The sequence below is a fragment of the Acidobacteriota bacterium genome (assembly GCA_026393675.1).
In the GTDB taxonomy this organism is placed as follows: domain Bacteria; phylum Acidobacteriota; class Vicinamibacteria; order Vicinamibacterales; family JAKQTR01; genus JBAXOX01.
The window spans coordinates 230,687-288,340 of record JAPKZQ010000015.1; the positions used below are offsets into that span (position 1 = coordinate 230,687).

The following is a 57,654-nucleotide window of genomic DNA, read 5'->3' on the forward strand; positions in this document are numbered from 1 at the left end:
CGCTGCATCGGTGCACCTGCGACTGGATGAGGCCGTGGGCGCGGCCCTGACGAACGCGCCCGCCCTCGCGGCAGCCGACGCCCAGCAACGGGCGGCCCGGTGGAAGGAGCGGGCGATCGCCCGCAGCCGCTGGGGCCAGGTGGACGCCGTCGCGCTTTACTCGCGCTACCAGGACGACCAACTCCTCCGCCCGATGGCCATCCAGCTGTTCGGGCCTGGGGGCTTTGCCGCGCTACCCTGGGACCGTGATCAGTTTCACTATGGTCTGACCTTCCAAGTCCCGCTCTATCTTGGGGGACGGCTCTCGGCCACCGTGGACGTCGCCCGGCTCCAAGCCGATCAGGCGGCGCTGCTTCTCGAAGGTTCCCGGTGGGAGGTGCGGGCGAACGTCACGTCTCTCTACACGGCCGCTCAGGCCCTCGAGGTCGTTATCCGAGCGCTCGACCAGAACCTCGCTGCGCTCGACGCCACCAGGCTCAAGGTGGTCCTGATGGTCGACCAGGGCCGGCGTCCGGGTCTCGACCTGCTGAAGCTCGATGAGGAGATGGCAGACGCGCAAGCCCGCAGGGCGGGCCTCGTCGCTGACAACACCCGGGTGCGCAGCCTCGTGCTCGCTCTGGCCGGTCGTGACCCGTGGCTTACGCTCGAGGTCGATCCCCTGCCGCCCGGCGAGCCACAGCTCACCCACGGCGGCTCCGAACTGGAGGCCCTGGTGCGGGACAGCTCACCGATCCGCCGCGGGGAATTGGCCACCGCACAGGCCGAAGCCGGCGTCAGGGTGGCGCGCGCGGCGATGCGTCCGACGGTAAGTGCCCGCGCCAACCTCATGCAGAACTACGGTGTGTCTATGGGTGACCAGCTCGGGACATGGGATGTCTCGGTCGCGCTCTCCGTGCCGCTCTTCAACGGAGGCGCCCGATCCGCGGAACTCGCCAGCGCTCGAGAGACCGAGCGCGCGGCCCGCCAGGCGGCATTGAAGGTTCGTCTCGACCGCGAGGCGCAGGTGGTCGATGCCCTGGCGCGCTTCGAGGCGAGCCGCCAGGCCGTCGTGGCCGCTCGCGCCCGGATCGCGTCGGCCGCCGAGGCGGCGCGCATCGAACAGATCAGGTACGACACCGGCGCGGGTACTGTCGACGACCTGCTCCGGGCACGTGCCCACGAACTGGCGGCGGCAAGCGCTCTCGCCCAGGCGCGGGGCGACCAGTTCGCCACCGCCGCCCGGATCAACGCGATTGTGGAAAAGGAGGTGGTGCAATGAAGGCGACGCGCATCGGTGGAGCGGTCTTGGCCGTGCTGCTCATCACGGGTCTTGTCGCGGTGCGTGTGCAGCGGGTGCGCGAGAAGGAGCACGCGCCTACGCTGGCACCCGCGCCCGTGGTTGTGGCCGTCGCCCGTGTGCGGGCCGGCCAGATGCAGGACGCGCGTCGTTTCCTGGGCGAGGTCGCCGCCCTCGAAGAGGCGCCACTCGCCGCGCGAATCGTGTCCCAGGTCGTACGCGTCACCGTGCGGGAAGGTGACCCGGTCCGTCGGGGCCAGACGTTGGTCGAGCTGGACCCCCGTGAGCTGGAAGACGCGGTCGCCGCTGCGGAAGGGACGGTTACCGCGGCGAGCGAAGGCGTCGCCGCTGCCGAGCAGGGATACGCGGCCGAGCGAGACGCGACGGCCCGCGATCAGGTGCTCGTGAACGCCCGTGCGATCGCGCGTGAGCAGTGGGACCGGTCCCAGGCCAGCCTGGCCGCGTCCCGAGCTCGGTTGGAGTCGGCCCGAGCGCAGCTCACCACGGCGCGCCGGACCCTCGACTCGGCGCGGACGCGACGCGGCTATGCCGTCATCCAGGCGCCATTTGATGGCGTGGTGTCGGCCCGGCATGTCAGCCCGGGTGATCTCGCTGCGCCCGGCAAGCCGCTCGTCACGGTGGTCAGCACGGCCAGGCTCAGCGTGCGCGTGAAGGTCCCGGCCGAAAGCGCCGAGTCGATCGCGGTCGGAGCGACGATCCGCGTCGAGACGGCCGGCACGTGGCAGCCGGTCCACGTGTCGCGCGTCTTTCCGGCGATGGACGCGTCGCGCCTGGCGACGTTCGAAGCCGATCTGCCCGGGTCGAACCTGCTTCCGGGATCGACGGTGTCAGTCGAGGTGCCACTGCCCGCGGTTTCCGGCCTCCTTCTTCCGGCCGACGCGGTCCTCGAGAGCGAGAGAGCGCACATCGTCTTTGTGGTCGCTGGAGGGAAGATCCGCATGGTGTCGGTTCGCCTGGTGGCCCACGACGCGGCCGGTGGCACGGTCGTGACGGGTGCGTTGCGCGAGGGCGACATGGTGGTGGTCGGCCGCCCTTCGCGGCTCATGATGCTGACCGACGGAGCGGCGGTGCGCATAGGGGAATAGGCCCCGATGGCTGATTCGAATCCGAGAGGCTTTCCATGTCATTGGTTGCCCGCTACATCAATCGTCCGCACCTGCTGACGTCCCTCGTCCTCCTGGCCGCCGTCGTCGGGTTGGTCGGCTATCGGCAGATGCCGGTCAATCTGTTTCCCGACTCCGAGCGGCCACAGATCGCCGTTGTCACCGTCGTGCCTGGGGCGTCGGCCGAGGATGTGGAAGCCGAGGTCAGCCGGCTCATCGAGAAGGAGTTGTCCACGATCGAGCAGGTTCGGCGCGTCACGTCGGTGAGCAAGGACGAAGCCTCGACCGTCACGGCCGAATTCGAATATGCCAAGGGACTCGACTCGGCCGCCACCGACGTCGGCAATGCGCTGCAGAAGGTCAAGGCGGCGTTGCCCGAGACGGCGCGCTCACCGGTGCTCTTCAAGCTTTCGTCGGCCACACCGGCCGTCGTCACGCTGGCGCTGCGCCCGAAAGCGGGTTCGCCCCTCGACCTGGCGACGGTGCGGGAACTCGCCGACAACGCGATCAAGGAGCGACTGTTGCAGCTGCCGGAGGTGGCAAACGCGGAGGTCTTCGGTGCCCACAACCCGATCATCCGGGTATCGCTTGACCGCGACCGACTCGAACGCTACCGATTGACCCCGCTGGACGTGCGCCAGGCGCTGGTGGCCTTCAACGCCAACCAGCCGCTCGGCCTCCTCACGGCCTCCGACAGCCAGTTCCTGCTCAAACGCACCGGCCAACTCCGGAGCGCGCGGGAGGTCGGGCTGATTCCGATCGGCCAGCGGCCGGGCGGGACGGTCCATCTGGGCGACATCGCGGACATCCGACTCGGCACTCAGGAAGCGCAGAGCGCCTATCATGCCAACGGCCAGCCGGCGATCGCGATCAACTTGCAGCGCAGTCCTGCGGGAAACGCCTTGCGCACGATCGCGGACGTGGCCGGCCTGCTGCCTGAGCTCGAGCGGTCGTATCCCGGCATCGAGTTTTCGATCCCGGACAGCCAAAGCGAGCTCATCCAGCGGGCGGTCGGCAACATGCTCGACGCGCTGAGGGACGCCGTCATCATGACGGTGCTTGTGATCTTCCTGTTTCTGGCGGACTGGCGGGGTATGACGCTGGCGGCCGTCTCGATCCCGTTCACCTACCTCCTCACGTTCGCGGGCATGTGGCTCGGTGGCTACGAGTTCAACATGGTCACGCTCACCGCCATCATCGTGGCCGTCGGCATGCTCCTGGACGATGCCATCGTCGTGCTCGAGAACATCGAGCGGCACTACCATGAGGCCGGGCGTGACGCGAAGGACGCCGTCGTGGGCGGGACCGAAGAGGTGATGGTCGCGATCTTCTCGGGAACGTACGCCACCGTCATGGTGCTTCTCCCCATCATTTTCATCGGCGGCTACGTGCAAACGGTCATGCGGCCGCTGGCAGTCACGCTCTCGATCGCGCTTGTGGCGTCCTACGTCGTCTCGGTGACCGTGATTCCACTGCTCGCGCCGGTCCTGCTGCGGCGGCGCGCCGGTGCCGCGCGGAATCGGTTCGAGCGGGTGGTAGCGCTCTTCGACGAGCGCGTCATCAGTCCGATCCGCGACTTCTATGTTCGCCTCACTGCCCTTGCGCTTCGTCACCGTGGACTGGTGATTATCGCCGGCCTCGTCCTGTTCGCCGTCTCCGTGCGCCAGATGCCCCTCATCGGCCGCGATCTGATGCCACCGATGGATTCGGGGATCATCAAGGTCGTCTTCGAGGTCGACTCGAACAGCTCGCTCGCCGGGGCAGAACGGACGCTGTCACGTCTCGAACAGGTCATTCGAGGGCGATCCGAGGTCACCTCGGTATCCTCGGTGATTGGCTCGGAGCCGGCGGTCATCTCGTTCGGCGGCGGCCGGCTTCCACAGCAAGGAGTGGTCACCGTACATCTGGTGGACCGCTTCAACCGCAAGGCGTCGATCTGGGACGTCGAAGACGATCTGCGCGCGAAGATGCAAGGGATCCCGGGCCTCAAGGCGGTGGACGTCTACGATTTCGGTGCCACGCCGCTCTCGACGATTCGCGCTCCCGTCGATGTGATGATCTCCGGGCCGGACATGGCGACGCTCGACCGCCTCGGGGCCGACGTGGAGCGCCGTTTGCGCACCCGCGTCCGGGGACTCACCTCGGTCAGCCGCTCGTGGCGTCTTGACAGCTATGAAACGCGGTTCTCGGCCGATCCCGAGAAGTTGGCACTCTACGGGCTCTCGCCCGCCGTGCTGAGCGCGCAATTGCAGGGCGCGGTTCGCGGCGTTCCGGCCTCGATCTATCGCATCGCGAGCGAAGACGGACTTCCCATCTGGGTGCAGATGGCGCCGACCGACCGCCAGGGTTCGGAACAGCTGGAGAGCTACCCCGTGAGCACGCCACGCGGGACGATTCCGCTGGGCGCGCTGGGTGTGTTTGCGCGCCAGCCGGCAGCGGCCCTGATCACCCGTCAGGGCCTCGAGCGAACCATTGACGTCCAGGCGTACCGCGGCCGACGTCCCATCTCGCACCTGCAGGAAGATGTCGAGGCGGCACTGGACGGCCTCGTGCTTCCCCCCGGCTATCGCATCGACCACGAAGGGGAGATCAAGCAGATGGACGAGTCCTTCAAGCGCCTGGCGATGGCCCTCGCGCTGGGGCTCGTGCTGCTCTACTTCTCACTGGTGCCCGCGTTCAAGTCGTGGCTGCACCCGCTCACGATCATGTCGGCGATCCCGCTGGCGCTCATCGGGGCGGCGTGGAGCATGCTCGCGGCCGGGAAGCACAGCTGCATGCCGGCCTTCATGGGCCTCATCCTGCTGGCGGGGATCGTCGTCAAGAACTCGATCCTGCTCATCGACTTTATCGCCGTTGCCCGTGAGCAGGGTGACTCCACCATCGACGCCCTCGTCGGCGCGGTGCGCGTTCGCACGCGGCCGATCCTGATGACGGCCGTCGGCACGTCGGTCGGCATGATCCCGATCGCCGCCGAGTGGGCCATCGGGCTCGAACGACTCTCCCCACTCGCGATCATCGCCATCGGCGGGCTGATGGTCTCGACGTTCCTGACCATGGTCTACGTGCCCGTGGTGTACTCGCTCTTCGAGGACGCAGAGACAGCGGTGCGCCGGCTGCGCGAGCCCAAGACCGCAGGGGCAGACGAGCGGGTGTGACCGATCGGGATCCGCCGGCTCGCCGGCGCCGCGAATCGTCTGGTTCCCCACGCGGCATTGCCGGACCCGCGCCGGAATGAAACCGGTTTCGTCTTAGTTGGCCGGCACGGGCTCCTTGGTGTCGAGCTTCGATGGCGTGAATATCTCGAGGATGCCCTTCAGCCCGAGGCTCATCACGATGTTGTAGAAGAACGCCAGGAACGCGAACAGCAGCAGTGAGCCGGAGAGCGCCGCGAGGATCATGTAGACATTGAACTCCCCGTTCACGTACAACGAACGCCGCAGCATGCCCTGCAACCCCGCCATGCCCATGAACGCGCCCATGCCGATGCCGCCGAGCAGGTGCGCCCAGAAATGGAAGACCGCGAGTTTCTCGCTGTAGAGCTTCGCCCCGTTGGTCACGATCGGGAAGAGCAGGTAGATCACCGAATAGAGGGTCATTGTCAGTCCGACCAGCACGGCGACGTGTACGTGCGGGCCGACGATCCACTGCGTATTGTGGAGGATCCTGTTCAACCCCAGGTCCGCCTGCATGATGCCCGCGGGAACGGCCAGCGCGAAACCGAGCAGGCCGCCGAGCAGGAACTTGAGCGGGTGCGTCATCTTCAACGGCCTGGCGCTCCACAACGTGGCGAGCGTGATGAAGAAGGCGAGCCCTTGCGTGATCAACTCGAACGCGGTGACCATCTCTCCGGACACCGTCTTGAGTATTGCTGGCTGTGCCTGGTCGGACATCAGGTGATGGGACCACACGGTCCACGACACCACCAGTTCCACAAACAGTGCGGCACGGGCGATGTTCTCCATGTAGAGCTTCTTCCCCGTGATGAGCGTGGCGAGGAGGTACCACGTGCCTGCCACGAAGATCAGCACCAGGCCGTCTGCGATAAGGTCCAGTCCCCACCAGAACCAGTTCTTGTAGAGCAGTGCGTCCACCGCGCTGTGTTTCAGGTCGTGCCCGAGTAACGCGGCAACCATGTACACCAGGATGAGTACCCCGGTGAACAGGATGACCCCCGCGTTAAACGCGGTGTCCACCGTGCCGAGTGCGATCGCCGCGATGGGCAGGGAAACCAGGTGCTCCTTCTTCTTCCTGGAGAAGAACGCCTGCAAGCCGCTCAGGCCCAAAGCCGAGCCGAGCAGCGCGCCCACGGGCTGCTTGTCCCATCCCTTGGGCGTATACGAAATCGTCTTGAAGATATTGAGGACAAAGCACACCGTCCCGACCATGACGATGGCGATGCCGACGATGAAGAAGATCCCACCCCAGAGGCTGAACTGCGTGAAGTCTGCCGGAAGGGGCCAGTACAGCGTGTAGAGGGGGGCGTATTCAGAGAGAAAACCAGCGAACCAGAAGGTGAACGTGCCGACGGCCAGAAGCCCGCAGGTCCAGTTCGCGAGCGGGATGCTCCACAACGGCTTCTTCATCAAGAAGGGCACGAGGAAGAGGAATGCGCCGAAGACGATCGAGTAGCTTGACCCGAAGATCCCGACCAGGGGATGGGCCGTCATAATGGCGAAGAACTGCTGCGTCGACACCGTTGGGATCGGCGTGACCTCGTACAGCCGCATGATCATGCCTTCGATGACCGCGAAGCCGTAGTAGACGAGCCCGACGACAACGAAGCGGAGGATCATCTTCTGCATCGGCGTGAGCGTGGCCGGCTTGAACGACTCCTGCTCGCCGTGAACGAGGGTATGGATGAAGTTCATGGTGTAGCTCGCTGGAATGATGAACATCGGGTCAGTTGGTGCTGCTCTTCTCGCACGACACGACGACGACGTCCTTCAGGGTCATGTCGACCCCTGCGGGACCCGAGTACTCTGTGGAACGGATGGTGTAGACACCGGGCGTGTGGAACTGCCATAGGATGTCGTTCTTGTGTCCGGGCACCACCTGCATCTGGAAGAGCATCGAGTGGTCGTTCCGAAACAGGCCGAATCCGTACGTCAAATCGTTCGACGTCACATTGAAGAGCACCTTCTCGTTGCAGGCGATGAGAAGCTTCTCCGATGGCAGCTGAAACGTGTGCGAGGCCACACCGATGTTGAACACCTTGTCCGGCGTGATGGTTGCCCGGTGCATATCCATCGGCTTCCAGGGAATGGTGTAGTAGGTGATGACATGGAGTGAGAAGCCAAGCACGACGAGGAAGGTGACGAACGAATAGAAGAGCGCAGGCTTCACGCTGCTGCTCTTCCCTTCCTGCGTCACGCGCCTCGCGAACCAGCCCATCACCAGCATCATGGCGAGGACATAGAACGTGTAGGCCAGCGTCTGCCCCCACAGGACGGTCGTCGAATCAACCATGTCGATCTCTCCCTCAGCTGGCGGGGGCACGCATATCATAACTCCAGACGTGACCGAGCTGGCGTCCAGTTCGCGGAACTGCTATTCCTCCTCCGGCGGCACCATCCGTTCCTCGGCTGTGGGCCAGAACCGACTCAATGCTGAGGGCCGGGTGGTAGCAGAAGAAGGGGATCTCAATTGAAAGCTGAGAGAATGTGTCGATGCAGAAACCTCAGCGATACACGGAGGATCTCGGTGTATAACTAACGCATCCCGGATGGCCAAAATGGAAATGTCGGATAAAAGGAGGCAAGAGTCATGTTTGTCGTTATCATCAATTTCCCACCGATTAAGACAGGAAAGGATGCTGAGTTTCGTGAGTGGTTTGTCCAGGCAAACAAGGAGTTTGCAAACTACAAGGGATTTGTCAGCCAACGACTCCTGAAACCCATCAAGGGTGGCAACTATGCTGCCATCGTGGAACATGAGAGCCATGAAACCTTCACGGCCATGCATAATAGCCCCGCTCACGCTGAGGCCAGCAAGCGTGTCGAAGCCATGCTTGACGGCAGCCGATCTCCTCAGTTTTACGAGGTGATTGTGGGTTGATAGTAAGTTGGCACGAGGTCGGATGGAGCGGACGCGAAGGCCGCAATCATTGAGAACGGGTTGACCTCACAGAAGATCACCCGTCCGCGGCCGTCGTGTACGCGTCGAGGCGCGTGCCAGGTCGAGCGTTGCCATCACGTCCGTGGCCTGCATCGTCGGCCGCAGCGTCCACGCCAGGATGTAGCGCGAGTAGTCATCGAGCCTCATACGAAAGACCACTGACACCACCCGTCGTCGGCTCAGTCTCAGTGTATGCGCTGGTTCTGGGCTCCCTCAACGATTCACGCTCAATGCCGTTGGCGAGCGCAGGCTGGAGAACCGTCGTCCCCTTCGCCACAACGACGCGCTCCGCCCGAGCCCACGCGGCCTCGGATGCCAGGGCGCGGAGCACGAAAACGACCACGGCGAGCGCCAGTGAAGATCCGGTCCGGCGCTGAGAAGGCTGTGTGCGAGCCGTTCAACGCTCGCCTCGACAAGGAAGGAAGACCCGATGCCCACAACGACCCAGATGATTCCGGCAGCCGAGGCGCTGCTGCTTCAGTCGCTCGTCAGCCCCACCGAACAGGGAATAGCCAGTCGCGTGCTGGCAAAGACCAGTGGCGGCAACGTCACACTCTTCGCGTTCGACGGGGGGCAGGGACTCACCGAGCACACGTCGCCGTTTGATGCGCTCGTGATGGTCCTCGAAGGATCTCTCACCCTCACGATCGGCGGCTCGCCAGTTCGCGCGACGCCGGGCACGATCGTGCGCATGCCCGCCGACGTCCCGCACGCGCTCGATGCGCCTGAGCCGGCTCGAATGCTGCTCATCATGTTGCGAGACCCCAAGGTGGCGTAGCTTCCACGGCATCGCGCCCTTTCGCTCGATGCCGCAGCGGCTCCTGGTCAATGTCTCCCGTCACCAGGATGGGCAATCGACCATGAAGAATCGTGACGCACCCCTGCCGGAGAAGACCGTTCTAGGCGTGCACCGCGGCATCTTCATGTTGGGACTTGTCAGCTTCCTTACTGACCTCAGCTCGGAGATGATCTTCTCCGTATTCTCTGTATTCCTCATCGCAATTCTGGGCGCCTCGGCGGCACTTCTTGGGATTATCGAGGGAATAGCGGACTTTGCCGCCTCGTCGCTCGATTACGTGGCCGGCTTTGTCTCCGACCGAACCGGCAAGCGGAAGACCCTCACTATCCTGGGCTACGCGTTCTCGACGCTGGCTAAGATGATCATCGCGCTTCAGAGCACGCTGTTCTCGGCCGCCGTGTTCCGCGTGATCGAGCGCCTCGGGAAGTCCTTCCGCGGCGCTCCGCGTGATGCCTGGATCTCATCGATGGCGGCCCAGAAGAATGCCGGCTTTTCTTTTGGAGTCCACAAGGCCATGGACAAGTCGGGGGCGATCCTCGGCCCAATTGCCGCCTACTTCATTCTGGACCGTCTGGGCGAGGCCGCCTCGACGTTCAAGATCCTATTCCTGGTGGCCCTCGTCCCTGCGGCGTTGGCCGTACTGCTCCTCTTCTTCATCAGTGAAAGACCCGTCCCACCCGCCGAGAGAGAGAACGTCTTCAGGGCGTACAGAACATTCGGCCCCGATTTCAAGCATTACCTGTTCACCGCTGGACTCTTTTCCCTGGCCTATTTCAGCTTCGGTTTCCTGCTGCTCAAGGCTTACAGCGTCGGCTTCGCCATTCAGAGCGTTACCCTGCTCTACGCGCTGTACAACGTGTCCTTTGTGATCGCCGCGCCGCTGTTGGGAAAGCTGGGTGACCACGTAGGTAGGCGCAAGATCATCGCTCTCGAATACGTCCTGTATCTCTTGATGTGTGTGGGCTTTATCTTCGCCTCGGCGAAATGGCAGGTCGTGGCGCTGTTTCTCGTCTTCGGCGTCTTCTACGCCATCGATGAAAGTCAGAGTAAGGCCTACATCACCGACATGGAAAAGACAAGAAGAGGCACAGCCATCGGCGCCTATAGCTTCTTCACGGGTCTGGTCTACCTTCCAGCGTCGATCATTGCCGGCGCGCTCTGGAAGATCAACCCGAGCTACGCCTTCGGGTTCGCCGGAATCACCTCCGCGGCAGCGTTTGTGTTCTTCGTTTCGCGCAGAGCCAAGAACCGATGACCTCACCGCGAGTGATCCTGGCGCACGCGGTGCCGCAGCATACCTGCGGCTCCGGGTGGTGTGACGGCGGACGTCCACGTCAGGCGACCATCCGCCCGAGCCTCGGCGAATCTTCCAGTCGGAGACTGGCGGAACCGACTTGCGCTACAACCAGGACGGGAAGAACACCCCGCTCGTCCTCCCGCCAGCCTATGGTCTGGCGAAAGTCCAGAACGAAACGTACACCGCGGAAGGACCGATCTCCTATTGGAATGCCTACGTCGCCGTCACCCAAATGGGCGGGCAAGGCAACTTCTCCGATCCACGGCTCAAGATCGACGTCAAGCACTCGCCGGACATGGTCACGTCCAAACTCCCGGCGTTGCGCGCGTACCAGCACAGCCTGCCGGTCCCTCCACCTCCGGCCGGAAGCTTCGACGTCGCCAGCGCCAAGCGCGGCCGAGCGGTGTTCGACCGGACGTGCGCGAGTTGCCACGTCGGCGGGTCCGGCACAGACAATAACAGCGGGAAGATGCATCCGCCGTCGGATACGGGTGTCGACGGGGCGTACGCCGCACGCACGGCAAGTAAGGCGTACCGCACAACTCCCTTGCGCGCCCTGTGGCAACACGCGCCGTACTTCCACGATGGCAGCGCCGCGACGCTTGTCGACGTCGTCGCGCACTACAACCAGGTCCGAAAGCTCGGGCTCACGGCGGAGCGACAGCGAGAGCTCGTCGAGTATCTGAAGTCGCTCTGAGCGTCAGGCGAGGGCGGCGTCCACAGGGCGCCGCCTGTCTACTTTATTCGTGACCGGTCCTCCGATCGAGAAGTCGCCGGATCGAGTACCACCATCAATGTGGCCGTGACCAGCGGCACGACACCGGCCACCAGGAACACGCCGTCCCCAACCAGACGAACCCACTCGAGCGTGTGAAACGGCCCACTCATCGTGAATGCCGGCTGCCGTGCGTGCCAGTATCCGTTTGCGATCGAGTCCCACAACTGGAGCACGCCGGCCGGAAACATGTCCAGCACGATCATCAGGCCGAGCCCGACATTGAGTCCCCAGAAGCCGAACCTGACGAGGCGTTCCGCCCGAGCCCACGCGGCCTCAGATGCCAGCGCGCGGAGCCCGAAGACGACCACCGCGAGCGCCAGCATGCCAAAGACGCCGAACAGCGCGGCATGGCCGTGGTTCGGGGTCAACACGGTGCCCACCTCGAAGTACGACACGATGGGGAGATTGATCAGAAATCCGAAGACGCCTGCCCCGACGAAGTTCCAGACGCCCACGGCCATCAAGAAGTAGATCGTCCAACGGTGGCGGCCCGCCAGGGCCTGCCCACACTCCTCGCACTGGCGCTGTCTGAGGCGTATGAAATCCCAGGCATCGAGTGTCAGGAGGGTGAGGGGCACGACCTCAAGGGCGGAGAAAGAGGCGGCCACCGCCATGTTCAGCGTGCCCTGTCCCGTGAAGTACCAATGGTGGCCGGTGCCGAGGATGCCCCCGCCCAGGTAGAGAATCGCGTCGAGATACACGACCCGCGTGGCCGTCTTGACCGTGACCAACCCCAGGAGATGGAACATCACCGCGACCAGGACCGTCGCGAAAAGCTCGAAGAAGCCTTCCACCCACAGATGGATGATCCAGAAGCGCCAGTTGTCGATGACGGCGAAGTTGGTGTGCGGGCCGTAGAACAGGGCCGGCAGGTAGAACACGGGGATCGCCGCGGCAGCGTACAGGAACAGCGCCCCAAGCTCGGATCGATTGCCCCGCCGCATCACCGGCCGCAGTGCCCGATACATCAGGACGAGCCAGAAGGCGAGACCGATCGCGAGCAGGATCTGCCAGAACCGACCCAGATCCAGGTACTCCGAGCCCTGGTGGCCCAGCCAGAACCAGGCCCGGCCCAGGGCACCGTTGATCCCGAGGTACTCCCCGAACAGGCTGCCGAAGACGACGACCGCCAGGGCGGCCAGCAGCACGAGGGCGCCAGCCCGTTGACCACGCGGCTCTGCGCCGCCAACAAGCGGCGCGAGCAGGAGCCCTCCGGCGACCCAGGCGGTGGCGATCCAGAAAATCGAGAGTTGCAGATGCCACGTGCGGGCCAGGTTGTACGGAAGCACGCGCGACAGGTCGACGCCATAGAACGCGCCGGGTTCAACCCGATAATGCGCGAGCACGCCGCCAAGGAGTGTCTGGGCCAGAAAAAGGACCGCGACGACGCCGAGGTACCAGGCCATCGCGCGTTGACTCGGGGTCCATCGCCACGTCGCCAGCGCGTTGTCGTGCGAGTGCCCCGGGGTGGCGGCCTGGTGCCATCCGAGGTAGTCAAAACGGCCGACGAGAAAGAGGACCGCACCGAGGCCACCGAGCAAGGTGATAAGGCTCAACGCACTCCACAGGTACGTCGAACTGCTGGGTGTGTTCCCCGCGGCCGGGTCGTAGGGCCAGTTATTGGTGTACGAGTAGTCTCTCCCCGGTCGGTTGGCGACTGTCGCCCACGCGGCCCACGTGAAGTACGTGGCCAGGTCGTCGAGTTCGCTCGGCTCGCGGATGTAGTTCAGCGGTAAACCAGCGGCAGCCGTGGGACCCGAGAAGAAATCGGCCCAGTGGACGCGTGAGGCGGCAAGTGCGGCGACGTCGAGATCGGTGAACCGCAGTATGCCGGTTCCCGGGTCGTAGCGGTTCTCCTTCAGAGAACGACGCACGGCGTCGGCGATCTCGGCGGCGGCTCCAGTCTCAAGGGCGAGGTAGGGTCGCCCGAATCGCCCGTGTGCGAGCGTGTCACGCCCAACCTCGACCGCCTCGTGCAAGGTCTCGGCACTGTAGTCCGGACCGAGGTACGCGCCATGGCCCCAGAGCGTCCCATATTCCATCAGGCCGTACCTCAGGAACACCTCTTGCCCGCGCAGGATGTTGGCCGACGTGAACAGCGTGCGGTCCGAGGCGTCCTCAACACGGACGGGAATCGGCGGGGCGTCCACGTAGGTCCGGTAGGTGAGGTAGGACAAAACGGCGAATCCCGCGATCATTACGAGAATGACGGTGTGCCGCCACCAGGGCGACAGGGGCGTGGTTTCTTCAGGCTGATTCATGACATGGACCTCGGGTCGTATGATAGTAAACAACTCCCTGACACGTGAAAGCGGAATGAAGGAAGAAGAAAATGCCGGAAAGACAATCCGCGACAGCAAGAGACCCCGTGAACACCCGTACCGAAACGGACTCCATGGGAGAAGTCGCCGTTCCCGCCGACAAGTACTGGGGCGCGCAGACGCAGCGGTCTTTCGAGAATTTCAAGATCGGGACGGAACGAATGCCGTTGCCTCTCGTCAGGGCTTTGGGCGTGCAGAAAAAGGCCGCAGCGCTAACAAATATGGAGCTGGGCATTCTCGACATCGCATTGGGGACTGCCATCGCTGACGCCGCGCAGGAAGTCATGGATGGCGCCTTGAACGACCACTTTCCGCTCGTCGTCTGGCAGACGGGGTCGGGCACCCAGACCAATATGAATGTCAACGAAGTGATCTCCAACCGCGCGATCGAGATTCTCGGCGGGCAGATCGGGTCCAAGACGCCTGTTCACCCTAACGACCACGTGAACATGGGGCAATCCTCGAACGACTCCTTTCCGACAGCGATGCATATTTCCGCCGTCGAGCAGTTGCAGCACGAGCTGATCCCGGCGCTGGAACACCTGCAGAGCGCGCTGCAAAGCAAGGCCGTCGCGTTTAAAGACATCATCAAGACGGGCCGCACCCATTTGCAGGATGCGACACCCGTGACGCTGGGTCAGGAGTTTTCCGGCTATGCGACCCAGATCAAGTACGGCGTCGTCCGCGTCAAATCCTGCCTGCCGCGTCTTTCCCAGCTTGCGCAGGGAGGAACCGCCGTCGGCACGGGGCTGAACTGCAAGAGAGGTTTTGCGGAGCTGTTCGCAAGACATGTCTCCCAGATCACGAATATTCCCTTCACCACCGCCGAAGACAAGTTTGAGGCCATGGCCGCCCACGACGCCATTGTGGAAACCTCAGGCAACCTGAACACCCTGGCCTGCTCGCTCATGAAAATCGCGAATGATATGCGATTGCTGGCGTCGGGCCCACGCTGCGCTATCGGCGAAATCCACCTGCCGGAAAACGAGCCCGGCTCCTCAATCATGCCGGGCAAAGTCAACCCGACGCAATCCGAGGCCATGACCATGGTCTGCGCGCAGGTGATCGGAAACCATACGACGATCTCAGTCGCCGGCAGCAACGGTCATCTGGAACTCAACGTCTTTAAACCCGTCATGATTTATAGCCTGCTGCAATCGATCCGCCTGCTGGCCGACGCCTGCCGCAGCTTCACGGACAACTGCATTGCGGGCATTGAAGCCAACAAAGAGCGTATCAAAGAGCTGCTGAACGGCAGTTTGATGCTGGTGACGGCGCTCAACCCCGTCATCGGCTACGACAACGCCGCCAGAATCGCCAAGAAAGCGCATCAGGACGGCAAGACGCTGAAAGAAGTCGCCATCGAGCTGAAACTGCTGACGGCGGAGGAATTCGACAAGGCCGTTCGCCCTGAAAAGATGATCGGTCCAGGCTAGCGCATCCGATAGGTCACAAGCGTGCGGATGTTGAACAGGCCGTCGTTCTGCGCGGGCGCACCGAAGCCGCGCCTGACCGAGAGCGGCGAGTAGAAGGCGTCCATGCCCAGAACCAACCTGTTCGTCAGATGGTAGCTGACCCCTCCGCTGGCCGAGACCGCCATGCCTTGAGAGAGATAGTGGGTGTGATCGATCATCCCGAATGTCAGCGCGTTCACCTGGAAGCCCAGGTTCATGTATGCGAGTCCGATCGCCGCATGCGGCGAGAGTCTGTTCGGGGCGTCCGGCCGATACGCGACACTGACCTCCCCGCCCGCATAACGAAGGGCTGCCGTGTCGGACGACGCGGCCTGGCATCCCTCGGGATTTCCCGCCGAGCCTGGCTCGAATGCCAGTGTGCTCGCCGGGCACGTGTAGGCCCCCTGCACCGTGCCGATTTGCCCGTACACCCGCAGGCCCACGGCCAACGCCGGTGTCTCGTAGACTGGTCGCTCAAGGGCGAGCGCGAGGAGTTTCGTCTTGAGCCCGAACATCGGGATCGGAGGCACGACCGCGACGACAAGCGACAGGCTGGCCGGCAGGCCGATGGTGACACGAGGCCTTGGGAAGAACGGCGTCTTGTTGAGATCTTGCGACTCGGTACCGTTGTACCCAACGAACTGCTGAGCGTCAGTGAGCGGAGGTAGCCATCCGGCTTCGAGCCCGATCGACACGGACCCCGGTTTCTGTGTGCGCGGCGTCTCAAGGCCGCCGACGAGCGTGACCGAGGTGAAGTACTTGAGCGCCCATGATTCCGGCCTGTCGAATGACAGGTGGTCGATTGAGTTCATCACCATCTGTGCGGCTGCGGGCGGCGGGACCACGAGCATGAGCCCCGCGCAGACGGCCAGGCACGCCACAAGCCGTGAGACCTCTGGCCGACGACCGACCCTACTGAGCGGTTCGAGTTTCATCTGAAGGCCTCGTCCTGAGTACGAATTGGATGTCGAGCTCGTCTTTGACGCGAATGGTGCCGCCCACTGCGGTGACCGGCACCATACCGAAATCGGTTTGCTTCAGCACGAACGACCCCCGCGCCGTGATGCGACCACCAGCGTCGAGGGTCACGCTGGCGCGGATCGTCATCGGGCGCGTCGTCGCGTGCAACGTCATGTCGCCCTCGATCACGATGTCCGCAGTGCCCGCGGTTCGCGCCGTGACGGAGACGCGCCGCGACAGAAATACAATGGTGGGGAATCGTGTGACGTCCAGCACCCGCTCCCCCAGCATCACCTTCTGAACGTCGGCGACGTCGGCCGGTGGTTCGTCCTTTCCGGTGACGCGCAGGGCAGCCGCCGCGAACTCGAGCGAGACGCTGGCATGTTGCAGGTCCGCCGGGTCGAACCTCACTCGACCACGTACGTCGGTCGCGGTCACTTCGTGCGCGTGACCGGCGAAGCCGAACATGCCCGCCTTCCCGACCTGGATCAGGACCTGGCTGTTGGCGGAGTCGATGGCCAGCACCGTTGGGCCGTTCCCGGCCTGAACCACAGCGTGGGTGAACAGCCAGGCCGCGATCGAGACGTTCCGTAACGAGCTGTGCAGCATGGCTTCCCTCATGAGTCGTTCGTGCCGTTGAAATGCAACCGAGCAAATTGCAAGACGTGTGCCCGAGATGCGACCCGGGCTGTGCCATCGCGATTCATGCGTCAGTGTAACGGCTGAGATCCCCGCTGCGTAGTGACGCAGATGACTCGGCGCGAAGTTGATGGATCGTGTCGAATCCCGCCAGTTCTTCAGCCTGCGTCCGCTTCAGGTGTGCCTCCTGGTGATCGTCGGAGGTCAGAACCAGGAGCCGTCGGCGAGCGTTGCGGAGAGCGGCGACGGTGGAATGTTTGCGCGAGGCGACGCCGGTCACATGGGACCAGACGCTTACCTGCAACGTAGATGCTTACGTCGTTCGTAAGCGTCCGACGTGTGAAATCACCAGAATCGCTCGATCGTTTGGCTGTGCCAGGGCGGTATCAGACTTGCACCAGCATCCTCCGTCCAACAAGACAGAGGGCCGCATCGGCCCCTGGAGGAAATGATGATGAACTCGCGAATCACACTGACAATGGGCGGCGTGCTTCTGGTCGCGGTGACCCTGGTTGGCTGCAGCGGCAGCGGCAGCAGCTACATGAGCCCCGTGTCGCCAACCCCGACGTCCACTACAACGCCCACACCAACGCCAACCGCTGCCCCCGCAGCAGCGGATGTGACGGTCAGCATCGTCGGCATGTACGGCAACCTGTCGTACTCGCCGAATCCGGCGACGGTGAAGGTCGGCCAGACGGTGGCCTGGAGCAACGCCGACGGGCTTCCCCACACTGCGACCGCGGACGCAGGAGCCTTCAACACCGGCAACATCGACGCCGGCGCGACCAGCAGCCCAATCACCATGTCGACGGCAGGCACGTTCCCGTATCACTGCGTGATCCATGGTTTCGCGATGACCGGGACATTGATCGTCACGCCGTAAGCGTGCACGAGAGGTATCTGGCCGCAATCCGGATTCGCCGGGCTCGTGCGGCCAGACCACCTCGGTCCGTTTCACTGCGCTTTGGCGCGGTCTCCCTCCGCCTGTGGTGAGCGTGCTTGACCCCCGGTTCTTGCGGCGACTACTGTGGGCGGTACCGCACAGGAGGCCGCGCCGCTCATGCAGACATCCCGTCGCTCGTTTCTCCAGACCGCCGCGGCCGGCGCCGCGCTGCCGGTCTTCGGTCCGCGTGTTCTCGATGCGCTTGAACGACGCCTCGAGCCGTTTGATCGGCTCTCACCGGCCGGTGCCGCGGCTGATGAGGAATTCTGGAGCGAGATCCGCAAGGTCTTTCCGCGTTCCGCCGACTACATCAACCTCGAGAACGGGTACTCGAGTCCGCAGCCGGGACCGACCTACGAGGCGTTCCAGCGGCATCAGCAGGCCATCAACGGCGGTCTGTCGTTCTACATGCGGCGCAAGAAGGCCGACGACCTCACGGCCGTAAAGAAGCAACTTGCCGATCTGGCGGGTTGTCCGGTGGACGAAATCGTCATCACGCGCAATACCACGGAGTCGCTGGGAACCGTCATTCACGGTCTGGATCTCGCGCCCGGCGACGAGGCCGTGATGTGCAACCAGGATTACGGCTCCATGCTGGAGCAATTCCGCCAGCAGTCGCGCCGCCGCGGCCTCAAGAACGTGGAAATCTCCATTCCACTTCATCCCCGAGACGATACGGAGATGGTCGACACGTACGCGAACGCGATCACGTCCCGCACGAAGATCCTGCTGCTGTCGCACATGGTCAACATCACCGGGCAGATTCTCCCGGTGCGGAAGATCGCGGACATGGCGCATGCGCGCGGCGTCGCCGTCATCGTGGATGCGGCCCATTCGTTCGCGCACGTGGCATTCACCGTGCCGCAACTCGACGGCGACTACCTGGGCGCAAGTCTCCACAAGTGGCTGTGCACGCCGCTTGGCGCCGGGCTCCTGCACATCAAGAAGGACAAGATCCGCAGCGTGTGGCCGCTGCTCGGTGAGACCAGTCTGCCAGACGATGACATCCGGAAGCTGGAACGGATCGGCACGCACCCATCGTGGACGGTCCTGGCCATTGCCGATGCGATCCGGTTTCACAAGATGATCGGCGCCGAGCGCAAGGAAGCCCGTCTCAGGTACCTGCAGCAGTACTGGACGGACCGCGTGCGCGACGTGGCGAAGGTGTACCTGAACACGCCCACCGGGGCCCGCGCCTGCGGCATCGCCAACGTCGGGATCACTGGCAGGACACCCGGCCAGACGGCCGCCGCGCTCTTCGACACGTTCAGGATCTACACCGTCGCGATCGACACGGTCCCGGTGAAAGGCGTTCGGGTGACGCCGCACCTGTACACAACAACGGGTGAACTTGATGCGCTCGTGAAAGCAATCAGGGAACTCGCGCGCGCGTAGGTTAGCTTGGCCGGGCTGGAGCCCGGCGATCCCAGGGCAGCACGCACCAGATCATTCTCCGGCTCAGTCCGTCCCGGGATCGCCACGCTCCAGCGTGGCCCGCCTCTACGAATTCCCCCCGGAACTCGCTCTTATCGCCCGCGGCCGCCCGCAGTGGGAGCCATAGCCGGGGCGGGTGCGCACACCGGAATGGGCAGGGCAGTCGGGGCCGACGCCACGGGCTTGAGATTGTTCTTCGTCAGGATGGCATTGAACGCGGTCAGGTCCTGGCCGTTGATCGTCTTCCAGTTCAACACTGCCGTCTTCAGTTCGCCGCAGCCGGCGGCGTACGCCTTGTTCATGGGCTCGTTGGGGGCCATGTCGCCGAAGTCGAGCGTGTCGAGCTGGCGAATGAGCGCTCCGTTGATCCCGACGAAGTTGGGAGGCGCCGCAGCACCTCGGCCCGCGCCGAATCCTCCGCCGCCACCTCCACCGCCGGCACCGCGCCGGCCGCCACCTGTGGTGCCACCCATCGCGGCCAGCTTCGCCTCGAAGGCTGTTGACGCCGCGGCCACATCGGCCGGCGGGTTCGAACGCGACAGATCGGCCACGGCGGCGCGCATCGCCGCCACCTGGTTGTAGGCGTCCCACGCCTCTTTGATGCCATCAACCAGCTTCATCTGCAATGCGTGCTGCGCGCGCAAGTCGGCCGCGGTCGCGGGTGAGCGCGGGTCGTTTTTCACCGTCACCGTCTGGGTGTAGGCCTTGCCGTTCACGGCGAGCTTGAGCGTGTACACGCCTGGGAGCGCCAACGGCCCTTCGGGCGACGCCGGTGTATCTCCGGCCATCGCGCCCATCACCTGGGCGTAGTTGTGCGTGAAGGCGGGCGGGTTGTCGTACCGGATGTTCCAGTTAATCCGATTAGCGCCCACCGCGGTGGGCATCGGCTTCGGCTTCTCCAGCCAGTAGTCGGGCACGGCCGGCGGCGGATCCGGCAGCGGCGCAATCGGCGCACTCGACAGGTGGCGCACAACCTGGCCGGACGCGTCCATGATGGCCAGTGTGATGTCTTTTGCCGGCGCCGAGCCCAGATAGTAGTCGATGATCGCGCCAAGCGGCGGGTTGGCGGCGTGCGGCACTTCCGGAGGGAACGGCGTGTCGCCATTCACGTTGCGCCGCACTCGGATCGCGTCGCCCGGCTTAAACAGGTGCGCGGGTTCGGAAACGACCGCCGGCGTGATCTGCCGCAGCGGCGAATAGTCGTCGAGAATCCAGAACCCGCGGCCGTACGTGCCCACCACCAGGTCGTTGTCGTGAATCGCGATGTCGCGATACGAGGTGTTGGGCAGATTCAGCATCAGCGACTGCCAGGTGTCGCCGTCATTGAAAGAGACATACATCGAGCTTTCCGTGCCGGCAAACAGCAGGCCCGCTTTCCTGGTGTCGGCGCGAATGACTCGTGCGAAGCTGCCGCTCGGTTGATCGGTGGGCAGGCCGTCGACAATCGCCGTCCAGGTCTTGCCGTAGTCGCGCGTGCGGTAGAAGTACGGCTTGTAGTCGCCTGTCGTGTGATAGTCGATCGCCACATACGCCGTTGCTGCATCGTGGTGGGACGCATCGATCGTCGAGATGTCGGCGCGCGTCGGATTCGGCAGGTTGGGGATGGTGACATCCTCCCAGCTCACGCCGTTATTGCGCGTCACGTGGATCACGCCGTTGTTGGTGCCTACCCAGATCGTGCCGGGGGCGACGGTTGACGGCGAGAACGACTCGATGGAGCCACCAGGTGCCGTGGCCGGCGCCGCACCCGGCGCTCCGGCGGGCGCGCCCGCCCCAGCTCCACGTCCGCCGCCAGACGCCACGCCTGCAGTTGGGGCTGGCGGGGCCTGGCCTTTCGGTATCCCAAGGTCCGGGCTCAGTTTCTTCCAGTGCATGCCGCCATCAGTCGTCGCCATCAGGTACTGAAAGCCCACCAGCAGCTCGCGCGGGTTCGACGGCAACCAGGCCATCGGCTGATTGGTGACCTTGCGCAGCGCCAGACTCGCATCCACGTTGGGGCTGACGTTGATCCATTGACCGCTCGGGTACGTGATCTTCACGATGCCGCTGCCGGGCCCGCCCGCGTAGATGATCTGGGGGTTGAGGGGATCGGCGAGGATGTAGCCGAATTCGTAGCCGGCGGTGGGGTACCAGTCGAGCGGCGTGATCGCGCCGAGGTTGCCGCGGCTGCGCGTGCCGATCGATCCGCTGTCCTGTTGCGTGGCGTACACCCAGTACGGGTACTGGGTGTCCGTGGAGATGTGGTAGACCTGCGCGGTCGACTGGTTGTACCACGAACTCCAGGTCTGCCCGCCGTCAAGCGAGATCGTGGCGCCCTGGTCGACGCCGAGGAACATGCGCCGGCCATCGGTCGGATCGATCCACATCTGCTGGGGATCGTCGCCGCCGGGCGCGCCCTTGAACGCGGCGAAGGTCTTGCCGCCGTCACGGGACCGGTAGCTCGTCGTGTTCATCGTGTAGACGATGTCTGGATTCCCCGGATCCACGTACACGCCGCAGAGGTACCCGCTTCCGGTGATACGCCGGTCGTCTGCGGCCATCTGCCGCCACGACCCGCCGCCATTGTCCGAGCGATACAGGCCGAAAGTCCCGACCACGAACATCCGCTGGGCGTTCGTGTTGGCCGCGACGGCCACCGAGGTGCGTCCGGCAAGCGCGGGCAGGCCGCCGCCGGTGACTTCCTTCCAGGTCAGGCCCTGATCGGTGGACGTGTACATCGCCGTGCCCGAGGGTCCGGTCGGAGCGCCAGCTCCGCGACCTCCTGCTGCACCTGCGCCGCCGCCGGCTCCCGCGCCGCGACCGCCGCCGGGAGCGGTGTAGTGCCGCACCGTCATGGCCAACATCACATTGGGATGGTCGTAGGCCCACGCGATGTCCTGAATGCCCGTCTCGTTGTCCACGTAGAGCGTCCTGGTCCAGGTCTTGCCGCCGTCGGTGCTGCGGAACACGCCACGCTGCTCGGTGTGCGTGTGGATGTTGCCTTGCGCCGCCACCAGCACGAGGTTGGGATCGTGCGGGTCGACCAGGATGGCGGGGATCTGCCTGGTGTCGTCCAGGCCCAGGTGCTGCCAGGTCTTGCCGGCATCGCTGGACTTGTACACGCCGTTGCCTTCGTTGATGCCGCCGCCGGTGATCAGATCGCCCATGCCCACGTAGATGATGTTGGGATCGGACGGCGCCACCTCGATCGCGCCGACCGACGAGACTTCCTTGACCGAGTCAAAGACGGGGAACCACGTTTCACCAGCACTGGTCGTCTTCCACACGCCACCAAGGGGCAGTCCCATGTAGAACGTGCCGGGTTGGCCGACCACGCCGGTGACCGCGGAGACGCGGCCTGCCCGGAACGGGCCGATGTTGCGCCATACCAGGCCGGAAAAGAGGCGAGGGTCGGTCGGGGCCGCGCCCACGATCATCGACCCCACCAGAACCAGGCCCATAACCGACAGCCAACGACGGGACCGAGCGCGTGTCATCATGGAAACACCCTTCGGACGGAGACGGAAAACTGTTGGAATAGACAGAGCATATCACCTGCCTGTTTCCTGCTTGCCAGCCTCGCCCGCGGCGTGCAACAGTAACGCGGTCAGTCAGGTCAACCTGTGAACCCAGCAGATAGCAGACCACAACGCGTGTCGGCACGCGGGTGGGTGTGGCACCTCCTGATCCCCCAACCCCTCGCCGGCCTTGATCTGGCCCCCGTCGCGGCGGGCCTGCAGATCCTGATTGCCGTCGCCTGCCTCATCCCGATCGTGCTCGCGCTGGCGATGCCCGACACCTACATGCGCCGGGCTATCGCGCTGGAGATCATCGCAGCCTGCGTGGCCGTCCCGATCATCGTCATGACCCGGCGTGGGCACGTCGTCGGCGCGGGCAACGTCGCGATCGCGGCCATGTGGTTGGTCCTCACCGGGGCGTGTGCGACGGCCTCTGGTATCAATAACCCGGCGTTCAACGGGTACATCGTGATCATCGCCGGGGCTGGACTGTTGCTCGGCCGGCGGGCCGCCTACACCGCCGCCGCCGCGAGTCTGGCGTCGGGGCTCGTGCTGCTGGTGCTCGATGCCAATGGTCTGGTCCCCCATCTCGTCTACACACCTGCCGCTATCTGGGTGTTCAACGCGATCTACTTCGTCATGGCCGCCGCCGTCCTGAGCCTGGCGACCAGTCAAGTCACCTCCTTGTCGGCGCTCGCGCGGCGCGAGAGCGCGGAACGACGGCAGACCGAGGCCCAGTTGCTCGAAAGCGAGGAACGGTTCCACCGAATCGCCAACGCCGCGCACGAGGGGATTGTCTTCAGCGAACACGGCATCGTGACCGATGCGAACCAGCAGCTCGCTGCGCTCCTCGGCTACGAGGTGCGCGAGATCATTGGACACCCAGTGCGCGATTTCGTCGCGCCCGAGTCGCTGGACGTGGTGACCGCCCACATCCGCGCGGGCTCCGAGGAGTCCTACGAACACCTGCTGTTGCGTAAGGACGGATCGAGGCTCGACGTCGAGGCGAGGGCACGCACGGTGCCGTTTGAGGGTCGCCAGATTCTCGTCACGGCGCTTCGCGACATCACCGACCAGAAACGGGCGGGAGAGGAGCGACTCCGGCTGGTGTCGGCAATTGAACAGGCCGGCGAGATGATCACGATCTCGGACCCCCAGGCCGTGGTCCAGTACGTGAACCGCACCGCCGAGCAGTGCAGCGGGTATCGGAGAAGCGCGGTGGTGGGACACCCCGTGGGCCTGATGCTCGGTGCGAACGACGACGACCCGGTCTATCAGACTCTGCGAAAACAGGTCACAGCGGGGCATTCATGGATCGGCCGACTGGCGTGCCGGCGCAAGGATGGGTCGCCGTACATGGCCGACTTGTCGGTTGCCCCCGTGCGTGCTCCCTCGGGCGAGGTCGTGGCGGTGGTGGGTGTGGGCCGTGATGTCACGGTCGACCTGGCGATGGAGGAAGAACGGCGGCAGGCGCAGAAGATGGAGACCATTGGCCGACTGGCTGGCGGCGTCGCGCACGACTTCAACAACCTGCTGTCGCCCATCCTTGGCTACGCGGAGCTGATGCTCAATGATCTGCCTGCCGAGCATCCGTATCGGGAGCCCGTGTTCGTCATTCACGCGGCCGCCGACCGAGCCAGGCGCCTGACGCAGCAACTCCTGGCGTTCGGCCGGAAGCAGGTCATCGAAGTCAGTCCGATTGATCTGGCGCAGGTAGTGCGCGATTTCGAACGAATCCTCCGGCGCACGATCCGCGAGGACATCGAGATGAACGTCCGGCTGTCACCGGAGCCGTCCACTATCGAAGCAGACACGCGGCAGGTCGAACAGGTCCTGATGAACCTCGCCATCAACGCGCAGGATGCCATGACACACGGCGGCCACCTGTCGATTGAAACGGTGAGCGTCACGCTGTCGCGGCAGGAACCCGGCGCGTATCCGGACATCCCGGCAGGCTCCTACATCCGGCTTACTGTGGGTGACACGGGGTCCGGCATCGACCCGTCGATCATCCCTCATATCTTCGAGCCATTCTTCACGACGAAGGAGAAGGGCCGGGGGACCGGGCTCGGCCTGTCCACGGTGTATGGCATCGTGACGCAGTTGCACGGTCACATCCGTGTCGAAAGCACTGCCGGCGTGGGCACGCGCTTCCATGTCTACCTGCCGCGGCTCGATGGGGTGGGCGCACCGATCCTCCAGAACGCCGGCGCGGTGACGACGCATGCCGGCCATGAGACCGTCGTGGTGGCCGAAGACAACGACATGGTGCGCGGCCTGGTCTGCGGCGCGCTCAGGCGACGAGGCTACAACGTGATCGAGGTCGCGCAACCGGAACAGTGCCTGGCGCTGCTCGGGGCGCACGAGGCAACGCCCGATCTGCTTCTGACCGACGTGGTCATGCCGAAGGTCAATGGCCGGGAACTCCACGTCAGTCTCTCGGCACGATATCCCGGGCTGAAAGTCGTCTACATGTCGGGCTACCTCGATGATGTCATCGGCACACACGGCGTGCTGGAGGAGGGCGTGAACTTCATCCAGAAGCCATTCTCGCTCGAGGCGCTGGCGACGAAGGTCAGAGACGCGCTGGACGGTTGACGGCGCGGCTGGTAGCGGTTCTTGGGGCAGGCGCCGCATCACGTGTGGGACGAGCGAGAGGGAACACGATGGGTCACCTGGTCGGCAAGGACGTCTATCGGGCACTTGGCAGGAAGATTGACGGGCTGACACTCAGGGCCCCCTGGAACGACACCTTCCACGCGATCCTGAAAGAGCTGTACTCGGCCGAGGAGGCAGACCTCATCGTCCGCATGCCGTACGGCCCTACCACGATCGAGCATCTCGAGCAGACGACCGGATACGCCCGCGCCACGCTGGAGCGGGTGCTGGAAGCCCTGTGCCTGAAGGGCCTGGTCACAGACGTCCACCTGAGAGGCCGGTACCGCTATATCCCGTCGCCGCTGGCCATCGGCATCTTCGAGTTCACGATGATGCGGACCGGGGATGGCGTCGACCACAAGGAGTGTGCCCGGCTGTTTCACGACTACCTGTCGAACGGCGGTGTCTGGCAGGCCAACCTCGGCGCGGGGCAGCAATTGCAGTTGATGCGCACGCTGCCGCACGAGCAGGCCGTCGCACCAGAGGAGCACGTCGAGGTGCTCGACTACGAGAAAGCCGTGTCCATCGTCGAGTCGCAGAAGCAATTCGCGGTGGGCACCTGTTCGTGCCGTCATGAAAAGTCGCACACGGGGCTGAAGCGGTGCGAGGTGCCGCTGGAGACGTGCACCTCAATGGGAGGGGCGGCCGACTACCTGGTGCGCCGCAAGCTGGCGCGCCCCATCGACAAGAAGGAGATGCTCGATCGGTTGACCCAGGCAAGGGACATGGGGCTCGTGATGAACGCCGACAACGTGCAGAAGGGCGTGAGCTTCATGTGCCTGTGTTGCGGATGCTGCTGCAACATGCTGCTCGGCATCAGCCAGTTCGGCTACCCGCACACCGTGGTGACATCCAACTACCTCGCGAAGGCCGAGGACACCACCTGCGACGGCTGCCTGAAGTGCAAGAAGGCCTGTCCGATTAAGGCGATTTCTTTCGAACGGCTGGCCGAGCCGGTGGGCAAGAAGAAGGCGCGGCCCGTGGTGGACGAATCGATCTGCCTTGGGTGCGGCGTGTGTGCGCTCGCATGCACGACCCGCTCGATGACGCTCCGTCACCGGCCGCAGCGCGTGTTGTACCCCGAGTCGACGTTCGAGAGGATCATCCTGCAGGCCCTGGAAGTGGGCACGCTGCAGAACCTGCTGTTTGCCGAGCCCGACCGGCTGTCGCACCAGTTCCTGCGCGCCTTCGTCGGCGCGTTCCTGCGCCTGCCGCCGGTCAAGAGGGCCCTGGTTGGCGAGACGCTGCGCTCGCGGTTCCTTGGCGCATTGAAATCGGCGAGCGGCATGGCCAGTCCGCGCCCGTCGTAAGCCTGCGCGGGATGGCCTGCTGTGCTATGCTGCGCCACATTCGGACCAGTTGAACACCCCCGACGAGGAGTCGTATGACCCTATTCCTGTTATCGCTGGTTCTGGCGATGAGCGGTCAGACAGCGCCGCCTGCCCAGCCGCCACCGCCGACGGTGGCGCCCGCGATCGTTCAGAAGGCCCCGCCCGCGCCGCGCAAGCTGTACAACGAGACCGCCGACGCAAAGGCGCTGATTGCAGCCGCCCTCAAGTCCGCTGCCGAGGACGACATCCGGGTGCTCATCAACTGGGGAGCCAACGACGACGCGTTGTGCGCGACGTTCCTCCAAGAGCAACGGAGCACGGCCGTTTCGCTCAAGATCAGAGATGACTACAAGCTTGTCTACGTCGATGTCGGCCATTTCGACAAGAACCTGGACCTGGCCAAGTCATTCGGCGTGACGCTGACCGCCGGCGCCTTGCCCCACTTCACGGTGCTTGACGCCAAGGGCGCAGTGCTTGCCCAGATGTCGGGCAAGAACATGGCGAACGAGGTGGATCCGGCCGCGCTCGATGGGAAGAAGTTGGCGGCGTTCCTGACGAAGTATCAGGCGCCGGCGCCTGCTGAGGCACTCGCCGTGTTTACGTCGGCCGTCGCCCAGGCGAAGCGCGAGGACAAGGAGGTCTTCCTCTGGTTCGCGGCCCCCTGGTGAGGGTGGTGCCACAGGCTGGGCGCCTGGATGGCGTCCACGGACGTTGCACCGCTGCTGGCGAAGGAATTCGTCAGCGTCAAGATTGACCTGGATCGCGCGCCTGGCGCCGGCGATCTCGCAAAACGCTACCAGACGAAAGTCGAAGGGCTGCCGTGGATTGCCATCGTTGACGCCGATGGTAAGGCGATCGCCAATGCCACCGGCCCTGAGGGCAACATCGGGTTCCCGGCCAAGGCCAGCGAATACGCGCATTTCAAGACGATGCTCGACAAAGCGAAGCGGCACCTGACCGACGGGGACATCGTGGCCCTCATCGCGTCGCTCGAAGCGGCCAACAAAAAGTAGGGGAGACTCGCGGGAGAACGACGATGTTCAAGTGGCGCGCCTGTTTCGCGATGGTGCTCGCGCTGGCTCTTGCACCTGTTCACGCACAGCAACCGGGCAGAGAGCGGCCCGGCGGGGCGCCAGCGACGCAGCAGCCGACGACGCGCGAGGCCGGACAACCGGCCCAGCGCAACGAAGTCGCGGGCCCGAACGAAGAGAAGATCTCCCAGACGTCTCACGTGCTGCGCCTCGATGGGCGCGACATCAAGTACACGGCCACCACCGGCACCTTGCCGATTCGCCTCGATGACGGCAAGGTCGCTGCGCGGATGTTCTTCGTGGCGTACACGAAGGATGGCGAAGACGCGAAGACGCGGCCCGTGTCGTTTCTCTACAACGGAGGCCCGGGATCGGCAACCGTCTGGCTGCACATGGGATCGTTTGCGCCCCGCCACGTGCAGATGGCCGATGAGGGCTTCCAACCGGCACCGCCCTACAAACTCGTCGACAACGAACACTCGCTCATCGACGTCTCCGATCTCGTCTTCGTCGATGCGATTGATACGGGCTACAGCCGCGCCGTGGCTGGCGTGGACAACGCGCAGTTCCACGGGCAGGATGGTGACATCCGGGCGTTCGGCGAGTTCATCGCGGAATATCTGAGGGCGTACAACCGCTGGCCCTCACCCAGGTTTCTGATCGGCGAGAGCTACGGCACCATCAGGTCCGCCGGCCTCTCCCAGGAACTCCAGTCGCGCCACGGGATCGAATTGAACGGCATCGCGCTCGTTTCGGCGTTGCTGACGTACCAGACCCTGTCGACCGCGCCGGACAACGATATTGCCTGGGCCGCGCAGATCCAGACGTTTGCGGCCACCGCCTGGTACCACAAGAAGTTGCCGCCCGATCTGCAGCAGAAGACGCTCAAGCAGGTTGTCGACGAGGCCCGGACGTTTGCGTTCGGCGAATACATGACGGCGCTCACAAGGGGCCACACGCTTGCCGAAACCGAGCGGAAGGCGATGGCCGACAGGCTCGCGCGCTTGACGGGCCTGTCGGCGAAGTACATCCTGTCGGCCAATCTGCGCGTTGAGTCCGGGCGGTTCCGCAAGGAGCTGCTGCGCGACCAGCGGCTGATGGTCGGCCGGCTGGACGGCCGGTTTACGGCGCTCGATGCCGACGCCGCCGGCGAGCGGCAAGAGTTCGACCCGTCGAACACCGCCCTGCAGGGGCCGTACACGGCGCTCTTCGCCGATTACGTCAAGAACGTGCTGAAGTGGGATTCCGATCTGCACTACGCCACATCGGGCAATGTTCGGCCCTGGACCTACGTCCAGAATCGCTACATGGATACCACCGACGTGTTGCGCCTCACGATGGCGAGGAACCCGTTCCTCAAGGTTTTCGTGGCCTGCGGTTACTACGACATGGCGACCTTCGTTGGCGGCGCCGAATTCAACTTCACGCACCTCGCGTTTGATCGGCAGGTGACCGACCGCGTTTCGTTTGGCTACTACGAGGCCGGGCACATGATGTACATCCGGCCGTCGTCGCACAAGGCGCTGAAGCAGGACCTGGCGACGTTCATCCGCTCGGCAACCGGCTCGAAGGAATGACAGGGGGATATCGACATGCATGGAGTGCGAAGGACGCCAGGAATCGTGCTGATGGTGCTCGTGGCGTGTGTGCTGGTCTTTGGCGCCAACGGGCAGTCGGCGGCGCCGCAGGGACGGCCCGGCGCGTCGCCGGTCCAGAAGAATGATGACGACTACACGAAGCGGATCCTGGACAACACGCCGGACAAACGGATTCTGACCGAACTGGTCGATCACATGCCGGTGTCGGCGACTGTGCCGTCGCCACTGAAATTCCTGGGCTACGTGCCCGGCGAGAACAGCCGCCTGACGTATCACAAGGACATCGTCGCGTATTATCAGGCCCTCGTGAAGGCCACCGCCCGCGCCACGATGTGGGAGATCGGCAAGACAGAAGAAGGGCGCCCCGTGGTCGCTTTGGCCGTTGCCGACGAAGCGACCATCAAGTCGCTCGACAAGTACAAGCGGATCACCGCGCAGCTCACCGACCCGCGCAAGCTCTCCGAAGAACAGGCCCGCCTGCTCATCCAGACCGGCAAACCGATCTACTACGCGACCGGGAGTATCCATTCGCCCGAGACGGGCAGCCCCGAAATGCTCATGGAGCTGGCCTTCCGCCTGGCGGTGGAGGAGACACCCTTCATCAAGCAGATCCGCAACAACATTATCGTCGTCATTACGCCGGTGTCCGAGGTTGATGGACACGAGCGGCAGGTCGACAACCGGCGAGCGGCGGACGCCGGTCAGCCTCAGCCCGGGATGACGTACTGGGGCAAGTACGTGGCGCACGACAACAACCGCGACGGCATCGGCAAAGGTCTCGCCCTGTCGCAGAACATGCTCAAGTCGTTCCTCGACTTGCACCCGCAGGTGATGCACGACCTGCACGAATCGGTGACGCTGCTCTACGCCTCGACCGGCACTGGCCCGTACTTCCCGAGCGTGGCGCCCATCCAGGTGACCGAGTGGTGGTGGCTCGCCGAGACCGAGATCATGGAGATGACCAAACGCGGCGTGCCCGGCGTGTGGACCTACAACTACTACGACGGCTGGGTGCCCAACTACATGTTCTGGATTGGCGTCGGCCACAACTCGATTGGCCGGTTCTACGAAACGCAGAGCTACGGCGGCGGCGGTGGGCGAGGAGGCGCACCTGCCGCGTCTGGCGCAGCGGCGACGGGAGCGACGCCACCTGCCGGTGGCCGCGCTGGTGGTGCGGCGACACCTGCGGGCGGTCGGGCAGGTGCTCCGGCTGCGCCAGCGACTCAGGCGCCTGGTGCCCCTGCCGCGGCCGGTGGCCGATCCGTCGGCGGCGGGCAGAGCCGCGAGTGGTACCGGCCGTATCCGGTGCCGCCAGAGGGCGTGCAGTGGAGCGGTCGCGCCAACATCAACATGCAGGAGTCGGCCATCCTGATCGCGATGAACGCGGTGGCGAAAAACCGCGAGATGTTCCTCGAGAACTACTACCTTAAGAACAAGATGATGGTGGAGCAGGGCCGGACGCGCGCGCCCCATGCGTACGTCATTCCCGCGCAGCAGCATCGGCGTATTGACGCTGTCGATTTCATGAACTTCCTGCGGCGCGAAGCGGTCGAAATCCACACGGCGACCGCGCCGTTTACGATCGGCAAGGTCCAGGTCGCCGCCGGCGACTACATCGTCCGGCTCGACCAGCCGTACGGAGGCTTGGCCGACATGTTGCTCGGCGTGCAGTGGTACCCCGAACAGAATCCGCGGCCCTACGACGACACGGGCTGGTCGCTGCCGCTCCTGCGCAACGTGCAAACGTTCCGCGTGGACGACAAGGCCATCTTCGACAAGCCGATGACGCTGGCGACGGCGGACTTCAAGGCGGCGGGCACCATCACAGGCACGGGCGGCACGTTCGTCATCGAACATACAACCGACAGCGCGCTGGCGACGTTCAGGTTTGCCAACGCGAAGGTCAGGATGACGGCCGCCGAACAGCCCTTCGATCTGGCAGGCCACCACTTCGGCGCCGGGGCCTTCATCATTCCTGCAGCCAACCGTGCGCTGCTCGAGCCGCAGATCCGCGATTACGGCCTGCTGGTCTGGGCCACCGATACACCACCCAGCGTACCCACGCACGACCTCGACGTGCCGCGCATCGGCTATGTCCACTCGTGGTCCAGCACGCAGGACGAGGGCTGGGTGCGGATGGTACTCGACAAGATCAAGGTGCCCTACACGTACTTCGGCGACAACCTGCTGCGGCAGGGACGGCTTCGCGCGAAGTACGACGTGATCATCTATCCCAATGGCCCGGTGACGGTGGATGGCGGCGAGATCCCCACCGATGGGACGCCGCTGCCCTACAAGAAAACCGATCTCACGCCGAACATCGGCACGGCGCCCGATTCGACCGACGATCGGCGCGGCAGTCTCGGACGCGATGGGCTGAAGGCGCTCGAGGCCTTCGTGCAGGAAGGCGGCGTGCTCATTGCCGAGGGCACCGCGGCGACGCTGTTTCCGGAATACCGTCTCGTTCCGGGCGTGACGATCGAGCAGCCCTCCGGTCTTTATGCGCCAGGGTCGGTGATCAAGGCGCTCATCGGCGACAAGACTAGCCCCATTCTCTATGGGTACGACCAGAACACGATCGGCGTGATGTACAAGGGCGGGCCGGTGCTCGCTCTTGGCGGCGGTGGCGGCGGACGGGGTGACGGCGGCGGCCGTGGCGGGACCTTGCCGGCCGGAGTGGGTGGCGGCAATCTGCAGCCGATGGCAACGCCGCCGCGATTGACGACGCTTGATGCGGCGCCGGCGGCAGCCGCGCCCGCGGGGGCTGAAGGTCGTGGCGGACGAGGCGGTCGCGGTGGCGGACGAGGCGGGTTCGGCGGCGGGGCCGCAGTTGTCGCGCCTCCACGCGTGCTGCTGTCGTATCCAACCGATCCCAATGATTTGCTGCTCTCAGGCGAGCTGGTGGGCGGCGAAAACCTGGTGGGGCGCCCCGCGCTGGTCGACGCGCCGCTCGGCAAGGGACATCTCGTGCTGTTTGGCGTCCGGCCGTTCTGGCGCTACGAGACGCACGGCAGTTTCTTCTTCGCGCTGAACGCGATGCTCAACTGGAATCACCTCGACGCCGGGCGGAAGGCCGCCGGCGCGCCAGCCGGGGATCGCTGAGTCTGATCGCTTCATTGGCGTGACCCACGACGGACCGCCCGGCGCCCTCGGCGCCGGGCGGTGTCTGAGCCGGGAGGCGCCGGGAATCGTTCACATCGTCGCTTGATCCGCGTTATGCCACGGCAGGGGCCTCACCGAAGTACTGTGGCGCCGGCGTCGGTTGAGTTGCCTGCAAACCAGTTCTCGCCGGTCGTCTGGCGAGGACGGTAGAGGACGCGCGTGTCCCATTCAGCGACCAGCTCGAGATCGAGCACGCGAATCGCGTAGTCGACCAACGCTGGTGAGGCCCGGCCGCGGCGGACGACGACGTAGCCGAGCCGGGCGCGTCTGACAAAACCGCGAGCCTGCCGCCGGGCTGCCCGTTCAAGTTCTGGCGGAACGGTCTGGTCCTGACTGAGCAGCATCAATGCGCTAAGCACGGGGAATCTGCGGATGGAATCGACTCTCCCGGTCGATACCCGCGAGAGGTACCCGCCGATGAGTGGTTTGTGATGACGAGTCTGATGGAACTGCGCTGATGCGTTGAAGTTACCCACCGACGACAGCCCGTCCCGCACCCCGAACGGGAGTTCCAGGACACGTACCCCGCGCGGATCGTCAGCGATGATGTCGTAGACCGGCGACGGGATGGCCCCGTAGAGCGGGCGCGGTGCCGGAACGAGTTCGAACAGAAGCAGCGCCGACACGCCGGCCAGGATCACGCGTCGCCGTGCCGGGTAATGGTCGGTCACTGCCCTCAGTGCCAGCGCGAACAACACGGCGACCGCCATCATGACCAAAACCGAGAACCTCGCTGGAGCTCGTGCGCTGCCGACGATGGGCAGGTATCGCAGAAGGGTCCACGGCGTCGGAATGCTGAGATTGATGCCGGCAACGTGAACGAACGGCCCAAGCGCGACGGCGCCAGAGGCGAGCGTCAAGCCAAGCCAGTACCCAGGCACCCGAGCACGAACGGCCCATACGGCGAACCCGATCACCACGAGCGCGACCAGCGGGATGGCGGCGACGTTCTCGACGAACCCGCCGTCCCGTGTCGCCAGCCAATCGGCGAACCACGGGCGGAAGAACGGGTGATTGGGGTTCGGCATGAGGTAGGCGAGCAGGTCGACGCCGGGTGTGCTGGATCGCCAGAAAACTCGCGGCGTCACGTACCGTCCGTCGTAAACCCGGATGGCCAGGGCAGTGAGCAGCGGCGAGAGCAGCAGCGCAGAGCTCAGGATGCCGTACGGCGACAACCGGATGAGCGCAGAGATTCCTGCGGGCACGTGCCAGTGGATCTGAGGCCCATACGTCACGGCGGCCCTTGCCATGACCAGCACGGTCAGGATCAACACCGGGGTGTGCAGGGATGTCAAGCCCACGGCCCGGCCAGCCACCGAAAAGGTGGTGCCGCCGGTCGCCGCAATGCCAAGGGAAACGATACCAACCGCCGCGATCAAGAAGTCGAGCGCCCGAACGGCCAGTCGGGGCCGTTCCCCGTGCGGCCTCGACAGTGTGACGTCGAGTACATTCGCGGCCAGGTGCCAGGCGCCGAGCAGCAGGCAGTAGACGCCGTAGTAGGGATCGCAGTACGTGGCCCATGCCAGCGTGGCCCCGAGCGCGGCCATGTCGCGCCGACGCCTTGTGCGTCCGGTCCGGCGCAGCAGGAGGACGAAGATCGGCAGCGGCGCGGCTGCAACCAGGCTGAAATGCGCGGTGCCTCTGGCAATCAGCGCGGGGCAGCCGGCAAACAGCAGGCCACCCAGCCAGGCTCCAATGCCGTCTCCAGCCACGTCGCGTGCGAGCACGTACATCGCATATGCGGTCAGTACAATCAACGCCAGGTAGATCAGATTGAAGGCGGCAACAACTCCCACCAACCGGATCAAGGGCAGACCGAGCAGGTCGGCAAAAATCGTGTAGTTGTGGAGCGTGAGATCCGCGTGAGGATCGAGCGAAAAGATGGTCGACGTGAACCACGGAAAGTGCATGTTCTCCAGCAGTTCGTGCTCGAATACCCAGAGGTTCCACACATAGACGCCAGTGTCTCCCGATGGCGACCCGGTGAGATGGGTTCCGAGATGGGCGGGCAGCGGCCATGTGAAGACCAGGGCGACCACCATGTACCCGACCAGCGGCAGGATGCGCCGATACCACGCCCGGCGGGGCAGGCGTCGGTCGGCCGAACTATCCGGTGCGCCGAGGCCGGATGGGTCGGTTCGACTCAGTCCGTCTGTCATGATCGACGACATCTCCGTGGCGGTGTTGTCAGACTCCTCCGGTAACGGCCCGCGTGACCCTGCAGGGAGCCACCCGGTGCGATTCGCGATGACGGAACGCTACTGGAAGAATGGAGACGCCGGAATCTACCAGACGGGGGAGTCTCTATATCTTTGGGTATACCGGAGCAAGCGGTCAGGAAACCAATTTCTGCACGTACCGCATGAGCGCAACCCGGCCGTCGAGCGCCAGTTTCTTGTAGACGTTGTGGAGATGAACTTTGACGGTGCCCTCGGATATGTGCAGCTGTTCGGCGATCTCCCGGTTGCGACACCCGTCCGCGACCATGCGGGCGACGACCAGTTCCCGCGCGGTCAAACTGCCGGTGGCCTGGCTGAGGGCCTCGTCGTGTTTGAGCGTGCGGTCGAGGGCGGTCGACAGCAGCTCGCGGTCAAACCACACGCCGCCCGTGGCGACGTGACGAACGCAGTCGATCAGGGCCGTGTGGCTGCTGTCCTTGAGGACGATTCCGCTGACGCCAAGGCGTGTCGCTTCGACCACCGCGTGCTCATCGGCAAACGCCGTCAGCAGCACCGTTCGCGTACGAAGCCCCTCGGTCCGGAGCGTCCGGAGGACGCCAAGGCCATCGATGCGCGGCAACCGGAGATCAAGGAGCAGGACATCCGGCCGGTGGATTCTCACGGCTTGGATGCAGGCCTCGCCGTCCTCGCACGTGGCCAGGACCCGGAAGTCCGGTTCCGCTCGGAACAACTCCTGGAGGCCGTGAAGCACGATCGGGTGATCGTCGGCCAGCACCAACGTGACGGCCGCCATCAGACTGGCTCCTCGTACGGGATGCGCATCTCCACGCAGGCGCCCGCCGGATGCGAGTCGACACTCAGCGTGCCTCGGAGTGACGCGACGCGGTCGCTCAGGCTCTCCGGGCCCAGATGCTCTTCCGCCAGTTCGGATCCGGTGCGGCGGCCAACGAAACCGAAACCGCAACCATTGTCGCTGACCGACAGGGTAAGCACGCGGTTCGCGCCATGAATCTGGACGTCCGCAGTCGTCGCGCCGCCGTGGCGCGCGGCATTGGCCAGGGCTTCGTGGATCATCAGGCCTGCGGTGCGCGCCATGTCCCCTGGGAGGGGAGAGGCCAGCTCCACACGGGCCGTGACCGCGAGGTTCCACTCGCGCTTCATACGCTCACCGAGATCCGACACGACCTCCTCGAAACGCTCAGGCACGGCGTCCGCCTGCGGACGTGGCCGTAGCTGGGTGACGAGCAGACGGAGTTCCCGCTGGCTGGCGGCCAGCGTCGTCTCGGCCGCCTCGAGTTTCTGTTCGACTGCTGTCGAGTCAGGCATGATGTGCCGCCGCAGTTGATGCAACTGGAGCCGCGCGGCCGTCAGCGATTGCAGCAAGCCATCGTGCAGGTCGCGGCCCAGCCGCGTTCGCTCGTCTTCGACCGCGACGTCCCGCAATTGCGCGAGCAACTCGGCATGGTCGAGCGTGGTGGCAATTTCGCGCGTGCTGATGGCGGCCAACGCGACATCGTCGGACGTAGGGCGCCGCTTGTCGAGATAGAACACCCAGCCTGCCAGTCGTTCGCTGGGCAGGGGGATGGCCACCACTGATCGCGCGGCGATGTCGGCCAGGAAACGGCTGTCGAAGGGGGCGCCACGCCACTCACGGAATCCGGCCGCCGTCGAGACCAGCACACGATCCTGCATAGAGGTGTTTGTCCACACGAAGGCCACGCCGGCCAGTTGCTCATCAATGACGGAGTCACCCCAGTCGGATGGGGCATCCACCAGCGAGCATTCCGCCGGCGACCAGGACGCCGCCCTCAGCGACGCGTGTCCGGGTTCGTTCCAGACCATCAGCACGCGGGGAGCCGACAGGATGTGGGCCGCGTGGCCAAGCAGGTGCTTCACCAGTTCGGGGGTATCGAGCGACACTGGCCTCGGCCAGTCCGCGAGCTTTCTGATTTCCACCCGCACGCGCTCTTCGTAGGCGCTGAGGTACGCCACGAAACAGGCGAGCACAGCGAGGTACATACTCCTCAGAATGAACCGGTTGACGTCGAACGCAGGATCCTTCAGCACGTTGGCGGCGAAGAAGCCAAGACCGACGTACGCCACCAGGGCCACAGCAGCCGTCGCCAGCGCTCCGCGCCACTGCCACCGGACCGCCCCGGCCAGAATCGCAAACGTCAGGTAGGCGAAAAACGGGCTCGTGCCCCCTTCGGTCAGATAAATGAAGAGCAGGAACAAGACCAGGTCGATCCCGTGTGTGGCAATCTGGACAACGCGAATGGAGAGATTGGATTTCCAGACGGCCAGCAGGATAGCTGTCGAGTAGACCACGTACGCCGCCATCACCACGTACGCGGCCGGAGCATGCCGGGCCGGTGCGCGTGGATCGAGCCAGACGACGAGCAGGCCAAGAACGGCGAGCAGGATCCGTCCGGCCGCGACGACGTGTTCACCACGGCCGGCTGGCGATTGTGGCCACAGGCCCACATGATCGGTCACGGCGACTCCGTCGGACTGCGGCGGACGGGCGACAGACAGGGCTCTCGGGATCATGTGTGTTTGTCGCGGGCAGTCTAACAGGTGTGCCATCTTCCTTCCAGCCGCTCAACGTTGCGCGCGCTCTGTCACGCATGGCCGGGCGCGCCCCGGTCGCGCCGCCGGACTGGCTCTGGCAGGCCGAACAGTCAGGCCAATCGCAGAGCGGGCGATGGAGCCTGATTCCGGACACGGCCTGACGTATCATTAGCGGCGTGTCTCCTGGCCCCAGGTGCACCGCCATCACCACACCGAGGATGTATGCCAATCGATTTGCGAAGTGACACTGTGACGCTGCCGTCGCCCGCCATGCGGCAGGCGATGCTGACGGCCGAGGTCGGCGACGATGTGTTCGGCGAGGATCCGACCGTCAAACGACTGGAGCATCTGGCGGCGGAGATCACCGGGAAGGCCGCCGCGCTGTTCGTGACGAGCGGCACCCAGGGCAACCTGGCGTCGTTGCTCGCCCACTGCGAGCGCGGCCGCGAGGTGATCGTCGGCGACGAATCCCACATCTACCACTACGAGAACGGCTCGGCGTCAGCGGTCGGCGGCCTGGTCCTCAAGCCGGTTCGGACCAACGCCGACGGCACGATGCCGCTCGACGCCCTCGAAGCGGCGATTCATCTGCCGGCGCACAATTACCACTTCTACCATCACGCGCCGCCCGGCGTGATCTGCCTCGAGAACACCCACAATCGGTGCGGGGGATCGATTCTCTCGCCCGAGTACTTCGCCGAGGTGGCCACGATTGCCGCGCGCCACCGGCTGCCGATCCACCTGGACGGCGCACGCCTGTTCAATGCTTCCGTCGCAGCGGGGAAGCCGGTGACGGCCTGGACGCAGTACGTGTCGTCGGTGCAGTTGTGCCTGTCGAAGGGGCTGGCTGCGCCGGTCGGATCGATGATCTGTGGCACCGCGGAGTTCGTCGATCGGGCGCGCCGCATGCGCAAGGTGCTGGGCGGCGGGATGCGGCAGGCTGGCGTCATCGCGGCGCCGGGCATCGTTGGGTTGACCGACATGGTCGGGCGGCTGGAAGAGGATCATCGGAATGCCCGCATCCTCGCCGACGGGATCGCCGCGCTGCCGGGCATCGTGCTCGATCCCCCACGCGTCGACACGAACATCGTCGTCTTCCGCCTGCCGAGCGTGGCGCGCGCCGAAGCGTTTGCCACGGCGCTCGGGGGACAGGGCGTGCTCGTGTCGGACTTCGGCGGCGGCCGCCTCCGCGTCGTGACGCACTATGGCATCAGCGAGGCCGATTGTCGGACGGCCGTTGGCGTGATGCAGAAGCTCTGGTTGCGGCCGTAGGGGCGCCATTGATCGCGCCCTCTGAATGGCGCGCAGCGAAAAGAGGTCGGATCTGATGTCACCTTCGATGGACTGGGTGAACGAGTTTCCAGGTGCGGTGACGGTCTGCGATCGCGACGGCATTATCGTGGCGATGAACGACACGTCGGCGCGCACGTTCGAGGCGGACGGCGGGCGCGCGCTCATCGGCAGGAATATGCTCGACTGCCATCCCGAGCAGGCGCGGACGAGGCTGGCTGACCTGCTGGCCGCGCCGCGCGTCAACGCGTACACGATCGAGAAACGCGGTGTGCGGAAGCTGATCTATCAGGCCCCGTGGTACCAGCACGGCGCGTATCAGGGAGTGGTCGAGTTGTCGCTGGAATTGCCCAGTCCGATGCCGCACTTCGTGCGCGAGGGTTGATCCGGGCCGGTACGCTTGATTGCCAGCTGTGGGCGTGGCACACCATACGCATGAAACGTACGAATCTTGGGTAGTGGGTCAGTTTGAAAATCGCTGGCTTCGACGGCCTGGTCGGTTCGTGCCAGAATGGGCCATGCCTTCTCGAGTAAGCTAAGAAAACAGAGAACCACGCGGCGATGGTGAGCCTATACTCAACGTATTACAACTTCGGGCGTGTGCGTCAGACGCTCCTCGAAGAGCTGCACGTCCGTGAGGCCAAAAGGCGGCGACATGCAAGATGAATGGACGAAGGTGAGTGTAGGCGACCAGCTCGTGAAATTCACGTACTCGGAGCTTCCGACCGGGGAAGCGTTTCTGACTGCGCAGATTGCCGGCCAGGAGGTCGTCTGCTCGGTCATTTTGCCCGAGCCGGAACACCCGTTCAGTCGTGCAGGCATTGAAAGTCACTTCGAGCACGGAATGGACTTCGGTTTACGGCCTCGTGGAAAGAAGCCCATTCCCGAGCGTCCGGCAGTTTCAAACTGACACCCTACCTGAAGTCCGTTTGATCGTACAACCCGACACCCGTCCCTGATGTCCGCCTGCCGAACCCACGCACGGTGGACACGGTGATTCCCGGCATGTCCGGCAGCGCGTGCAGTGCGTGGATCACGTTCTGGAAACGGTCTGTCCTGATGATCGCCTTGATCTCCTGCATTAGAATTCCACCTCCATCCGCTCCCGAGCAAACCACTGATACAGCGCCGGCAACACCAGGAGCGTCAGCGCAGTTGAGGTGACCAGTCCACCGATCACGACGATGGCCAGCGGGCGTTGCACTTCGGAGCCCGGCCCCGTCGCGAAGACCATGGGAATCAGACTGAGGATGGCGATGCTGGCGGTCATCAGCACCGGTCGGAGCCGCGCCTCGCAGCCGATCCGCACCGCATCAGCGACGCTGGCGCCGCTTGTTCGAAGGTCGGAGATGTACGAGATCAGCACGACGCCGTTCAACACGGCGACGCCGAAGAGCACGATGAACCCCACCGAGGCCGGGACTGACAGGTAGAGCCCGGTGAGGAACAGCGCGAACACGCCGCCGACCATGGCGAAGGGCAGGTTCACGAGGACAAGGCCTGCCAGCCAGACCGAGTCGAAGGTGAAGAACAACAGCAGGAAGATCAGCCCGACCACCACGGGCGTGATGACCATCAGACGTTTCATCGCCTGTTGCTGGTTCTCGAACTGTCCGCCCCAGTTCAGGTAATACCCCGGGGGCAGATCGACCGTCGTCGCGATCCGCCGCTGCGCTTCCTTGACGAAGCTGCCGATGTCGCGGCCGACCACGTTCAGTTCGATCCCGATCCGCCGCTGGCCGTTCTCGCGACTGATCTGCGTCGGCCCTTCGACCGTCTTCAGGTCGGCGAGTTGGTTCAGCGACACGCGATACCCGCCCGGCACATCGACCAGCAGGCCGCCGAGCGCCTCAATTGACTGCCGGCGTTCCTCGGGAAAGCGCAGGGCGATGTCGAACGCCCGGTTCTGCTGGTACACCCGCGACAACGGCTTGCCGGCGATGGCCAGTTCGATGACCCTCAGCACGTCGCCCGTGTTCACGCCGTAACGCGCGACCTTGTCTCGATCCACGGTCACGGTCAGGTACGGCTGCCCGGCCAGGCGCTCTACCACCAGATCGGCAGCACCAGGAATGCTCCCGAGGATGGGCCCCAGCTCGCCCGCCTTCCGCCTCAACACATCCGTGTCGTCGCCAAAGAGTTTGAGGATGATCTGGGCACGGGTCCCGGCGACGAGTTCGTCAATCCGGCACTGAATCGGCTGACTGAAAGTGAACACCATCCCGGGGATGTCCGCCAGCGAGTCGCGCATCTTCTCGATCAGTTCCTCCCGAGAGTGGGCACTGGTCCACAGTTCGCGGGGTTTGAGCACGCCGACAAAGCCGGTCTTGTCCACGCCGCGGGCCTCAATGGCCACGCCTGTCTGTCCGGTGCGCGACACAATCGTCTCCAGCTCGGGGAAGCGCTTCAAGCGCTGTTCCACCTCGCCGATCGTCCTCATGGCCTGCTCGAGCGAGACGCCCGGAATCAACTGGACATCCATGTCGAATGCGCCTTCGTCCATGACGGGCATAAACTCCGTACCGAGGCGCGGGATGAGGATGACCGCGCCGACCAGCGCAAGACCGGCTGCCGTGACCACGACAAGACGCCTGCGCAGCGCGAATCCCAGAAGCGACAGGTAGAGACGCCTGGCCACAGTCATGACCGGGCTCTCCCGGTGCACGGGCCTGAGCGCGACCAGGCAGAGCACCGGAGTGACGAAGATCGCGAACACCACGGACGACAGAAGCGCAATGGCGACGGTGTAGGCGAGCGGCGAGAACATCTTGCCTTCCATCCCCTGCAGCGTGGCGATGGGAATGAAGGTCAACGCGATGATCAGTTCGCCGAAGATGCTGGGCTTCTGCACCTCCACCGCGGCGCGGAGCACGGTCGCAAGCCTCGACTCGTTGTTGGGACTCATCGCGAGGTGACGCTGGATGTTCTCTACCTGGATGATCGTGGCGTCGACGACCATGCCGATCGAGATGGCGAGTCCGCCGAGCGACATCAGGTTCGCGTTCAATCCGGTCCAGCGCATGATGATGAACGTGAGGAGCCCCGACAGCGGCAAGGCGAGGATCACCACCAGCGCGCCCCTCGCGCTCCACAGGAAGAGGACGAGGACCACGAGGACCAGAACGGATCCCTCTGCCAGCGCCTTCAGCACCGTACTGGTGCTCGCGTCGACGATGGACGATCGGTCGTAGAAGGGGACAATCTGCAGGCCCTCGGGCAGGACGTGGCTCTCGTTGATCTCCCGGACCTTCGCCTCGACGTTCTTCACGACTTCGCGGCTGTTCTCGCCGCGCAGCATCATCACGATGCCGCCCACGACCTCGCGCTGGCCGTCCCTTTGTGCGGCGCCCTGTCGAATCGCATGATCGATGCGCACCTCCCCGATGTCGCGGATCGCCACGGGCGTGCCCTTCTCGGCTTTGAGCACGATCTTGCGGATGTCCTCCTCCGATCGGATCAGGCCCACGCCGCGGATGATGTACTGCTCGGACCCCTGCGACACGACGCTGCCGCCGACGTTCGAGTTGTTGTTGCGGACCGCGTTGGCGACCACATCGACCGACAGGTCGTACTTCAGCAGCTTGTCGGGGTCCACGAGCACCTGGTACTGCTGCAGGTACCCCCCGAACGAGTTGATCTCGGTGACGCCGGGAACGCCCTTGAGAAGCGGCGTGACCATCCAGTCCTGGATGGTCCGGAGCCGGGTGAGCGTGGCGACCTGGTCCGCCGCCGCCGCGGTCTTGTTGCTCTCGAGGGTGTACTGATAGATCTCGCCCATCGCCGTCGCGATGGGTCCCATCTCGGTCTCAACGCCCTCCGGTAATGACCGCTCAACGGCTGCCACGCGCTCGTGGACCTGCTGGCGCGCGAAGTAGATGTCCACCTCATCACGAAACACGAGCGTCACCACCGAGAGGCCGTATTTCGTCACCGACCGCATCATCACCAGACCGGGCAGGCCGCGCATCGCGTTCTCTAGCGGATAGGTGACGAACTGCTCGATCTCGAGCGGCGACATGCCGGCCGCCGTGCTGACCACCTCGACCTGGATGTTGGTGACGTCCGGGAAGGCGTCGATTGGGATGGTGCGAACCGCGTAGGCGCCGAGGCCAATCATCACCAGGACCGCCAGGCCAACGACCAGGCGCTTCCGGAGCGAGAATGCCATCAACCGTTCCAGCATGTGCAGGTGCCTTTCGCCAGGGTGGCGGCTACTCGCCGGCCAATGTCGATTTCAGGAGTTCCGCCTTGAGGTTAAACGCTCCGGCGATGACCACCATTTCCGATCCATCCAATCCTCGTAATACTGCACGTCGGGCGCCGATGCGATCACCGACTTCCACCAGGCGCGCCACGAACGTGTCCGCTTCCTCGCGAACGAACACCATCGACTCGCCGCCGATCGTCTGGATCGCTTCCTGAGGAAGCGTGAGCACGTTTCGTGCGCTCACCGCGTTTGGCAACTCGCCCTGGATGTACATGTTCGGTTTGAGGAGCCGCCCGTCGTTGCGCACGACGACCCGGATTTTGACGGTGCGGGTCTTCTCGTCCACGATATCGCCCACATGATCCACCCGACCATGCCAGACGCGGTCCGGGTAGAGGCTCGTCGTGATGCGCACCTCACGGCCGCGGACCACGTGCGGCAGGTCGGCCTCGCGCGCGTCGAGGAGGGCCCAGAGCGTGGAGAGATCGGATATCGTCAGCAGCATCTTCTGCGGCTCGATGTGCTGCCCGTTGATCACGTCGCGCTCGACGACGTGACCGGCGATTGGGGCCGTCAGTGTGAGGTAGGGCTCGGCGAGATCGTCCATCGCCGCGGTGCCGTTGTTCGGTCGGCGCGCCTGGCGAAGTAGTTGTTCGACGGTGGCCTGGTCGAGGCCGTAGGAGTGCAGATTCGACTCGGCCACGGCGAACTCGATCGAGGCGTTCTCGAACTCGGCCCGTCGTCGAAGGTGTTCCTTCTGGTCGATCGCTTCCTGCTTCAGGAGGATCTCCGCCCGCTCGAGTTCGCGCCGCGCGAGTTCCAACTTCGCGCCGGCCTGCAGGTAGGCCGTCTTGGCCTGCGCCAGGGCGGGCGCGTGCACCGTGACGAGCACCTGGTGCTGACGCACCTCGTCGCCCACTTGGGCGCCGACCAATACCACCTGGCCGTCGAGGAGCGAGGAGATCTGCGCGGTGTGTTGCAGGTCGAGGCTCAGCACGCCGGGAAGCGCGATCGCGCCGGCGACAGTGGTTCGCGTCGCCTGGGCGACGTCGATGCCCCACTTCTTCTGGATTGCACCGGGAACGCGAACCGTATTCCGCTCCGCGGTCTTGTCGGGCTTGGACTGCTGTACGTCCGGCTTCGGGCTGTCGGCGTTGGTAGCCTTGCACGCGCCGCACGCGCCGCACGCGACCACGCCGACCAGCGCCAGGCCGATCCACTGGCTCTTCATCGCATTTCCTTTCCCTGGGCCGCCGCGGGTGTCCCCAGGGCCGCCTCGTACTGAAACAGGCTGATCCGGTAGTCGAAGCGCGCGCGGTTCTGCGTGCGCAGGGCCTCTCGAAGTGCTCGTTGGGCGTCCAGGTAGTCGATCAATGTGGCGGCGCCGCTGCGGTACGACGCGAGCACGATGTCGCGTGCCTCGCGCGCGCTCTTCAGGTACTCACCCTCGACATAACTGTTACGCCGACGCGTCACATCGACGGCGTTCAGCGCCTCCTGCACGTCGAGCGAGACTTGGGTCTCGACCGCTGCCAGTCGCGCCGTGGCTTGCTGTTGCTCGGCACCCGCCCGCGCAATTCCTGCCTCGTTTCGGTTGAAGATCGGCAGCGGGACGCCGAACGTGAAGACCAGCCCGCTCGTGCCGAAATCACGCTTGAGGCCGGCCCCGACGAAGAAGGACGGCGTGCGGAGGGCATGCTGCAGGCGAAGCCCAGCCTCGGCGCGCTCCCGTTCCCGACGGGCCGCGTCCAGATCGGGCCGGCTGGCCAGCGCCAGGCCGACCGGGGAATCCGTGGCGTCCCGAGACGACGAAATCGCCGCGGCGATCGACGTCGGCAGCAGATCATCGACCGTGTCGAACGCCTGGTCGAGCGGTCTCAGGTTGAGGAGCGCGAGGAGGGCGCTGCGGGTATTCTTCAGCGCGAGTTCCGCCACAAACGCGTCGTCGGCGAACCGGAAACGTTCCACCTGGAGACGGCGCAACTCGACGCCGGACAGTTCGCCCTGTTCGTATCGGGCTCGGTTCAGCGCCAGCACCTTGTCGATCTCCTCGAGCGTCGTGCGCGCCACCTCGTCGTCCGCCTTGGCGAGGACCACTTGCATGTAGGCGCGACGAACCTCGAAGCGCAGCTGGCGGAACGCGTCCCGGACCGAAGCCCGCGACGCTTCGGCGCCACGTTGCGCCTGCTCGGTCCGAAGCCGCCGGCGTCCACCCGGTTCGAGTTCCTGTTGGACGCCGAAGGCCAGTTCCTGGTTGTCGAAGAACGGCGGCCGATTCTGCTGCGACAGCGGGATTCCCTCGGAACTGAAGGTGAAAGCCGGGTTCGGCCGCTTCCCCGCGCCCAGCACGTCGGCTTCCGACGCGACGACGCCTTGTTGTGCGACGACGAGTTGCGGGTTGCGTGCTTCCGCGATCCGAAGCGCGTCTTCGAGCGACAGCCGGGCAGGCACCACAGAATCCTGGGCCAGCAGCCTGCCTGCGCCGACCAGGAGCAGTCCACACGTGAGAAACGCTCGATTCATGACACAACCAGGGCGTGGGCGCACGCCAGCTACACGAGGTGAATGGAGGGGGCAGTCTGTCGAGTGTGAGGCTAGAGGGCTGGCTGCGGAGGGTGATAGAGCTGCGCGAGTGAGGCGGCAGGGACGAAACTCAGGCAGAACGGATCGACCGCCGACGATTGCGGAGACTCAGCAATCAGGATATGTGCCGAGAGCGTAATCGAGTGCGCGTGACAAAAACAGTGATCCGGATGCAGCAGCCCGGGGCGCTTCGGGGCATTCGTGTCATGGTGCGACAGGCAGGATGTCGGACACGGGCCATCGAACGCGTCTCCGGCGCAGAAATCCGGCAGGCCGAGGTCAACGCTGATCCAGGCCAGCAGAAAGAGCGTCGCGCAGCGAATCCAGCCGTGTCGGGCAAGCGAACGCATGGGCGGGGCGCATCATAGCAGGAGAGGGAGTCGGCGCCAAATTCGCCGAATGGACGGGGAGCCGGTTGCCGCCTCCAGGAGTCGGTGGACGGTAGGTGGTGGACAGTAGTCAGTAGGACGCAAACTGCGGTAGGGGCGACGCACGCGTCGCCCGCGGCCCCTTCTTCCTGACCATGCGCACAATCTGGCAGGGTCTTGTCTGAACCGCCCCTATTCCCTCAACAGCGTGTCGATAAGCAGGGACATTTCATCGATCATTGCCTGTTCACCCAGGAAACCTAGTGTTCTAGAGCGGATTCTGCCATGGCGATCGATCACCACCTGGCTTGGCAGTCCGCCGATATCGTACTTTCTACTTAGAAACACATCGTCAAAGAGCACGGGAACTGTGAAGTGACTCTCCGCAAAGTACTTCTGGACGCGCATCGCGAGGTTGGCGCCGGTGTCGGCTTCCTGGGTATCAATGGCCAGAATCACCACGTCGGGATTGTCCTGGTATTTCTTATGAACTTTCTCCAGGACCGGCAGCGCGGTCTTGCAGTGCGCGCACCAGGTTGCCCAGAAGTCAAGCACCACGACCTTGCCTCGAAGGACCGACAGGTCGACGATTCGTCCGTCGAGGCTCTTGAGTCTGAAGTTGATTGCTCGTGGACTGGATGGTCCATCCGACAGCTTCCCTCTCAGTCGATTGTTCTTGAACTCGCCGGCTTCAATCAGAGCTTGGTCGAATCCTTTTGCCGATCCCATCCGCTTCCGATAGGCCATCCTGTAATACTCAACCAGTTTTTCTGTCGAAATCCCCTGGCGCAGGCTGTTCGCACAGAATTCCACAACTCTGCTGTCTTCGCCATTTTTCAGATAACATTCGGCCAGCCGTTCATTGATCTCGGGCCGTTTGCCTTTGGTCAACACAAAGGCCTCTTCAAAGAGTCTCTCCGCTTCCCGGGTATGACCTAGCGTCAAGAGACCAAGAGCTGAGGTGGCCAGTCCTGCTCCGACGTTGCCTTCAAGAAATGTCTTCCATTCACTCTGGCTCATGTAGGTCGGTTTAGATTCTTGTCTAACCCGTTCAGTTCCTTTTCTGGCCCACTCCATGGCCTGTTCAACTCGTTCCTTCTTCTCAATGTGGTGCCATGCGATCTGGATGTAGAACATGCCATCGGGTCTTCGTGCTGAATCCAACAACGTGATCGCCTTGTCGTACTGGCCAGCCTTGAAACAGTAGAAGACGAGGGTGTTCTGGAACCTCTCCAAGTCCGGGCCCTCCTGCGGGAAGTCATTCAAGAAGGCCTCAAGCAGGGGGATCTTCTTCGCATAGTCCATTTCCGCGTAAACTGCGCGGAGACGAACGCTGACCGCAATCGGGCCCTTCGGATGGACGGCTATGGCGGACGTGACGATCTCATCCGCCTTCTGCAGTTGGCCGACTTTCTCAAACCACTTCAGCAGTTCTACCATCATCTCTTCGTCATCCGGCCTGGCTTCAGAGAGGTCCTTCAACGCGGCGGCTATCTTCGCTTTGGTTTCATTCGTGGGCGATTCGCTCATCCACAGCGCCCAGAGTGAGATGGATGCCCGCCAGTTGTCGGGATAGAGGAGCCTCTCCTTGTCCAGTTCGGTCCTTGCCGCGGCCAGGTCTTTCTTGCGCTTGAAACCTGAAACATCGATCGATTGGAGAATGGAGGCGCGTTGCAGATGAGAATGTTCCAGTGGCTTTCCATCGGTTCCATACAAATAGGAATCCCAGGCGTTCTTGTTATTGTCGTCGGTCTTGCCCTTCGAGGTGAACCGCAGCAACATCAATCTCGCCTTGTCATCATCAATCCTCAAGGTGCAACTGCACGACTGGCCCGATTGAGTCATTGGAATGTCGAGGCGAAGCGCGTCCTCTGAGACTCTTAAGAGAAGAACCTCGGCAGTCATGGCCTTGCATTCCTGCAACAGAGCACCGGGTGCCCCCGAGTTGTAGGCGATGACGAGTGGCTCTCCAATCCTAGGCATGTGCGGGGTGAGGGAGAGGACCTGCTCCTCCCCCAATGGGGCTGACAGTAGCAGGCCACTCACACTTCCCAGCAGCAGGAGTAGTGCTTTGTTCATGAACCCGCTCCTCGAAGATATGAACAGTGTCTCTGGAGTAGTGGCCGGATCAGTGAGTGACTATGACCGCTGCAGTGCAGGGGCGACGCATGCGTCGCCCCCCAGCTCCTAGTCTTTGTCCCGACTACTTAACGATCGTCGCCTTCACCTCGAGCGTGACCTTGCGATCGGTCAGCGGGTCGGCCGACTGGCAGAGAATGGCTGGCACGCCGTCGTTCAGGATCGACGTCACACTCTGCGAAATCGACGTCTTCCCAGCCGGGATGTCTGCCGACGTCGCGTCGTTGAGCAATTGGTATTCCAGAGACGCACGTATACGGATCTTGTTGCCCTCGACTTCCGGCCACGCGTCGATCGACAACGGCACCTGCGTGGAAGGCACACCCTTGCGGACTACATCGGCGTTGGTTCGGATGCGCCCAGACTCCATATCAGCCACATTCATCGTGACGGTCTTCTTAACCGGCGTCGCCGTGCCGATCTGATCGGTGATCGTGAATTCCAGACGGAGGTTAATCAACTGGCCTCGGGCACGCCGGACGGCTGGCGGTGGCGTGGGCGCTTCTGGAGCAGTGGCAGCGCGAGGGGCCTGGGGTGCCGTAGGGGCCTTAGCAGGCGCCGGCGGTGGGGGCGGTGCCTGCGGATCGTCGCCAACCGTCGTCAACCTGACCTTGGGCGTTGCGGCGATGGCCGGTCTGACAATCCGCAGGGTCGACTGCGGCGTCGTTGCCACCTGTGGTGCGTTTGGCGCGGCGACCGGGCTTACGGCGGCAACCGGCGCAGCAGCCGCGACCGGCGCCGGCGTCTGGGCAGCCGCGAAACCTGCCGACGCCAGAACCAGGAAGGCCGCGGTGGTGAGAGTCAATCGAGCGTTCATCTGTTCTGTCTCCTTTGTACTTCGACTCGCAAGTAGGGTTGAATACTCTGGTGCGTTGATCCGGTCAATGCGCTTGCTCAGCACAAAGTCCTGAGGGAGTAGGGTCGTCGTCGAACCTACGAATCGAAGGACTTTGGATCTCGGTCGATCCGACCGGGATATCCTGAATGGTGATGGGTTTGAGATCGACGAGCGGCTCGACGCCGATGTCGGGGATGTGGATGGCATCTGGCCCGAGGGCCGCAATGGCAATGGGATCCGGCTGTGCGAGCGGGGACGGACCCGTCTCTTCCACAGCGCCAGCCGTTTCGGCTGCAGGAGTGTTTCCGCCAGTGACACCGGCGCCGTGTCGAACCCCGGTTCTTACCGGAGCGCTCTGGCTCTGACTGTGACGTGCCGAACCTGCGCCCGTCGCCAACCCGGCGTTGGCGAGTGTCCCCGAGGGCTGAGGCTGCGGCTTCGCCGCGCCAGCAGCCGGTATCGATGACGAGTCGTGCCTGGCGGTGACCGACTCGGGCTGATCCCCGGGACGCCCGAACCAAACAGTCGCCGCAACGGCCATCACAATGACCGCCATTCCTGCGGCCCACGCCCAGCGGGGCAACTGACCCGCCGCCCGCTCGCCTTCGCCCTCGATGCGCGCGAGCACCTCGGCGCGCATCGTGGCCGGTGCCTCCATCCGCGTCATCTCCCGCGCGACAACATCGATCGCCTGATCGATCGCCGACGCCGGCTCGCTGTCTGCCGGGCTGGAGCCCGGCGATCCCAGGATCATGCTCGCCTCCGACATTCCCCGCCTGTTCTCATCCATATCTGCATCCGCCCTAGTTCCAATCCCGAACGCGTCTTGTCACGCTGAAGCGGGGCGATTCCAGCTCGCAACGGATCGGACAGTTGGTCAGCTTGACACCCCTGGGATCGCCGGGCTCCAGCCCGGCCTCCGGCGCGACGCCCCGCCAATCCCTAATCCCTAATCCCTGGAGGCGCTAGCTGCCCCCGTATCCCAGCTCCGCCAGCTTGCCCTTTAACTGCCGCTTCGACTCGGCGACCCGCCATTTGACGGTTCCGAGCGGGATCCCCAGCATCCCGGCAATCTCCTCGTAGGTGTGCTCGCCCGACGTGGTCAGCAGAAGCACATCCCGCAGCTTCGGCGACAGCCCCGAAATCAGGCGTTTCAGGTGAGCGCCAAGTTCAGAGTCGATGAGCGTCCGCTCCTGCCCGCGCGACGGGTCCGGCCACTCCCATTCCGTGCCTTCGGCCGGCGCGACGAACCGGCGCAACAGGGCCCTTACGCTCCGGCGCCTCGTGAGGGCCTTTCGCCACGCGATCGACAGGAGCCAGGTCTTGAAACTGGCCTGTTCCCGAAAATCGGCGAGGTATCGAAAGGCCGCCACAAATGCCTCCTGCGTCACTTCTTCGGCATCGTCCGGGGACCCCAGCGCGGCCAGCGCCGTCCGGAAGGCCGATGTCCGGTGCCGGTCGACCAGGACCCCAAACGCGGCGTGATCGCCACGCCGGGCCCGTTCGACCAGCTCCGAATCGCTCACACCAGAAGTAGACACATGCAGTCCGTGGTTGGTTGGGTGGAATGTACAGTACACTGACGAGTCTGCCGCCGCTGCAGTCGGGGCGGAGGCAGCAGTCCTCGTGTGTCGCACTGCGGCTCGGACCCTGTGCAATCCCAGTCTGTGAATCGTGTCAGGGCCGGAAGGCAGCAGCACTAAGCGGGTCCTGTGATGTGCCGCAGGACAACCCGGGCCGCAGTGGGGGGCATGAGGATGCTCGTAGGCGCGAGGCGCGAGGGAAGAACGCTTGGCAATGCCTGTCGCCCAACGCCTATCGCCTAACGCCTGAATTCTATCGCCTAACGCCTCGCGCCTAACGCCTGTTTCGTATGTCCTACACCGTCATTGCCCGCCGCTGGCGGCCGCAGAAGCTCGACGAAGTGATCGGCCAGCGCGCCGTTACCCAGACGCTGCGCAACGCCATGTCGAGCGGCCGCGTCGCGCAGGCCTTCGTGTTTGCCGGGCCGCGCGGCGTCGGCAAGACCACCACCGCCCGCATCCTGGCGCGGATGCTCAACTGCGCCAACGGCCCGACGGCCGATCCGTGTGGTACCTGCGATCCCTGCCGCGAGATCGCGGAAGGCCGCGACATGGACGTGCTCGAAATCGACGCCGCCACGCATACCGGCATCGACAACGTCCGCGAAGTGATCATCTCGGGACTGGCCATCGTGCCGGTCCGCGACAAGTACAAGATCTTCATCATCGACGAGGTCCATCAGCTCTCCGCCTCGTCATTTAACGCATTGCTCAAGTCGATCGAAGAGCCGCCGCCCCATGTGACCTTCATCATGGCGACGACGGCGCTCGATAAGATTCCCGAGACGATTGCGTCGCGTTCGCAGGTCTTTGAGTTCAAGACCATCTCGAGCCGCGCCATTGGCGACCAATTGAAAAAGATCGCGGTTGCCGACGGCATCACGGCGTCCGACGAAGCCATTGCGCTGGTTGCGCGGGCGGCCGAGGGCAGCATGCGCGATGCCGAGACGGCCTTCGACCAGGTGCTGGCGTTCGCCGGCAATACGGTTGGTGTCGAAGACGTCGCGACGGTGCTGGGCCTGGTCGGACGCGATCTGCTGTTCGACGTGCTGACGGCGGTCGCCGACGAGAACGGTGCCGCGGCATTTGAACTGGCCGGCCGCGCGGTCGAAGCCGGCTACGACCTGCGGCTGCTGTGCCGCGAACTGGCTCGCCTGGTTCGCGACCTGCTGGTGCTGTCGATTGACGAGACACGTTTCACAGACACCGACATCGCGCCCGAGCAGGATCACGAGCGGCTGAAACTGCTGCTGCCACGGTTCTCGCGCGAAGATCTGCTGCGCGCCTTCGACGTACTCGCGCGGGCCGAAAGCGAGATCAAGGGCGCCGCCGAGCCGCGCTATCACCTGGAGATGGCGCTGCTGCGTTGGATTCACCTGCGCAAGCTGACGCCGCTCTCCGATCTGATCGAGCAACTGCAGGGCCGGTCGCCTGCTGCCGCGCCGCCGCCGCGCGTGGCGGCCGCGCCTCCGACGCATCGACAGTCAGCGCCGGCGCCTCCGCCATTCTCGGCGCCGTCGGCGGCCGCTCCATCCGTCGCGGCGTCATCGTCGTCGGCCACTGTTGCCCGCCGGGTGGTGAGAGAGACATCGAGGCCGCCGATCGCGCCACCACGCTCAACGCCGCCGCCTCCAGCCGTCGCGCCCGAACGGTCCGCTGCGCCGCCCAGCCAACCTGCCGGTGCGGGTGGCAGCGTCAAGGACACCTATCTCGAGGAGATTCGCAAGGCGCGAGGGGCGTTCTACGGATCGGTGGTCGCACAGGCGCAGCGGATCGAATTCGAGTCCGACCGCATCGTTTTCCGGTTTACCGACGCGCAGAAGTTCCAGGCCGACCAGGTGTGGCAGAACAAGGACTGGCTCGAGAAACTCGCGCTGCAGGTGGCCGGACGCAGGCTCGCCGTCGCCGCGGAGTCTGTGAGAGCCGAGACGTCAGCGCGCGCGGCCACCTCACCTGGTGCCAGCGCTGATCAGGTGAAGCAGGAAGCCTCTCTCAAGGCCGAGGCCCTGGCGAGCCCGACGGTCCAGGCGCTGCTCGGGATTTTCGCCGCTGACATCACGGATGTGACGGAGCTCAAGAAGAAGTCATGAACATTCAGCAGATGATGAAGCAGGCGCAGCAGATGCAGGAGCAGATGCAGCGCCAGATGGCCGAGATGCGCATCGAAGCCAGCGCCGGCGGCGGCATGGTGACCGTCGTCATCAACGGCCTCAAGCAACTCCAGTCGCTCAAACTCGATCCCGAGGTCGTCAACAAGGATGATGTCGAAATGCTGCAGGATCTGATTCTTGCGGCGATCAACGACGCCAGCCGGAAGGCCGACGACGCGATGTCGCAGCAGGTCGGCGGCATGATGGGCGGGATGAAGATCCCGGGATTGTCCTGAGGCACGGCATCGCATGTCCCAGCCGGAACCCCTCACACGCCTGATCGACCAGTTGCAGCGCCTGCCCGGCATTGGCCGCAAGAGCGCGCAGCGCCTGGCGTTTCACGTGTTGAAGAGCACACGCGAGGATGCCGAACGGCTGGCTGATGCGATCCTCGATGTGAAGGAACGCGTCACCTACTGTTCGACCTGCAACAACGTGACCGACGTCGACCCGTGCCCGCTCTGCACGGATTCGTCCCGGAACACGCGCGTCATCTGCGTGGTGGAAGAGCCCCAGAACGTGCTCGTGATTGATCGGGCCCGCGACTACAACGGCCTCTATCATGTGCTGATGGGCGCGCTGTCGCCGCTGCAGGGGATCGGGCCAGGCGACCTGCGCATCAAGAGTCTGCTCGCGCGGGTGGACACCGGCGGGGTGGAAGAGATTATCCTTGCGACCAACCCGAACGTCGAAGGCGAGGCGACCGCCATCTACCTGGCGCGGCTGCTCAAGCCGCTGGGCGTGCGGGTGACGAGGATCGCGATGGGCGTGCCTGTTGGCAGCGATCTCGAGTACACCGACGATGTGACGATGCACAAGGCGATGGAAGGGCGCCGGGAGGTCTGACATGCTTCCACTTTCGTATCAACTTCCCGCGGCGGTCGCCCTGATGGCCGGTGGCGTGGTCACCTGCTTTGCCGGGTATCGGCTGTTTCGCTTCGTGCTTGGCGCCTACGGCTTTATTCTGGGCGCGCTGGTGGCCAGCTCGATGGTCGGCACCGCCGACACCTGGGCGATCGTCGTGTCTGCCATCGCAGGCGGCGCGGTGGGCGCGCTGATCCTGGTGGCCGGCTACTTCGTCGGGGTGGCGCTGGTCGGCGCGGGCACGGCGGCGTTTCTGCTGAATGTCATCTACACGCCGTGGCGCGGCGAACCGCAGTGGGTGCTGGTGATCGTGGCCGCCGCCATCGGTGCGTTCGTGGCGATCTGGTTCCAGCGCCACGTTATCGTCGCCGCCACCGCGTTTGGCGGCGCGTGGACCATGCTGGTGGGGCTCGCGGCGCTGATGGCCGGGAAGAGCGCGAAAGCGGCGTCAGCCACGACCGATGTCTGGGTGGTGTATCCCAGCGCAGCCGGGTTGCCCGCCACGTGGGTGTATGCGGCCTGGATTGTCCTCAGCCTGGTCGGCATGTACGTGCAGTTCCATGCCGGCGGCAAGCAGAAGCAGAAGAAGAAGCAGTAGCAGAAGACGGAGTGATGCACATGTGCTACCGATCGCGGCTCGTGTCCTCGTTGTTGCTGGCGTGGATCGTGATGTTCGCCGCAGTGCAGGGGCAGGCTGGCCCGCCTGCGAAGCCCGCAGCGCCATCGCCCGCTACGGCAGCCGCGCCAAGTCAGGCTGCACCGGCTCGCACCGTGGCAACAACCGCCAAACAGCCGGCCGCCTTTGATCTCGCGAAGCAGCCCACGCTGTTTGTCGTCGGCTACGCGCACCTGGACACCCAGTGGCGGTGGGACTATCCAACCACCATTCGCGAGTATCTGCCGAAGACCATCCGCGACAACTTCGCGCTCTTCGAGAAGTACCCGAATTACGTGTTCAACTTCAGCGGCTCGAACCGCTATCGAATGATCAAGGAGTACTACCCGGCCGACTATGAGAAGGTGAAGAAGGCGATTGCGGCCGGCCGGTGGTTCCCGTCGGGATCGTCGGTCGAGGAGAACGACGTCAACTCGCCGTCGGCCGAGTCGATCATCCGCCAGATTCTGTACGGCACGCAGTACTTCAAGCGGGAGTTCGGCAAGACCAGCGCGGAGTTCATGCTGCCGGATTGCTTCGGCTTCCCGGCGTCGCTGCCAACCCTTCTCGCGCATGCCGGCATCAAGGGATTCTCGACGCAGAAGCTGTCGTCGAGCTGGCAGCCGGCGGCCCGGGTGGGTGGACCGGGTTCGCCCGAGAAGACGCCGGATGGCATTCCGTTCAACGTCGGGATCTGGGAAGGGCCCGACGGCAAGACGATTCTCGCTGCGCTCAATCCCGGCAGCTACGGCGGATCGGTGACCTATGACCTGAGCAAGACGCCGCCGCCGCCGCCGCCGGCCAATCCGTCGACTCCGCAGCAGCAGGCGCCCAGGCCGCTGGTTGACTGGCCCGCGCGCATCGCGTTCAACGGGCAGGTGACGGGGGTCTTTACCGACTACATGTATTACGGCACCGGCGACACCGGCGGCACGCCCAGCGAGCCTTCGGTCAAGCTGATGGACGCCATCGTCGCGAAGCGCAAGACCGTGCTGCCGCCCGCGTTCTCCACTCGCGGCGGGTCCCAGTCCGGTCAGCCGCAACCGCCGCCGCCTCCCGGCGTCGAATCGCTGGTGGGCGATGGTCCGGTCAGAATCGTGTCGGCGACCGCGGAGCAGATGTTCCTGAACATCAAGCCCGAGCAGACGGCGAAGCTGCCGCGTTACAAGGGTGATCTCGAACTCATCAACCACTCGGCCGGGTCCATCACGTCGCAGGCGTATCTGAAGCGGTGGAATCGGATGAACGAAGTGCTTGCCGACAACGCCGAGCGGGCATCGGTCGCCGCCGCGTGGCTGGGTGGTCGGCCGTATCCGCAGCGGCGGCTGAACGACGCGTGGACGCTCGTGATGGGCGGACAGTTCCACGACATCATTCCCGGCACGAGCATCCCGAAGGCGTACGAGTACTCGTGGAATGACGAAGTGCTGGCGATGAACCAGTTCGCCGGCGTGCTGACCAGCGCCGTCGACGCGGTGGCCTCTGCGATGAACACACAGGTGACGGGCACGCCCATCGTCGTCTACAACCCCCTGAACATCGCGCGCGAGGACCTCGTGGAGGCGACAGTGCCGTTTGCGGCCGGTGCGCCAAAGGCCGTGCGGGTTGTCGGGCCAGACGGCAAGGATGTGCCTGCGCAGTTGACCGCCGGCAACAAGGTGCTCTTCGTCGCGCGCGTGCCGTCGGTCGGGTACGCGGTGTTCGACGTGCAGGCGGCCGATGCGGCAGCGACGTCGGCACTGAGCGTCACCAACTCCTCGCTCGAGAACGCGCGCTACCGGGTGACGCTCAACCAGAACGGCGATGTTGCGAGCCTTTTCGACAAGGCGACGGGCAAGGAACTGCTCGCTGCGCCGGCGCGGCTCGAAATCAAGACAGACAACCCGCGCAACTGGCCCGCGTGGAACATGGATTACGAAGACCAGATGCGCGCGCCTCGGGCGTATGTCTCAGGTCCGGCCAAGGTCCGTATCGTCGAGAACGGGCCGGCTCGCGTCGCCCTTGAAGTGACGCGGGAGACCGAGGGATCGACGTTCGTCCAGACGATTCGGCTGTCGGCCGGCGATGCGGGAACCCGGGTCGAGTTCGCCAACGCGATCGACTGGAAGACGAAGGAGGCACACCTCAAGGCGGTGTTCCCATTGACCGCTGCCAATACGGTGGCCACCTACAACTGGGACGTCGGCACGATCGAGCGCACGCCCAACGACGAGCGGCAGTTCGAGGTGGCGTCGCACCAGTGGTTCGATCTCACCGACAAGGGCGGCGCATTTGGCGTCACCGTGTTGTCCGACAGCAAGATCGCCTCCGACAGGCCGGACGATCACACGCTCCGGCTGACGCTCATCCGCACGCCTGGCACGCGCGGCGGCTACGAGGATCAGGGCACGCAGGACCTCGGCCATCACGAGTTCGTCTACGGGCTTGCCGGCCATGCAAACGGCTGGCGTCAGGCGCAGACCGACTGGCAGGGGCAACGGCTCAATCAGCCGCTGGTCGCGTTCGAGAGCCCGAAGCATGCCGGTGCGCTCGGCAGGAGTTTCTCGCTCCTCACGCTCAACAACACCCGCCTGCGCGTCCTCGCGGTGAAGAAGGCCGAGCAGAGCGACGAGGTCATCGTTCGCCTTGTTGAACTCGACGGCCAGAAGGCCGATAACGTGCGCCTGACGTTTGCCGCGCCGCTTGTGACCGCGCGCGAAATCAACGGTGTGGAGTCGCCGGTTGGATCGGCCACCATCGCCGACGGTGAACTGGTGACGAACTTCGGTCCGTATCAGCCGCGGACGTTCGCGGTGAAGATCGGCGCGTCACCCACACGAGTGACGACGCCGGTGTCGCGTCAGGTGACGCTGCCGTACAACCAGGCCGTCGCTTCCCGCGATGGATCCGTATCGGGTGGACGGTTCGATGCTTCGGGTCGGAGCCTGCCGGCGGAAATGCTGCCCGGTGAGATCACGTTCGGCGCGATTCGCTTCAGCCTGGCGTCGCCCGACAAGTTTAATGCTGTCATCCCTCGCGGTCAGACGATCGATTTGCCAGCCGGCACGTTCACGCGTTTGTATGTGTTGGCGGCGGCGTCGGAAGGTGATCAGCGCGTGATCGTGAAGATCGGCGAGACTCCTGTCGAGCTGACGATCCAGGATTGGGGCGGCTACATCGGGCAGTGGGACAACCGGATCTGGAAGGCCCGCGAAGAACCCGTTCCGCCACGGCAGGGAGCGCCCGCGCCGCCGCCCGGCACACCAGTGCGCATGCGTACCGTGATGGACTACGCGGGCTTGACGCCCGGCTTCATCAAGCGCACGCCGGTCGCCTGGTTCTCGTCACATCGGCACGCGACCGATGGCAGCAACGACGTGTATGCATATGCCTACCTGTATGTGTATGCGATCGATGTGCCGGCTGGCGCGAAGACCGTGACGTTGCCGGTGTCGGAGCGGGTGAAGATCCTGGCGATGTCTGTGGTCAACGAGAGCGCTCTGACGCGCCCGGCGCAACCGCTGTACGACACCCTCGACCGATAGGACCCGGGGGGCGCGATAAGTCGCGCCAGGCCTGGATTCCGGCGTTCGCCGGAATGACGAGACAAGAACCCGTAGAGGCGGGCCATGTAGCGGGTGAATTCCTGGGAGCGCCGGGCTCCAGCCCGGCATGCGTCCCGGCCACGCTAGAGCGTGGCGATCCGTGCGCCTGTAAGTGTGCCATGACCCGAGAGGTGCAAGTCCTCTCCAGGCAAACGCTCTCCGGCCTGAAGCCGACGATTACTGCGCCGCCGCGAGGCGGGGTGGGGAGCTATCGGAGGCGAGCGAC

Annotated in this window: 43 protein-coding genes and 1 other RNA gene (1 of these 44 running past the window's edge); 25 read left to right on the forward strand and 19 right to left on the reverse strand. The window is 64.5% G+C overall.

Annotated elements, in window-relative coordinates; translation table 11 throughout:
• The 3 genes in view from NT151_05735 to NT151_05745 are tightly spaced (at most 35 nt apart) and all read left to right on the forward strand, a layout consistent with a single transcriptional unit that may run on beyond the window.
• A protein-coding gene (locus tag NT151_05735; protein MCX6538421.1) for a TolC family protein crosses the window boundary here: on the forward strand, positions 1-1,258 show its 3' portion. 95 nt of this gene lie to the left of the window's left edge; only the last 1,258 of its 1,353 coding nucleotides appear in the window; its start codon lies off the left edge, out of view; the stop codon is at positions 1,256-1,258.
• Positions 1,255-2,382, forward strand: coding sequence for an efflux RND transporter periplasmic adaptor subunit (locus NT151_05740; GenBank protein MCX6538422.1), 1,128 nt, complete (start codon positions 1,255-1,257; stop codon positions 2,380-2,382). Before NT151_05735 ends, NT151_05740 begins: the two co-directional genes overlap by 4 nt.
• 35 nt (positions 2,383-2,417) lie before the next feature.
• The gene (locus tag NT151_05745) at positions 2,418-5,555 is read left to right on the forward strand and encodes an efflux RND transporter permease subunit (GenBank protein ID MCX6538423.1); all 3,138 of its coding nucleotides are present in this window, start codon (positions 2,418-2,420) and stop codon (positions 5,553-5,555) included.
• Positions 5,556-5,648: 93 nt separating this feature from the next.
• Here NT151_05745 and NT151_05750 read toward each other — a convergent pair whose 3' ends face one another.
• Positions 5,649-7,295, reverse strand: coding sequence for a cbb3-type cytochrome c oxidase subunit I (locus NT151_05750; protein ID MCX6538424.1), 1,647 nt, complete (start codon positions 7,293-7,295; stop codon positions 5,649-5,651).
• Between the two features lie 4 nt (positions 7,296-7,299).
• Positions 7,300-7,866 carry a cytochrome C oxidase subunit II gene (locus tag NT151_05755; GenBank protein MCX6538425.1) on the reverse strand — a complete coding sequence of 189 codons (567 nt, stop codon included), beginning with the start codon at positions 7,864-7,866 and terminating at the stop codon, positions 7,300-7,302.
• Positions 7,867-8,163: 297 nt separating this feature from the next.
• Here NT151_05755 and NT151_05760 point away from each other — a divergent pair, with 297 nt between their 5' ends.
• Positions 8,164-8,454 (forward strand): antibiotic biosynthesis monooxygenase, encoded by a 291-nt coding sequence (locus NT151_05760; GenBank protein MCX6538426.1) that lies wholly within the window; start codon positions 8,164-8,166, stop codon positions 8,452-8,454.
• 66 nt (positions 8,455-8,520) lie between these two features.
• Here NT151_05760 and NT151_05765 read toward each other — a convergent pair whose 3' ends face one another.
• On the reverse strand, positions 8,521-8,661 hold the full coding sequence (locus NT151_05765; protein ID MCX6538427.1) for a hypothetical protein: 141 nt from the start codon (positions 8,659-8,661) through the stop codon (positions 8,521-8,523).
• Between the two features lie 283 nt (positions 8,662-8,944).
• Here NT151_05765 and NT151_05770 point away from each other — a divergent pair, with 283 nt between their 5' ends.
• The 3 genes from NT151_05770 (at position 8,945) to NT151_05780 (ending at position 11,307) form a co-directional block, all read left to right on the forward strand.
• Complete coding sequence (locus NT151_05770) at positions 8,945-9,292, forward strand: cupin domain-containing protein (protein MCX6538428.1); 348 nt, start codon at positions 8,945-8,947, stop codon at positions 9,290-9,292.
• A gap of 82 nt (positions 9,293-9,374) precedes the next feature.
• Entirely contained in the window at positions 9,375-10,568 is a 1,194-nt protein-coding gene (locus NT151_05775) for an MFS transporter (protein MCX6538429.1), read from the forward strand.
• A gap of 139 nt (positions 10,569-10,707) precedes the next feature.
• Positions 10,708-11,307: a c-type cytochrome gene (locus NT151_05780; GenBank protein MCX6538430.1), complete on the forward strand. Its 600-nt coding sequence runs from the start codon at positions 10,708-10,710 to the stop codon at positions 11,305-11,307.
• Between the two features lie 38 nt (positions 11,308-11,345).
• On the opposite strand, the gene NT151_05785 is transcribed toward NT151_05780, so the two are convergent.
• Positions 11,346-13,649, reverse strand: a complete 2,304-nt coding sequence (locus NT151_05785) for a nitric-oxide reductase large subunit (GenBank protein MCX6538431.1) — start codon at positions 13,647-13,649, stop codon at positions 11,346-11,348.
• A gap of 107 nt (positions 13,650-13,756) precedes the next feature.
• Between NT151_05785 and fumC the strand changes: the two genes are divergently transcribed.
• On the forward strand, positions 13,757-15,145 hold the full coding sequence (gene fumC / locus NT151_05790; protein ID MCX6538432.1) for a class II fumarate hydratase: 1,389 nt from the start codon (positions 13,757-13,759) through the stop codon (positions 15,143-15,145).
• On the opposite strand, the gene NT151_05795 is transcribed toward fumC, so the two are convergent.
• Together NT151_05795 and NT151_05800 are read right to left on the reverse strand one after the other, a co-directional pair.
• The gene (locus NT151_05795) at positions 15,142-16,098 is read right to left on the reverse strand and encodes a hypothetical protein (GenBank protein ID MCX6538433.1); all 957 of its coding nucleotides are present in this window, start codon (positions 16,096-16,098) and stop codon (positions 15,142-15,144) included. The two genes, fumC and NT151_05795, sit on opposite strands and share 4 nt — an antisense overlap.
• Entirely contained in the window at positions 16,076-16,732 is a 657-nt protein-coding gene (locus NT151_05800; GenBank protein MCX6538434.1) for a YceI family protein, read from the reverse strand. Before NT151_05800 ends, NT151_05795 begins: the two co-directional genes overlap by 23 nt.
• A gap of 481 nt (positions 16,733-17,213) precedes the next feature.
• On the opposite strand from NT151_05800, the gene NT151_05805 reads away from it, so the two are divergent.
• The gene (locus NT151_05805) at positions 17,214-17,645 is read left to right on the forward strand and encodes a cupredoxin domain-containing protein (GenBank protein ID MCX6538435.1); all 432 of its coding nucleotides are present in this window, start codon (positions 17,214-17,216) and stop codon (positions 17,643-17,645) included.
• Positions 17,646-17,822: 177 nt separating this feature from the next.
• Complete coding sequence (locus tag NT151_05810) at positions 17,823-19,100, forward strand: aminotransferase class V-fold PLP-dependent enzyme (protein ID MCX6538436.1); 1,278 nt, start codon at positions 17,823-17,825, stop codon at positions 19,098-19,100.
• 131 nt (positions 19,101-19,231) lie between these two features.
• Here the strand turns inward: NT151_05810 and NT151_05815 are convergent, their stop codons facing one another.
• The gene (locus NT151_05815; protein MCX6538437.1) at positions 19,232-22,618 is read right to left on the reverse strand and encodes a hypothetical protein; all 3,387 of its coding nucleotides are present in this window, start codon (positions 22,616-22,618) and stop codon (positions 19,232-19,234) included.
• 153 nt (positions 22,619-22,771) lie between these two features.
• Between NT151_05815 and NT151_05820 the strand changes: the two genes are divergently transcribed.
• The 6 genes from NT151_05820 (at position 22,772) to NT151_05845 (ending at position 32,356) form a co-directional block, all read left to right on the forward strand.
• The gene (locus tag NT151_05820) at positions 22,772-25,234 is read left to right on the forward strand and encodes a PAS domain S-box protein (GenBank protein ID MCX6538438.1); all 2,463 of its coding nucleotides are present in this window, start codon (positions 22,772-22,774) and stop codon (positions 25,232-25,234) included.
• Between the two features lie 68 nt (positions 25,235-25,302).
• Positions 25,303-26,604, forward strand: a complete 1,302-nt coding sequence (locus tag NT151_05825; GenBank protein ID MCX6538439.1) for a 4Fe-4S dicluster domain-containing protein — start codon at positions 25,303-25,305, stop codon at positions 26,602-26,604.
• A gap of 74 nt (positions 26,605-26,678) precedes the next feature.
• Positions 26,679-27,293: a hypothetical protein gene (locus tag NT151_05830; GenBank protein ID MCX6538440.1), complete on the forward strand. Its 615-nt coding sequence runs from the start codon at positions 26,679-26,681 to the stop codon at positions 27,291-27,293.
• Positions 27,294-27,320: 27 nt separating this feature from the next.
• On the forward strand, positions 27,321-27,638 hold the full coding sequence (locus tag NT151_05835; protein ID MCX6538441.1) for a hypothetical protein: 318 nt from the start codon (positions 27,321-27,323) through the stop codon (positions 27,636-27,638).
• A 23-nt stretch (positions 27,639-27,661) separates the two neighbouring features.
• Positions 27,662-29,233 (forward strand): peptidase S10, encoded by a 1,572-nt coding sequence (locus tag NT151_05840; protein MCX6538442.1) that lies wholly within the window; start codon positions 27,662-27,664, stop codon positions 29,231-29,233.
• A 15-nt stretch (positions 29,234-29,248) separates the two neighbouring features.
• Positions 29,249-32,356, forward strand: coding sequence for a M14 family zinc carboxypeptidase (locus tag NT151_05845; GenBank protein ID MCX6538443.1), 3,108 nt, complete (start codon positions 29,249-29,251; stop codon positions 32,354-32,356).
• Between the two features lie 131 nt (positions 32,357-32,487).
• Here the strand turns inward: NT151_05845 and NT151_05850 are convergent, their stop codons facing one another.
• The 3 genes from NT151_05850 to NT151_05860 form a co-directional block, all read right to left on the reverse strand.
• Entirely contained in the window at positions 32,488-34,575 is a 2,088-nt protein-coding gene (locus NT151_05850) for a hypothetical protein (protein MCX6538444.1), read from the reverse strand.
• Positions 34,576-34,750: 175 nt separating this feature from the next.
• Positions 34,751-35,389, reverse strand: a complete 639-nt coding sequence (locus NT151_05855) for a response regulator transcription factor (GenBank protein MCX6538445.1) — start codon at positions 35,387-35,389, stop codon at positions 34,751-34,753.
• Positions 35,389-37,092, reverse strand: a complete 1,704-nt coding sequence (locus NT151_05860; protein MCX6538446.1) for a sensor histidine kinase — start codon at positions 37,090-37,092, stop codon at positions 35,389-35,391. Before NT151_05860 ends, NT151_05855 begins: the two co-directional genes overlap by 1 nt.
• Positions 37,093-37,389: 297 nt before the next feature.
• Here NT151_05860 and ltaE point away from each other — a divergent pair, with 297 nt between their 5' ends.
• The 3 genes from ltaE (at position 37,390) to NT151_05875 (ending at position 39,367) form a co-directional block, all read left to right on the forward strand.
• On the forward strand, positions 37,390-38,439 hold the full coding sequence (ltaE, locus tag NT151_05865) for a low-specificity L-threonine aldolase (GenBank protein MCX6538447.1): 1,050 nt from the start codon (positions 37,390-37,392) through the stop codon (positions 38,437-38,439).
• A gap of 55 nt (positions 38,440-38,494) precedes the next feature.
• A complete protein-coding gene (locus tag NT151_05870) occupies positions 38,495-38,842 on the forward strand; it encodes a PAS domain-containing protein (GenBank protein MCX6538448.1) in 348 nt (115 codons plus the stop codon).
• 270 nt (positions 38,843-39,112) lie between these two features.
• Entirely contained in the window at positions 39,113-39,367 is a 255-nt protein-coding gene (locus tag NT151_05875; protein MCX6538449.1) for a hypothetical protein, read from the forward strand.
• Between the two features lie 4 nt (positions 39,368-39,371).
• Here the strand turns inward: NT151_05875 and NT151_05880 are convergent, their stop codons facing one another.
• From NT151_05880 to NT151_05920, 9 genes are all read right to left on the reverse strand, one after another.
• Entirely contained in the window at positions 39,372-39,539 is a 168-nt protein-coding gene (locus NT151_05880; GenBank protein ID MCX6538450.1) for a hypothetical protein, read from the reverse strand.
• Positions 39,539-42,640 carry a CusA/CzcA family heavy metal efflux RND transporter gene (locus NT151_05885; GenBank protein ID MCX6538451.1) on the reverse strand — a complete coding sequence of 1,034 codons (3,102 nt, stop codon included), beginning with the start codon at positions 42,638-42,640 and terminating at the stop codon, positions 39,539-39,541. The genes NT151_05880 and NT151_05885 overlap by 1 nt, the downstream gene beginning before the upstream one ends.
• Before the next feature lie 28 nt (positions 42,641-42,668).
• Complete coding sequence (locus NT151_05890; protein ID MCX6538452.1) at positions 42,669-43,895, reverse strand: efflux RND transporter periplasmic adaptor subunit; 1,227 nt, start codon at positions 43,893-43,895, stop codon at positions 42,669-42,671.
• Positions 43,892-45,187, reverse strand: a complete 1,296-nt coding sequence (locus tag NT151_05895) for a TolC family protein (protein MCX6538453.1) — start codon at positions 45,185-45,187, stop codon at positions 43,892-43,894. The genes NT151_05890 and NT151_05895 overlap by 4 nt, the downstream gene beginning before the upstream one ends.
• Positions 45,188-45,258: 71 nt before the next feature.
• Positions 45,259-45,597, reverse strand: coding sequence for a hypothetical protein (locus tag NT151_05900; GenBank protein ID MCX6538454.1), 339 nt, complete (start codon positions 45,595-45,597; stop codon positions 45,259-45,261).
• A gap of 210 nt (positions 45,598-45,807) precedes the next feature.
• Positions 45,808-47,694, reverse strand: coding sequence for a redoxin domain-containing protein (locus NT151_05905; protein ID MCX6538455.1), 1,887 nt, complete (start codon positions 47,692-47,694; stop codon positions 45,808-45,810).
• A gap of 124 nt (positions 47,695-47,818) precedes the next feature.
• Positions 47,819-48,571, reverse strand: a complete 753-nt coding sequence (locus NT151_05910) for a hypothetical protein (GenBank protein ID MCX6538456.1) — start codon at positions 48,569-48,571, stop codon at positions 47,819-47,821.
• A gap of 64 nt (positions 48,572-48,635) precedes the next feature.
• Entirely contained in the window at positions 48,636-49,346 is a 711-nt protein-coding gene (locus NT151_05915; GenBank protein MCX6538457.1) for a hypothetical protein, read from the reverse strand.
• Between the two features lie 211 nt (positions 49,347-49,557).
• On the reverse strand, positions 49,558-50,133 hold the full coding sequence (locus tag NT151_05920; GenBank protein MCX6538458.1) for an RNA polymerase sigma factor: 576 nt from the start codon (positions 50,131-50,133) through the stop codon (positions 49,558-49,560).
• 100 nt (positions 50,134-50,233) lie between these two features.
• Here NT151_05920 and ffs point away from each other — a divergent pair.
• The 6 genes from ffs (at position 50,234) to NT151_05950 (ending at position 57,368) form a co-directional block, all read left to right on the forward strand.
• An RNA gene (gene ffs, locus NT151_05925) (signal recognition particle sRNA small type) lies at positions 50,234-50,333 on the forward strand.
• A gap of 132 nt (positions 50,334-50,465) precedes the next feature.
• Positions 50,466-52,265, forward strand: a complete 1,800-nt coding sequence (dnaX, locus tag NT151_05930; GenBank protein MCX6538459.1) for a DNA polymerase III subunit gamma/tau — start codon at positions 50,466-50,468, stop codon at positions 52,263-52,265.
• The gene (locus tag NT151_05935; GenBank protein ID MCX6538460.1) at positions 52,262-52,561 is read left to right on the forward strand and encodes a YbaB/EbfC family nucleoid-associated protein; all 300 of its coding nucleotides are present in this window, start codon (positions 52,262-52,264) and stop codon (positions 52,559-52,561) included. Before dnaX ends, NT151_05935 begins: the two co-directional genes overlap by 4 nt.
• A gap of 13 nt (positions 52,562-52,574) precedes the next feature.
• Complete coding sequence (recR, locus tag NT151_05940; GenBank protein MCX6538461.1) at positions 52,575-53,171, forward strand: recombination mediator RecR; 597 nt, start codon at positions 52,575-52,577, stop codon at positions 53,169-53,171.
• Position 53,172: 1 nt separating this feature from the next.
• Positions 53,173-53,787, forward strand: coding sequence for a DUF4203 domain-containing protein (locus NT151_05945; GenBank protein ID MCX6538462.1), 615 nt, complete (start codon positions 53,173-53,175; stop codon positions 53,785-53,787).
• Positions 53,788-53,801: 14 nt separating this feature from the next.
• On the forward strand, positions 53,802-57,368 hold the full coding sequence (locus tag NT151_05950) for a glycosyl hydrolase-related protein (protein MCX6538463.1): 3,567 nt from the start codon (positions 53,802-53,804) through the stop codon (positions 57,366-57,368).
• Positions 57,369-57,654: the final 286 nt, after the last annotated feature.

Bases quoted from the DNA above. Each gene is read 5' to 3' on its own strand.
- NT151_05740 (MCX6538422.1), top strand. From the start codon at position 1,255: ATGAAGGCGACGCGCATCGGTGGAGCGGTCTTGGCCGTGCTGCTCATC.
- NT151_05745 (MCX6538423.1), top strand. From the start codon at position 2,418: ATGTCATTGGTTGCCCGCTACATCAATCGTCCGCACCTGCTGACGTCC.
- NT151_05750 (MCX6538424.1), bottom strand. From the start codon at position 7,295: ATGTTCATCATTCCAGCGAGCTACACCATGAACTTCATCCATACCCTC.
- NT151_05755 (MCX6538425.1), bottom strand. From the start codon at position 7,866: ATGGTTGATTCGACGACCGTCCTGTGGGGGCAGACGCTGGCCTACACG.
- NT151_05760 (MCX6538426.1), top strand. From the start codon at position 8,164: ATGTTTGTCGTTATCATCAATTTCCCACCGATTAAGACAGGAAAGGAT.
- NT151_05765 (MCX6538427.1), bottom strand. From the start codon at position 8,661: ATGAGGCTCGATGACTACTCGCGCTACATCCTGGCGTGGACGCTGCGG.
- NT151_05770 (MCX6538428.1), top strand. From the start codon at position 8,945: ATGCCCACAACGACCCAGATGATTCCGGCAGCCGAGGCGCTGCTGCTT.
- NT151_05775 (MCX6538429.1), top strand. From the start codon at position 9,375: ATGAAGAATCGTGACGCACCCCTGCCGGAGAAGACCGTTCTAGGCGTG.
- NT151_05785 (MCX6538431.1), bottom strand. From the start codon at position 13,649: ATGAATCAGCCTGAAGAAACCACGCCCCTGTCGCCCTGGTGGCGGCAC.
- NT151_05795 (MCX6538433.1), bottom strand. From the start codon at position 16,098: ATGAAACTCGAACCGCTCAGTAGGGTCGGTCGTCGGCCAGAGGTCTCA.
- NT151_05800 (MCX6538434.1), bottom strand. From the start codon at position 16,732: ATGCTGCACAGCTCGTTACGGAACGTCTCGATCGCGGCCTGGCTGTTC.
- NT151_05805 (MCX6538435.1), top strand. From the start codon at position 17,214: ATGATGAACTCGCGAATCACACTGACAATGGGCGGCGTGCTTCTGGTC.
- NT151_05810 (MCX6538436.1), top strand. From the start codon at position 17,823: ATGCAGACATCCCGTCGCTCGTTTCTCCAGACCGCCGCGGCCGGCGCC.
- NT151_05815 (MCX6538437.1), bottom strand. From the start codon at position 22,618: ATGATGACACGCGCTCGGTCCCGTCGTTGGCTGTCGGTTATGGGCCTG.
- NT151_05825 (MCX6538439.1), top strand. From the start codon at position 25,303: ATGGGTCACCTGGTCGGCAAGGACGTCTATCGGGCACTTGGCAGGAAG.
- NT151_05830 (MCX6538440.1), top strand. From the start codon at position 26,679: ATGACCCTATTCCTGTTATCGCTGGTTCTGGCGATGAGCGGTCAGACA.
- NT151_05835 (MCX6538441.1), top strand. From the start codon at position 27,321: ATGGCGTCCACGGACGTTGCACCGCTGCTGGCGAAGGAATTCGTCAGC.
- NT151_05840 (MCX6538442.1), top strand. From the start codon at position 27,662: ATGTTCAAGTGGCGCGCCTGTTTCGCGATGGTGCTCGCGCTGGCTCTT.
- NT151_05845 (MCX6538443.1), top strand. From the start codon at position 29,249: ATGCATGGAGTGCGAAGGACGCCAGGAATCGTGCTGATGGTGCTCGTG.
- NT151_05850 (MCX6538444.1), bottom strand. From the start codon at position 34,575: ATGACAGACGGACTGAGTCGAACCGACCCATCCGGCCTCGGCGCACCG.
- NT151_05855 (MCX6538445.1), bottom strand. From the start codon at position 35,389: ATGGCGGCCGTCACGTTGGTGCTGGCCGACGATCACCCGATCGTGCTT.
- ltaE (MCX6538447.1), top strand. From the start codon at position 37,390: ATGCCAATCGATTTGCGAAGTGACACTGTGACGCTGCCGTCGCCCGCC.
- NT151_05870 (MCX6538448.1), top strand. From the start codon at position 38,495: ATGTCACCTTCGATGGACTGGGTGAACGAGTTTCCAGGTGCGGTGACG.
- NT151_05875 (MCX6538449.1), top strand. From the start codon at position 39,113: ATGCAAGATGAATGGACGAAGGTGAGTGTAGGCGACCAGCTCGTGAAA.
- NT151_05880 (MCX6538450.1), bottom strand. From the start codon at position 39,539: ATGCAGGAGATCAAGGCGATCATCAGGACAGACCGTTTCCAGAACGTG.
- NT151_05885 (MCX6538451.1), bottom strand. From the start codon at position 42,640: ATGCTGGAACGGTTGATGGCATTCTCGCTCCGGAAGCGCCTGGTCGTT.
- NT151_05890 (MCX6538452.1), bottom strand. From the start codon at position 43,895: ATGAAGAGCCAGTGGATCGGCCTGGCGCTGGTCGGCGTGGTCGCGTGC.
- NT151_05895 (MCX6538453.1), bottom strand. From the start codon at position 45,187: ATGAATCGAGCGTTTCTCACGTGTGGACTGCTCCTGGTCGGCGCAGGC.
- NT151_05900 (MCX6538454.1), bottom strand. From the start codon at position 45,597: ATGCGTTCGCTTGCCCGACACGGCTGGATTCGCTGCGCGACGCTCTTT.
- NT151_05905 (MCX6538455.1), bottom strand. From the start codon at position 47,694: ATGAACAAAGCACTACTCCTGCTGCTGGGAAGTGTGAGTGGCCTGCTA.
- NT151_05910 (MCX6538456.1), bottom strand. From the start codon at position 48,571: ATGAACGCTCGATTGACTCTCACCACCGCGGCCTTCCTGGTTCTGGCG.
- NT151_05915 (MCX6538457.1), bottom strand. From the start codon at position 49,346: ATGATCCTGGGATCGCCGGGCTCCAGCCCGGCAGACAGCGAGCCGGCG.
- dnaX (MCX6538459.1), top strand. From the start codon at position 50,466: ATGTCCTACACCGTCATTGCCCGCCGCTGGCGGCCGCAGAAGCTCGAC.
- NT151_05935 (MCX6538460.1), top strand. From the start codon at position 52,262: ATGAACATTCAGCAGATGATGAAGCAGGCGCAGCAGATGCAGGAGCAG.
- recR (MCX6538461.1), top strand. From the start codon at position 52,575: ATGTCCCAGCCGGAACCCCTCACACGCCTGATCGACCAGTTGCAGCGC.
- NT151_05945 (MCX6538462.1), top strand. From the start codon at position 53,173: ATGCTTCCACTTTCGTATCAACTTCCCGCGGCGGTCGCCCTGATGGCC.
- NT151_05950 (MCX6538463.1), top strand. From the start codon at position 53,802: ATGCACATGTGCTACCGATCGCGGCTCGTGTCCTCGTTGTTGCTGGCG.